Origin of the sequence: Microbacterium sp. 22215, from assembly GCF_052045655.1 — a bacterium.
In the GTDB taxonomy this organism is placed as follows: Bacteria; Actinomycetota; Actinomycetes; order Actinomycetales; family Microbacteriaceae; genus Microbacterium; species Microbacterium phyllosphaerae.
In genome coordinates this window covers 1-56358 of sequence record NZ_JBQEPC010000007.1, presented here as the reverse complement: position 1 = coordinate 56358, position 56358 = coordinate 1, and the positions used below count along the sequence as shown (strand labels likewise).

Here is a 56358-nt window from a genome sequence, read left to right as displayed (position 1 = left end):
ATCAGGCGAAGAACACCCTGACCGACAAGCAGCTCAAGGTCTCGGACGAACTCCTCTACGACTACAGCGAGTCGATGGACAAGGATCTGGTCCTCGGCGTCGCCGACCGCCCGGAGAAGGGCAACTGGCGCCCGGGAGAGACGGTGCAGCTCATCGTCTCGAAGGGTCCGCAGCTCTACGACGTTCCCGATGTGACGGGCAGGACCCTGGTCGAGGCGAAGCAGGTCCTCGAGGATGCCGGTTTCACCGCCAGCTACGCCGCGTGGGGCGATCTCCCCGGCTTCGGCGAGATGGCCAAGGTCACCGCACAGGATCCGGGCTCCGACAAGCAGCTGCCTCGGGGCGGAACGGTGCAGCTCTCCATCCAGCTCAGCGGATGACGACCCGCTGCTGACGTCACCGCCACAGGCCGACGCCGCTGCCGTCAGACCACGTCGACAGACGAAAGAACCGCCCTCCCGAGAACGGGAGGGCGGTTCTTCGTGTCGGTGTCTGCGATCAGCGCTTCTCGAGCTCCTCAGCCACGAGGAAGGCGAGCTCCAGCGACTGCATGTGGTTCAGACGCGGGTCGCAGAGGCTCTCGTAGCGGGTCGCCAGGGCGGCCTCGTCGATGTGCTCGGATCCGCCGAGGCACTCGGTGACGTCGTCACCGGTGAGCTCGACGTGGATGCCGCCGGGGAACGTCCCTGCGGCGCGATGCGCCTCGAAGAAGCCGCGCACCTCATCGACGACATCGTCGAAGCGACGCGTCTTGTAACCCGTGGGGGTCGTGATGCCGTTGCCGTGCATCGGGTCGGTGACCCACAGCGGCTGCGCACCCGAGTCGCGGACGGCCTCGAGCAGCGGCGGCAGAGCGTCGCGGATCTTGCCGGCTCCCATGCGCGTGATGAACGTCAGTCGTCCGGGCTCGCGGTTCGGGTCGAGCTTGTCGATCAGGGCCAGAGCCGTCTCGGGCGTCGTGGTCGGACCGAGCTTGACGCCGATGGGGTTGCGGATCTTCGAGAAGTAGTCGATGTGCGCGCCGTCGAGCTCGCGGGTGCGCTCCCCGATCCACAGGAAGTGCGCCGAGGTGTTGAACGGCGTGTCCGTGCGGGAGTCGATGCGGGTCATCGGGCGCTCGTAGTCCATCAGCAGGCCCTCGTGGCCCGTGAAGAACTCGACGCGGGTGAGCTCGTCGAAGTCGGCGCCGGCCGCCTCCATGAACTTGATGGCGCGGTCGATCTCGGCGGCCATGCGCTCGTAGCGCTGGTTCGCCGGGTTCTGCGCGAAGCCCTTGTTCCACGAGTGCACCTCACGCAGGTCGGCGAAACCACCCTGCGTGAACGCGCGGATGAGGTTCAGCGTCGACGCTGCCGTGTGGTACCCCTGAAGCAGACGACCCGGGTCGGCACGGCGCGAGCCCTCGGTGAAGTCGTACCCGTTCACGATGTCGCCGCGGTAGGCGGGCAGGGTGACGTCGCCGCGAGTCTCGGTGTCGCTCGAACGCGGCTTGGCGAACTGACCGGCCATGCGGCCCATCTTCACGACAGGCATCGAGGCGCCATACGTCAGCACGACCGCCATCTGCAGGACGGTCTTGATCCGGTTGCGGATCTGATCGGCGGTGGCGCCGGCGAACGTCTCTGCGCAGTCGCCACCCTGGAGCAGGAAAGCCCGCCCGGATGCTGCGCGCGCGAGACGGTCGCGGAGGTTGTCGACCTCGCCGGCGAACACCAGGGGCGGAAGCGCTGCGATCTGCGACGAGACCTCGGAGACGCGCTCGGCGTCGGGCCACTGAGGCTGCTGCTTGATCGGGAGCGAGCGCCACGCGTCAAGCGCGTCGATGTGGTGCTGGAGCATGAGACCAGCCTAGTGCGCGCGGCGGGGGCGAGATGCCTCAGGAGCGCTCTGTGACGCGGGCCGGCAGGCGGTCCTTCACGGTCGACGCGTAGACGTCGTCGTACTGCTGTTCTCCCAGTCGCTGCAGCGCGACCATGATCTCGTCCGTGACGGATCGGAGGATGTACCGGTCGTTCTCCATGCCCGCGTATCGCGAGAAGTCCAGAGGCTCTCCGATGACGATCCCGACGCGCACCACACGCGGCAGACGCTGCCCGATCGGCATCGCCGTGTCGGTGTCGACCATGATCACCGGGATGACCGGAACCTTCGCTTCCATCGCCATGCGCGCGATGCCGGTACGGCCACGGTAGAGACGTCCGTCGGGGCTGCGGGTTCCCTCGGGGTAGATCCCGAGCAGATCGCCTCGTCCCAGCACCTGCAACCCGGTGTTCAGCGACGCCTCCGAGGCCTTGCCGCCCGAGCGATCGATGGGGATCTGCCCGGTGGCCTTCATGAAGAACTTGGTGGCCCAGCCCTTGAGCCCTCGTCCGGTGAAGTAGTCGCTCTTCGCGAGGAACGACATCGGACGGTCGATCATCAGCGGGAGGAAGATCGAGTCGGCGAACGAGAGGTGGTTGCTGGCGAGGATCGCCGCACCGTTCGCGGGGATGTTCGCACGACCGACCACCCATGGTCGGAAGACGGCCTTCACCACGGGGCCGATCGCGACGTACTTCATCAGCCAGTAGAACATCGAGGTGAAGTCTAGCGCCGTGACCGGCATCCACCAGCGCCGCTGATGATCGCAGATGATTTGGCGACTGAGTCTCATCAGAAGTGCGACCCGGTGTCATGCTCTAGACTCGTGTGCAACCCAGTGCCCGACCGGTACCGAAGGAGCTGCCGTGGTCCAGTTTGAAGTCCCCGCCGTCGTCCCCGCCGATCCCGATGCGAACGTCGCCGACCTGCTGGCGAAGCGCGTCGAGGCCACGCCGGATCGTCCTCTGTTCGCGGTTCCCGACGGAGACGGATGGCGTGACATCTCCGCCGCCGATTTCCAGACCGCGGTGATCGCGCTCGCGAAGGGCTTCGTCGCCGCGGGCATCCAGCCGGGCGAGAAGGTGGGCTTCCTCGCCCGCACCACCTACGAGTGGACCCTGGTCGACTTCGCGCTCTTCTATGCCGGCGCGGTGATGGTCCCGATCTACGAGACCAGCTCACCGTCGCAGATCCAGTGGATCCTCGAAGACTCCGGCGCGATCGCCGTCATGGTCGAGTCCCCCGAGCACTTCGCTCGGCTCGACGAGGTCCGCGGCGACCTCCCCCTGCTCCGCGAGGTCTGGCAGCTTCACCTCGGGGCCATCGACACGCTGACCGCCCAGGGAGCGTCGGTGACGGACGCCGAGATCGAGCGTCTCCGCAACATCGCCGTCGGATCCGACATCGCGACGCTCATCTACACGTCGGGGTCGACGGGTCGCCCCAAGGGCTGCGTTCTCACGCACAGCAACTTCGTCGAGCTCTCCCGCAACTCCGCCAAGGCGTTGGACGCGGTCGTGCAGACCCCCGGGTCCTCGACCCTGCTGTTCATCACGACCGCGCATGTCTTCGCTCGATTCATCTCGATCCTGAACATCCACGCGGGCGTCCGCACGGGGCATCAGCCCGACACCCGACAGCTGCTGCCGGCACTCGGATCCTTCAAGCCGACCTTCCTCCTCGCCGTGCCGCGCGTGTTCGAGAAGGTCTACAACTCGGCCGAGCAGAAGGCCGAGGCCGGCGGCAAGGGCAAGATCTTCCGGGCGGCGGCGGACGTCGCCATCGAGCACTCCAAGCTGCTCGAAGCGGGGAAGAGCGTCCCGTTCGGGACCCGGCTCAAGTTCGCCCTGTTCAACAAGCTCGTCTACAGCAAGCTGCGCGAGGCGATGGGCGGCAGGATCGTCTACGCCGTCTCAGGATCCGCTCCGCTCGGCGCGCGACTCGGTCACTTCTTCCACAGCCTCGGCGTCGTGATCCTCGAGGGCTACGGCCTCACCGAGACCACGGCTCCGGCCACGGTGAACCTCGCCGACAAGTCGAAGATCGGCACAGTCGGGCCCGCTCTCCCCGGCGTCGGCGTGCGGCTCGCGGATGACGGCGAGATCGAGGTCCGAGGCGTCAACGTCTTCAAGGAGTACTGGAACAACCCCGAGGCCACGGCCGAGGCATTCAGCGAGGGCGGCTGGTTCCACACCGGAGACATCGGCAGCTTCGACTCCGAGGGCTTCCTCACGATCACCGGCCGCAAGAAGGAGATCATCGTCACGGCCGGCGGCAAGAACGTCGCGCCCGCCGCACTCGAGGACCCGATCCGTGCGAATCCGATCATCGGACAGGTCGTCGTCGTGGGCGACCAGCGCCCGTTCATCTCGGCGCTGATCACGCTCGACTCCGAGATGCTTCCCACCTGGCTCGCGAACGCCGGACTCGACAAGGACATGACCCTCGCGGTCGCCGCGAAGAACGACGCTGTGCGTGCGGAGATCCAGAAGGCGGTGGATGCTGCGAACAGCCGCGTCTCGCGCGCAGAGTCCATCCGCAAGTTCACGATCCTCGACAGCGAGTGGACCGAGGCATCCGGTCACCTCACTCCCAAGCTGTCCATCAAGCGGAACGTGATCATGAGCGACTTCGCCGACGAGGTGGCCGCGATCTACGACGAGCCCGTCTCGACGACCAACGTCGCCATCGGGGGCTGAGGCCCCTGCATAAGAGAAGGGCCCCGCTTCGGCGGGGCCCTTCTCTTATGCAGGTGCGAGTCAGAACCAGGAGCTCTCGCGCACCTCGCGCATCGCGCGCTTGCGGGTCTCGGCGTCGAGGCGGGTCAGGTAGAGCTTGCCGTCGAGGTGATCCGTCTCGTGCTGCAGCGCCTGCGCCAGAAGACCGTCGCCCTCGAGTACCACGGGCTCGCCGTCGAGATCGATGCCCTCGACGCGGGCCCACGGGTGGCGAAGCGCATCGTGCCAGAGACCGGGTACGGACAGGCACCCCTCCCCCGTCGGCACGGGCTCGCCGCGGACCTCGGTCAGCACCGGGTTGAGCACGTAGCCGATGTCGCCGTCGATGTTGTAGCTGAACGCCCGAACGGCGACACCGATCTGCGGTGCCGCGACACCGGCACGCCCCGGCACCTCCACGGTGTCGACGAGGTCGGCGACCAGAGCGCGCACTCCGTCATCGATCTGGTCGATCGGTGCACAGACGGTGCGGAGCACGGGGTCTCCGAAGACCCGGATCTCACGGATGGACATCAGGCTCCCTTCGCCCGGAGTCCCTCGACCAGAAGCGCGGCAAGCTCACGAGCTGCGACCCGCGTCTCGGGCTGAAGGTTCGCGAACACGATGGTTCCGCCACCGGCGATCTGGGCGTCGTACGGCATCCGCACCACTTTCTTCGCGCGTGTGCGGAAATGGGTCTCGAGTTCGTTGAGACGCACCAGCGGTGCACCGGGTGTCGACTGGTTCAGCACGACCACCGCATCACGAGCCTGCTCGGCATACCCGTTGCTCTCCAGCCAGGTCAACGTCTCGGACGCGAGACGCGCCTCATCGACGCTGAGCCCCGACACGATCACGATCTGGTCGGCGAGGTCGAGCGTCGCCGACATCACCGAATGGACGATGCCCGTTCCGGTGTCGGTGAGCACGAGCGAGTAGTAGTGGGCAGCGACACCGGCCACGTCACGGTAGTCGTCGTCGCTGAAGGCCTCGGCGATCCGTGGATCCGAATCCGAGGCGAGCACGTCGAGGCGAGTGGCATCGCGTGCGACGATCGCGGAGATGTCGTGATAGCCCTTGACCTCGTCGTGGATGCGCACGAGGTCGCGCACGGACTTGTTGTGATGCGGGCGCACGACGCGATCGGCGAGGGTGCCGCGGTCAGGATTGGCGTCCACGGCGATCACGCGGTCATCGCGCGCGTCAGCAAGAGCCATGCCGAGCAACGCCGTGATGGTCGTCTTGCCCACACCGCCCTTGCGCGAGAGGACGGGGACGAACCGCGCCCCGCCGACGATCGGCGCGGCGATCCGCGCGCTCAGCGCCTTGCGCTCACGCGCACGGCGACCGTCGCCGATGTTGATCCTCCGGCCGGAGATCGTGTACAGGAAATGACTCCACGCGCCCTCCGGCTCCGGCTTCGTGAGTCGATGCGGATCGAGCAGCCGATCCGCGGTGAGCAGGTCGGCGCTCTCGCGCGAGGAGTCGCCGAGATCGTCCAGTCGCTTCGCGGCGAGCTGCACCTCGGCGCGACCCGCTCTGGTCGCCTGAGTGGCGACGGTCTTGGGCTTCGATGCGTCCACTGACGGGCTCTCCTTCTGAGCGAGCGATGCCGCTGCCGACCTCCGCGACGTGGGGCCTGTCTCGATGTCGGCGCGCGCCTTGGCGACGAATGCTGCGGCTGCCGCAGCCTGCGCCGCGACAGTGTCGGTCGACGGGGAGGTGGGCGACGGCCGCACCGCAGGAGCAGGCGAGGCGACGGGCTCGGACGCTTCCGGAGCGGAAGTCTGCTTCTCGGGCGCGGGCTTCTGCGCGATGGCGGGCTCGATCACAAGCTCAGGCGCGGGCGATGCCTCCTGCTCGGGCTCGGCGGTGTCCTCAGGCTCGGGCTCGACATCAGTCGCAGGCTCGACATCAGCCTCAGGCTCGAGATCAGCCGCAGGCTCGAGATCAGCCGCAGGCTCGACATCAGCCTCAGGCTCGGCATCAGTCGCAAGCTCGACATCGACATCGACATCGACATCGACATCGACATCGGCCGCGGGCTCAGGCTCAGGCTCAGGCTCAGGCTCAGGCTCAGTTGCGGCTTCGGCTTCGGCTTCGGCTTCGGACTCTGCGGCCGCTGCGATCGACGCATCGGCATCACGCTCAGCCGCGGTGTCGGGCACCTCGTCGGTGTCGGACTCCGGCTCGGCGACAGCATCCGCCGCCGATGCGGCCTCGATGGGCTCTGCGGGGAGCTCGATGACCATCGGGGCAGAACCCAGCGATGGCTGCGAGGTCTCGATCGCGGCGGCAGTGTCGGCTGCCGCCTTGGCCGCGGCGACCGGCTCGTCGATGATGAGGTCGGCGACGACCTCACCGTCGACGATGCCGTCGTCCTCGAGCTCATCCTCGTCGTCCTTCGGGAACACGACGCTCACCTGAGCGGTGTTGCCGAGGATGCCGATTCCCGAGGTGTCCAGGGATGCGGCGTCGTCGAGCACCCCTCTGGACTCCTCGTCCGGCGTTCCTGCCACTTTCTTCGGGGTCACGTTGTCGCTCCAAGCTTGTGCGGGCCTCGGGTGCGCTGCGTCGAGCGCGGCCTCGCCCGCACAAGATTAGTGCGCCGGGCTGATGACGACCAAAAGATCTCCTGCTTCGACCTGCTGGGTGGCGCCGATGGCGAGCCGTTCGACGACACCATCGACCGAGGCGGTGATGGCCGCCTCCATCTTCATGGCCTCGATCGACGCGACCGGCTCGCCGGCACGCACCGAGGCGCCGATCTCGACCTTGAGCGTCACCACTCCCGAGAACGGCGCCGCGACCTGGCCCGGCACCGAGGTGTCGGCCTTCTCGACCTCGTGGGCGTCGACAGCCACCGCGCGATCGCGCACGAACACCGGTCGCAGCTGACCGTTGAGAGTGGTCATGACCGTGCGCATGCCCTTGTCGTCAGCATCGCCGATGGCCTCGAGCCCGACGAACAGCTGGACTCCTCGGTCGATCTCGACGAGGTGCTCCTGACCCTGCACGAGCCCGTACAGGTAGTCGCTGGTGTCGAGCACCGAGAGATCGCCGAACTGCTCCCGCATCTGCGTGAACTCGCGCATCGGCGCAGGGAACAGCAGTGTGTTCAGTCGCGCACGTCGCGTCGCGCTGTCGCCCGCCAGCGCAGCCTCGTCCTCCGCCGAGATCTCGGTGACCCCTGTGCGGACGGCACGGCCTGCAAGCACCTTGGTCCGGAACGGCTCCGGCCACCCGCCGGGGAGGTCACCGAGCTCACCCGCCATGAAGCCCACGACGGAATCCGGGACGTCGTACTTGCCGGGGTTGGCCTCGAAATCCGCGGGGTCGGCTTTCACGGCCGCGAGGTGCAGAGCGAGATCACCGACGACCTTCGACGACGGGGTCACCTTGGGCACTCGACCGAGGACGCGGTCGGCCGCGGCGTACATGTCCTCGATGAGCTCGAAGTCGTCCGCCAGCCCGAGCGCCTTGGCCTGCTGCCGGAGGTTCGAGAGCTGACCGCCAGGGATCTCATGGTGGTAGACGCGTCCTGTGGGACCCGGCAGGCCGGATTCGAACGGCGCGTAGACACGGCGCACCGCCTCCCAGTACGGCTCGAGGTCGGAGACGTTGCCGAGATCGATGCCGCTGTCGCGGTCGGTGTGCGCGAGCGCGGCGACGAGCGACGACAGCGACGGCTGGCTCGTGGTCCCCGAGAGCGGCGCGGATGCCGCATCCACGGCGTCCACCCCCGCGGCGCTTGCCGCGAGAAGCGTCGCGAGCTGCCCACCGGGGGTGTCGTGCGTGTGCAGATGCACGGGGAGGTCGAACCGCTCCCGCAGGGCCGTGACGAGCTTCGCGGCCGCGGCGGGGCGCAGCAGCCCTGCCATGTCCTTGATGGCGATGATGTGGGCGCCGGCCGCCACGATCTGCTCGGCGAGGCGCAGGTAGTAGTCGAGCGTGTAGAGGTCCTCGGCCGGGTTGAGCAGGTCGCCCGTGTAGCAGAGCGCCACCTCGGCGACCGCCGTGACGGTGTTGCGGACGGCCTCGATCGCGGGGCGCATCTGCTCGACGTCGTTGAGCGCGTCGAAGATCCGGAAGATGTCGACGCCGCTGGCGGCCGCCTCCTGCACGAAGGCCTCGGTCACCGCCGTCGGATACGGGGTGTAGCCCACCGTGTTGCGCCCGCGGAGCAGCATCTGGATCGCGACGTTCGGGAGCGCTGCTCGGAGCTTGTCGAGCCGCTCCCAAGGGTCCTCTCCGAGGAATCGGAGCGCGACGTCGTAGGTCGCACCGCCCCAGGCTTCGACGGAGAGAAGTCCCGGCGTCAGCCGGGCGATGTGCGGCGCGACGGCCACGAGGTCTCGCGTGCGCACCCGTGTCGCGAGCAGCGACTGGTGCGCGTCCCGGAAGGTCGTGTCCGTGATCGCGAGGGCGCTCTGCGCTCGCAGGCTCTCGGCGAAGCCCGCGGGGCCGAGCTCGAGGAGCCGCTGGCGCGAACCCGCCGCGGGCTCGGCGGCGAGGTCGATCTTCGGCAGCTTCGCCCGGGGATCGATCGAGCCCGGATGCGTGCCGTGCGGCTTGTTGACCGTGACGTCGACGAGCCAGTTCAGGATCCTCGTGCCACGGTCCTTCGACTCGCGCCCGCGGAGCAGATCCGGGCGCTCGTCGATGAACGACGTGCTCACGTCCCCGGCGATGAACGCGTCGTCGTCCAGCAGCGCCTGGAGGAAGGGGATGTTCGTCGAGACGCCGCGGATGCGGAACTCGGCCAACGCACGCCTCGCCCGCGCCACAGCCGCCGGGAAGTCGCGGCCGCGGCAGGTCAGCTTCGCCAGCATCGAGTCGAAGTGCGGGCTGATCTGCGCGCCCTGATGCACCGTGCCGCCGTCGAGCCGTATCCCGGCGCCGCCGGGCGAACGGTAGGTGGTGATCTTGCCGGTGTCCGGACGGAACCCCTGCGTGGGGTCCTCCGTCGTGATGCGGCACTGCAGCGCGGCGCCCCGCACGTGCAGGTTCTTCTGCTCGAGCCCCAGCTCGACGAGCGTCTGACCGGCCGCGATGCGCATCTGACTCTGAACGAGGTCGACGTCGGTCACCTCTTCGGTGACGGTGTGCTCGACCTGGATGCGGGGATTCATCTCGATGAAGACGACCTCACCGGTGCGCTCCCCCGCCGTCTCCAGCAGGAACTCCACCGTGCCGGCGTTCTCGTATCCGATCGACCGGGCGAAGGCGACGGCGTATCCGTGCAGCGCGGTGCGGATGCTGTCGTCGAGGTTCGGGGCCGGTGCGATCTCGACCACCTTCTGGTGACGGCGCTGCACCGAGCAGTCGCGCTCGAAGAGATGCACGGTCTCGCCCGACTTGTCGGCGAGGATCTGCACCTCGATGTGGCGCGGACGCAGCACCGCCTGCTCCAGGAACATCCGCGGATCGCCGAACGCGCTGGCCGCCTCGCGCATGGCCTCGGCGAGAGCGGGGGCGAGTTCGGCCGCACTCTCGACGCGGCGCATGCCGCGGCCGCCGCCACCCGCGACGGCCTTGGCGAACAGGGGGAAGCCGATCTCGGCGGACTGGGCGACGAGCGCGTCGACGTCATCGGATGCCTCGGTCGACCGGAGCACGGGGACCCCGGCCTCGATCGCATGACGCTTGGCCTCGACCTTGTTGCCCGCCATCTCGAGGACCTTCGCGGGCGGACCGATGAAGACGATGCCGTTCGCGGCCGCCTTCTCGGCGAGCTCGGGGTTCTCGGAGAGGAACCCGTATCCCGGGTAGATCGCGTCGGCACCCGCATCCTTCGCGACCCGGATGATCTCGTCGACGTCGAGGTAGGCGCGGACCGGATGACCCCGTTCGCCGATCTCGTACGCCTCATCGGCTTTGAGCCGATGGACCGATCCACGGTCTTCGTGCGGGAAGACCGCGACCGTCCTCGCCCCGACTTCGAAAGCCGCACGGAAGGCACGGATCGCGATCTCGCCGCGGTTCGCCACAAGGATCTTCTGGAACATGCACACCTCTGGGGGCTCGATGCACGCCTGATTCGTCGCGCATGGGGCGGGGCTGAGTGTGCACCCAGCCTAGGGGAAGGTAACGTGGTGTTCGTGCACGTACTCAGCGTCAGCTCTCTCAAGGGAGGCGTCGGCAAGACGACCGTGACCCTCGGCTTGGCCTCAGCGGCCTTCGCCCGTGGTGTCCGAACGCTCGTCGTCGACCTCGACCCGCAGTCCGATGTGTCCACTGGCATGGACATCCAGGTGGCCGGCCGGCTCAACATCGCCGATGTCCTGGCGAACCCGAAGGAGAAGGTCGTCCGTCAGGCGATCACCTCGAGCGGCTGGGCGAAGGTGCACCCCGGAACCATCGACGTGCTGATCGGCAGCCCGTCCGCGATCAACTTCGACGGCCCGCACCCGAGCGTCCGCGACGTCTGGAAGCTCGAAGAGGCGCTGGCAGCGGTCGAAGCCGACTACGACCTGGTCCTCGTCGACTGCGCGCCGTCGCTCAATGCCCTCACGCGCACCGCGTGGGCGGCCAGCGACCGCGTCATGGTCGTGACCGAACCGGGACTCTTCTCCGTCGCCGCAGCCGACCGCGCACTTCGCGCGATCGAGGAGATCCGCCGAGGCCTCTCCCCTCGCCTGCAGCCGCTCGGCATCGTCGTCAACCGTGTGCGACCGCAGTCGATCGAGCACCAGTTCCGCATCAAGGAACTGCGCGACATGTTCGGCCCGCTCGTCCTCTCTCCCCAGCTGCCCGAGCGCACATCGCTGCAGCAGGCTCAGGGCGCGGCGAAGCCGCTCCACATCTGGCCCGGAGACTCGGCCCAGGAACTCGCCTCCGACTTCGACCAGCTGCTCGACCGGATCATCCGCACCGGTCGCATCCAGGTCGCGGAATCGGGCGCACAGGCCTGACCGCCCCGCAGACAGCAGAACGGCCATCCTCTCGCGAGGGTGGCCGTTTCTTCGTCTGGGGTCTGGGATGCGGCCTGCGGCCACGGATGCTCAGGCGGATCTCTTGGAGCGGCGCGCGGACAGCTCGTCGACGGGGTCGGGCGCCGTCGCATCGAATGCGACCAGCGTGGACTCCACCTCGCGGAGCACCTTTCCGACGGCGATTCCGAACACGCCCTGGCCACGGCTCACGAGGTCGATGACCTCGTCGTTCGAGGTGCAGAGGTAGACGGACGCTCCGTCGCTCATGAGCGTGGTTCCTGCGAGATCGCGGATGCCCGCTCGGCGGAGCTCGTCGACTGCCGTACGGATCTGCTGCAGTGAGATCCCGGTGTCGAGCAGGCTCTTCACGAGCTTGAGGACGAGGATGTCACGGAAGCCGTACAGCCGCTGCGACCCCGACCCGCTGGCGCCGCGTACGGTGGGCTCCACCAGCTCGGTGCGGGCCCAGTAGTCCAGCTGACGGTAGGTGATGCCTGCTGCACGAGCAGCCACGGCACCGCGGTACCCGACCTCGTCGTCCATGGCCGGAAGACCGTCCGTGAAGAGGAGTTCGGGTGCGAACCGCGGGTCGCCTGCACGCTCATCCGCATTCATCTGAAATCCTCCCTGGAGCTGTTACCTCCACGCTAGAGCAGGCCTCCGGCACCGGCAATGACATCCGCACCGCGCCGAAGGTGTGTCGCAATCAGTTCGTTACGAAAGCAACCGGGCGAGCGCGTCCTTGACGAAGAGCGAACGCACTTCATCGATCTTCGAGGCGAGGTTCGGAGCCATGTCACTCGCCTTCGCCCGCGAAGCGGCATCCGTTCGGCGCAGCAACGACGACATCGCCGATTCGATCAACGCGACCTCACGCTCGGCCCCCTGCCGCAGCGAGCGCAGGTGCCGAGGTTCGATGCCGTGGCGGTCGAGTGCGACCAAGCCCCTCAGCAGAGTGACCGTGGATTCCGGGTAGCTCTCCTGGGCGACGATCACGCCGGTGCTGATCGCGTCGTTGAGAAGCTGTGGCCCCGCACCGGCAGCAGAGAGCAGCTCACCGCGACGGTAGCGGCGCGGCGTCGGCGTGATCGACGGCGGCGGCACGAGTGCGGTCGATTCGCCGTTCGCCTCCGCCTCGTCGAGCTGCTCGCGGATGACGCTGAGAGGGAGATAGTGATCGCGCTGCAGCGTGAGGCCGAGGCGCAGTCGCTCGATGTCGGCCTGCGAGAACTTGCGGTATCCCGACTCGGTGCGCGAGGGAGTGACGATCCCCTGGACCTCCAGGAAGCGGAGCTTGCTGGAGGTGAGCTCGGGGAATTCCGGCGTGAGTCGCGCCAGGACCTGACCGATGCTCAGAAGACCCGCGGACGCCGAACGTTCGCGGGCGGGGGAAGCCGCCATCAGTCGGTCGCCGCGACGCGATCGACCGGGGAGGCGAAGAAGTTCAGTCGGAACTTGCCGACGCGAAGCTCGGTACCGTCGACCAGCGCACTGCGGTCGACGCGCTCACCGTTCACATACGTTCCGTTGAGCGAACGCTGGTCGATGATCTCGAAGGTCGAGCCCGTGCGGGTCACTTCGGCGTGACGACGCGACACCGTCACATCGTCGAAGAAGATGTCCGCCTCCGGGTGGCGCCCTACCGTGGTCACGTCCGTGTCGAGCAGGTAGCGTGCACCCGCGAGCGCTCCGGAGCGCACCAGAAGCAGTGCGGAACCGGAGGGAAGGGCCGCGATGGCGCTCTGCTCCACATCGGTGAGCTCCACGCCGAAAGGCACGAAGGAAAGGTCCGAGTCATGCCCGAACGTCTGCGTCACGTCGTGTCTCTGCTCGACGGGACGATGGATCGCGGCGTCTCCGCCCGATCGGCTCTGGCTGTCTGTCACTATGCCCTCCTAGTCCTCCAGACTAACTGATCCGCGGCCCCTCGCGGGAGCTCCCCCTCACACTCAGCCATCGCATACCGATGCTTCATAGGCTTGGCATGTGAAAACCACAGCTCGCCGCCTCCCCGCAGCCCCGACCGCCCTCGCGGCAGCCCTTCTCACCGCGTTCCTCGTCCTGTTCGCGCCGCTGTCGGCATCCGCTCACGACAGCCTGCTCGCGTCGTCGCCCGAGGCGGACAGCACGGTCGACGTCCTTCCCGCCGAACTCACCCTGACCTTCAGCGCGAAGCTGATCGACGGCGAAGGCGCGACCGAGATCGTCGTCACGGATCCCGAGGGCGACTCCGTGATTGAGGGCGCACCCACCCTGAACGGCGCCGTCGTCACCCAGCCCCTCGTATCCGAGGCGCCGGCCGGTGCGTATCACGTGGTCTGGAAGGTCGTCTCGAGCGACGGCCACCCCACCTCCGGCGAGTTCGACTTCACGGTCGCGAACGCCACAGAGAGCACCGCCACCGCCGAGCCGACGGCGTCACCCACGACTGCGGAGCCGACTCCCGCGGCGACCGCCGGGCCCGGAACCGACGTCACCCCCGCGCCGGAAGAGAGCGACTCGTCTCCCGCGACGACCATGATCTGGGTGCTCGCGATCGCGGGAGTGCTGGTGATCCTCGGCATCGTCGTCTGGCTCGTCACCCGCGGGCGCAGCGGCAATGCTCCCGCCGATTCCGACGCCCCCTCGGAGCGATAGGCTTAAGGCATGCCACACTACGATGTCGTCATCCTCGGTGCAGGTCCCGGCGGATACGTCGCTGCGGTTCGCAGCGCGCAGCTCGGTCTCTCCACCGCCATCATCGAAGAGAAGTACTGGGGCGGTGTGTGCCTCAATGTCGGCTGCATCCCCTCCAAGGCTCTCCTGAAGAACGCCGAGCTCGCGCACACGCTCAACCACAAGGCCGACTTCTTCGGCATCTCGGGTGAGTTCACGATCGACTACGGCAAGGCGTTCGACCGCAGCCGTGTCGTCGCCGACGGGCGCGTCAAGGGCATCCACTTCCTGATGAAGAAGAACAAGGTGACCGAGTACGACGGCCGCGGCACCTTCACCGGCCCGAAGGCGATCTCGGTCGCCAAGGCCGACGGCACCACCGAAGAGGTGACCTTCGACAACGCCATCATCGCGACCGGTTCGAAGGTGCGCCTGCTCCCCGGCGTGCAGCTCAGCGACAACGTCGTGACCTACGAGGAGCAGATCCTCTCCCGAGAGCTTCCGAAGTCGATCGTCATCGTCGGAGCCGGCGCCATCGGCATGGAGTTCGCCTATGTCATGACGAACTACGGTGTCAAGGTCACGATCATCGAGTTCCTCGACCGCGCGCTCCCCAATGAGGACGCGGACGTGTCGAAGGAGATCGCCAAGCAGTACAAGAACTACGGCGTCGACATCCTGACCTCCACCAAGGTCGAATCCGTCGTCGACAACGGCTCGTCCGTCACCGTCTCGTACACCGGCAAGGACGGCCAGCAGAGCTCCATCGAGGCCGACAAGGTCCTGATGTCGGTCGGCTTCGCCCCCAACATCGAGGGATTCGGACTCGAGGCCACCGGCGTGAAGCTCACCGAGCGCGGCGCCATCGACATCGACGACCACATGCGCACCAACGTCGAGGGCATCTACGCCATCGGTGACGTCACCGCCAAGCTGCAGCTCGCCCACGTGGCGGAGGCGCAGGGTGTGGTCGCAGCCGAGACCATCGGGGGCGCGGAGACCCAGACGCTCGGCGACTACCGCATGATGCCTCGTGCCACGTTCTGCTCGCCGCAGGTCGCCTCGTTCGGTCTCACCGAGCAGCAGGCCAAGGACGAGGGGCGCGAGATCAAGGTCGCCACCTTCCCGTTCATGGCCAACGGCAAGGCGCACGGACTCGGCGAGCCCGTCGGATTCGTCAAGCTGATCGCCGACGCCGAGCACCTCGAGCTCATCGGCGCTCACATGATCGGCCCGGACGTCTCGGAGCTGCTGCCGGAGCTCACGCTCGCGCAGAAGTGGGACCTCACGGCACTCGAGCTGGCCCGCAACGTGCACACGCACCCGACGCTGTCGGAGGCACTGCAAGAGGGCTTCCACGGCCTCGCGGGTCACATGATCAACTTCTGATCCCACCGGATCAGCGCGAAGGCCCGGCACGCTCACGCGTGACCGGGCCTTCGTGCGTCACGGCAGGTCGGAGCCGTCTCTTCTCAGCTCCAGTCGCGAAGGAAGACCGAATCGCACCGTCCACCCTGACGGCGCGATCGATGCGAGCTCCTTCGGCGTGTACGAACGGCGGATGCTGATGAGTCCGTCCTCGCGGATGAAGGATCCTCGGAAGAGCGTGCCGGAGAAGAGCCAGGTCACCGCGCCGTACAGCGCATACGCGGCTCTGCTTCGGGCGATGTCGCGATGCACCACGAGTCCGCCATCGGCCACGAGCCGCCGAGAGTCGAGCAGCAGACTCTGCAGCTCCGATTCGGTGAGGTGATGCAGCACATGGTTCGAGAAGACGACGTCGTACTTCTCCCCCTCCGCGACGAGGTCCTCCGACAGGGCGCGACGGTACCTGACTCCGGATCCGCTGTCGTGGTCGGCGGCCCACCGGATCGCGCGGTCGTCCGCATCGAGCGCAGTGATCTCGGCGGTCAGTCCGTCTCGTCGCAGCCTCGATGCGATCATCCGGCAGACGTCGCCGCCTCCGGCCCCGATGTCGAGGATGCGGAGCGTGCCGCGCCGGGCGCGCGGGCGGATGTCGCGACGGTAGAGCACGCCAGGACCGGACACCAGGGCATTCACGAGTCGGAAACGCTCGTAGGTGCGCTCGAGCATGGTGATATCCGCATCGGGGTCGTCCATGAGCTCACGCGCATCGGATGCGCGAGTCGAGAGGTCGTGGCTCATGCGGCGCCGGTGGCGACGGTCATCAGGGCACTCTCCGCCGTCAGTCCGGGGCCGAAGGCCATCGCGGCGACCCGTGAGCCGTCCGATGCCCCGTCGTCGAGGATCCGCTTGATGACGAAGAGGATCGTCGCACTCGACATGTTGCCGTTCACGCGCAGGGTCTCGCGGGCGGGATGCAGCTGGGCATCCGTGAGGTGCAGGCGCTCCTGCACCCGATCGAGGATGCTCCTGCCGCCCGGATGAATGGCCCAGTGTTGTACCCGATCCCCCACCCGCCCCTCGTCGAAGGCCGCGGCGAGCTCTCCCTCGCGGGCGTAGAGCGGGCGGATCGCGCCGATGATGGTCTCGCCGATGATCTGGGGAACCCTGGTCGACAGGATCATCTCGAACCCGTGGTCACCGATCGTCCAGGCCATGTCGGGCTCGCCCTCGGCGGCGATCGCCGTGTGGAAGCCGTCGAGGCGGACTCCCGGCGTCGGGGTCGGAAGATCACGAGCCGTGACGATCCCCGCGGCCGCCCCGTCGGCGAAGAGGGAATTCGCGACGATCAGATCGGGATCCTCCGTCGATCTCAGGTGCACCGTGCACAGCTCGACGCTGACGACCAGGACCACGGCGTCGGGATCGGCCGCGCAGAACTGGCTCGCAGCGCGGAGCGCCGGCATCGAGGCGTAACAGCCCATGAAGCCCAGGTGATAGCGCTGCACACCGTCTGAGAGCCCCAGCCCCCGCACGATCTCGTACTCCGGGCCGGGAGCATGGAATCCCGTGCACGATGCCGTGATGACGTGAGTGATGTCGGCGGCGACGATGTCGGGATCGGCATCCAGTGCTCGGCGCGCCACCTCGACGAAGAGACGCGACGCCTCTCGCACGTAGAGATCGTTGCGCACCTTGGTGCCGGGAGACCGGAGAAGACCCGACTCCCGATCGAAGAAGACCGGCTCGTCGGTGTGCGCGGCGGACGAGAGCTCTCCGATGACGGTATGACGGGAGTCGATTCCGGAGCCGTTGAAGGAGGCTCCGATGATCCGTTGCGCGAGCCTTCCGACATCCGGCTGCGAGGCGAAGATGTCGCGCACCTCGTTCTGCTCGATGACGGTGTCGGGGACGATCGTCTGCAGCGAGCGGAGGACGGCGGAACGGCTCATGTCAGTCACTCAAGCACGATCGCGCGGCGAGGCGGAAGGGGCTTGCGCCGTGTGTCAGAAACCGAGAGCACGGGCGAGCTTCGAGCCTGATGACGCCTCGCGCCCGCCGACGGCGAAGATCGCCGCCTCGACGGCGGCGAACAGAGCCTCACGCCCTGCCGCATCCGCCGGAGCGGCCGGACCGAGCTCGAACTCCCACTCTCGCCATTCACGCCGGACGTCCTGCCGGAGGTCCGTCGCGCGAACGCGATCGTCGACGAACTCGGCGATCACCCCGTCGGCACCGGAGAGCAGGTATGCCGTGCGGTCGTTCTCGATGCGCGCGAGTGGCGTCAGCCGTCCCGTGGTCCATCGGGAGAGGGTCTCGATCACCGCATCCGGGATGCTGTCGTCGTCACCCAGCGGCCAGCCGATCTCGAGACGTCCGTCGCCCTCGCGGGGTCCCTTGATGTGCCATCCGGCATCCGGGCCGCCGGTGCGACGACGAAGCGCCACTCCGGCGCGCGACAGCTCGGCGTCATCGGTGTCGAGGTAGCGGGCGTCGAGCTCGCGCACCTCGCCCTCGGACACCACATCGACGCCGGGCAGCCCGCCCCACTCGGGGAGGGGCGTGGCCCCGTCGACGTCGTACTTGCGCTCGACCTCGACGACCCTGGTCGGTTCGGAGCCGGGCTGTGAAGGAGTGCCGCTCTCAGTCATCCGTGAGGGTGAGGTCCTCGAGGGACTCGTCGAACCAGTAGTCGATCTCGGTGGGACCGTCGGCGTCGCCGGTGTTCTGCTCCTCGCCGCGCCGGTTGTACACCACCTGGGTCTCGCTGTAGGGGACGATCAGCTTGTCGTCCGCGTCGCCGAGAGGAATGATCTGCCCGTCGAGCGGGCCGCCGTGAAGTCGTGCGAGTGCCATGTGCTCACCCTATCCCCGTCGCCGCGGCATCGGGTTCATCCCACGATGATCCCGATCATCGCGCCGGTGATCATCCACGGGCCGAACGCGATGCGCGTCGATCCGTCCGCCCTGCGTGATGCCATCAGCGCCAGTGCGTGCAGCGCACCGAGGACGAAGGCGGAGGCCGCGCCCACGGCGAGCGCCTGCCAGCCGTGCCAGCCGAGCACCAGCCCGATGACGGCGGCGAGCTTCACGTCTCCCCCGCCCATCCCCTCCCGGCTGAGCAGACGGAGTGCCGCGTAGAAGCCGCCGAGTATCGCCATCCCGAAGGCCGCCCCGGTCAGCCTGGCGCTCTCGCCCGAGACGAGAGCGTCGACTGCCGTGAGGACGAGAAGGGCCGCGAGCGTGGGGAGCACGATCCTGTCCGGCAGCCGGTGGCTGTGGATGTCGATGACCATGAGCCGGCAGCCGACCACGAACAGGGCCAGATGCACGATCAGGACGAGCATGGCGCGGGGTTCCATCCAGGAAGGCTAAGAGAGCGTGGAGCCGCCTGTCGGACAGGTGTGGATAACCGTCCACCGCCATGTCGGAGGTTCGAACTATCGTGATCATCTCCAGTTGCTTTATTAGTACATATCTTCGAGGATGGATGCATGGGGATCGGGCTCGATGCGGTGACCGCGCTCTCTCCGGCTGGCGACTCACGTGCCGGAGAGGTGCTTCGGCTGCGCCGTGAGATCAGCCGGATGCAGCGCAGGCGCAGCGAGCATCCGCTGCTCCCCCTCGACGCCGCGTTCTCCTCCCTGCTCCCCGAGGGGGGCTTGCAGACCGGCACCGCCTACACGGTGTCCCCTTCGCCCAGCCTCGTCCTCGCCCTTCTCTCCGCGGCCTCCCGCAAGGGTCACTGGTGCGCCGTGGTCGGCATGCCCACGCTGGGCGTCGAAGCGGCGGCCGCCTTCGGCATCGAACTCGCCCGGCTGATCCTCGTCCCCGAACCAGGAGACCGCTGGCTCGCTGCGACCTCCGCCCTCGCCGAGGTCGTCCCGCTGATCGCCGTGCAGCCGGGCGGCCGGGCGCGCGACGCCGACGTGTCCCGGCTGAGCGCCCGTCTCCGTGATCGCGGGAGCACACTCCTCGTCGCCGAGTCCTCGGTGTCGGGCGCCTGGCCGCAGAGCGAGGGCTCGATCCGGCTCCACGACCAGCAGTGGCTCGGGATCGGCGAGGGATGGGGGCTGATAGAAGGCTCCACCGCGACCGTGACCGCGAGGACGAAGCACACCCCTCTGCCGGCGAGCGTCCGTGTGCGGCTTCCCGGTGCTCACGGCGCGGTCGAGGAGCTGCCCACCGAGAAGACCCACGAGGCTCCCACGGAGCTCTCCGCGCTGCCCGGCCTGCGTGACGCGGCTGCCGCCAGACTCGACTACCCACCTCTGGCGGCCGCCGGATGATCGAGCCCCTTCGTGTCCTGGTCCTGTGGCTGCCCGATTGGCCGCTGCGCGCAGCATTGGGAGGACCCCCACCGCATCCGCCGACGGCGCTCGTGCAGGCGAACACCGTCATCGCCTGCACCGCTTCGGCGAGAGAGCACGGCGTGCGCGCGGGGCAGCGCCGTCGCGTCGCGCAGGGGCACATCTCGTCACTGCGAGTCCTCCCCCACGACGCTGCCCGCGACGAGCGCGCCTTCCTCCCGGTACTCCAGCTCATCGAGAAGCACGCCCCCGGCGCCGCTCTGCTGCGTCCCGGCCTCGCCGCGGTGCGCGCACGGGGCATCTCGCGGTATCACGACGGCGAGGCCGAAGCCGGTCGAGCCCTGATCGAGGTCCTCACCGAGGCCGGTTTCCCCGAGGTGCGCGTGGGCATCGCCGACGGCCCTTTCACGGCAGAGCTCGCCGCCCGAGGGCGCACGCCCTGCACCGTCGTACCCGCGGGACTCTCGAAGGAGTTCCTCGCCCCGCTGCCGGTGAGCGTGCTGCGCGACGAACAGCTCACCGGTCTCCTGATCCGGCTGGGGGTGCGCACGCTCGGCGAGTTCGCCGACCTCGACGAGATCGAGGTGCGTGATCGCTTCGGCGAGCGCGGGGCACGCCTGCACGCTCTCTCCGCCGGGGCCGATTCCCGTGCCGTGGTGCCGCGTCCGCCCGACCCCGAGCTCGTGCGCTCCGTCGAGTTCGAGCCTGCTCTGGCCGGAGCAGATCAGGTGGCGTTCGCGGTTCGGCAGACGGCCGACGCGGTGATGCTCGCTCTCGGCGACGCCTCGGTCGTGTGCACCGAGGTGCGCATCGATCTGATCGACGACAACGGCACGGTGTTCTCCCGCCCCTGGCTGCACCCGACCTGCTTCGACGCCGCAGACCTCGTCGACAGGGTGCGCTGGCAGCTTGAGGCGCTGGGGGCGCAGTCCGCCAAGGAGCCGATCGATGAAGCACGGGCCTTCGGCGGCATCGAGATGGTGCGGATCGTCCCTGTCGCAGTCGATGATGCCGCACACCACCAGCCCGGCCTCTTCGGTTCGGGCACAGACGAACGTCTGCATCACGCCATCTCGCGGGTGCAGACGATGCTCGGCCACGAGGGAGTCGTCACCGCGGCACTCTCCGGAGGCCGGTGGCTCGCCGACCGGCAGGTGCTCACTCCCTGGGGGGAACGCGCGGTCGCTCCTCGCGACCCCGAGCGCCCCTGGCCGGGGAGCCTCCCGGATCCGCTCCCCGCCGAGGTGTTCCGTCCCCCTCGACCGATCGGCGTGCTCGCTCCCGGCGGCGAGCCGATCGTCGTCGACGACCGAGGTTCCCTTTCCGCCGCCCCGGCACGCATCGACGGCGACGACGTACAGGCCTGGGCCGGCCCCTGGCCGATCCACGAGCGTCGGTGGGATTCCACAGGCGGCAAGCGAGGGCACCGCCTGCAGATCGTCGACGACCACGATCGGGCCTGGTTGGTCTTCTGCACCGGCGACCGCTGGTGGGCGGAAGGGCGGTATCGCTGATGGGCTGGCACAACCCTCCCCTGTCCTGGAACGAACTGGAGCGCACCCTCAGCGGCGAGGAGTCGCCCTATCCGACCGGCGGGACACCACCCGACACGCGACCGGGCACCCGACCCGACCCCGGCCCCGTCAGCACCCGCCGGAAGAGGACCCCTCCGACAGCGATCGACAGACCGGAGGGCTCCGTCCCCTACGCCGAGCTGCATGCGCATTCGTCGTACTCCTTCCTCGACGGAGCGTCCTCTCCCGAAGATCTGCTCGCCGAGGCCGAGCGACTGGGACTGACCGCTCTGGCGCTCACAGACCACGACGGCTTCTATGGGGCTGCCCGCTTCGCCGAGGTCGCGGAGCTGATGGACGTGAAGGTGCAGACCGTGTACGGCGCTGAGCTCTCGCTCGGACTCGACGCACCGCAGCGGGGCGCGCCCGATCCGATCGGAGACCATCTGCTCGTGCTCGCCGACGGCCTGGAGGGCTATCACCGTCTCTCCGGTGCCATGACGGCCGCTCATCTGCGTGGCGGCGAGAAGGGCCGCCCCGTCTACGATCTCGACGAGCTGGCCTCCGCCGCAGACGGGCACTGGACGATCCTCACCGGGTGCCGCAAGGGCGGGGTCCGCCGAGGCCTCGAGGCGGGTGACGCGCACACGCCGTTGCGCCGCCTGGTCGATCTGTTCGGTCAGGATCATGTCGCCGTCGAGCTCTTCGACCACGGCGACCCCCAGGACTCCCGGCGCAATGACGCTCTCGCTGACCTCGCCAGACGGATGCGGCTTCCCGTGGTGGCGACGAACAACGTGCACTACGCCGCCCCCGAACGTGCATCGCTCGCCGAGGCGGTCGCAGCGGTGCGCGCCGTGCGCAGTATGGACGACCTCGACGGCTGGCTCCCCGCACACGGAGGCGCGCATCTTCGCAGCGGCGCGGAGATGGCCGCGCGCTTCCGGCGCCACCCCGGTGCGATCTCGTACGGCCTGGAGCTCGCCGCAGCCTCCGCCTTCTCCCTCCGCAGCGCGCGCCCTGCGCTGCCGAAGCAGGAGGTCCCCGACGGGCACACTCCGATGAGCTGGCTGCGCCATCTGGTGTGGGAAGCCGTGCCGACGAAGTATCCGCGTCTCGATGACGACGGCCGCCGCCGGATCGGACGCGAGCTCGACGTCATCGAGGAGAAGGACTTCCCCGGCTATTTCCTCATCGTGCACGGCATCGTCGCAGAAGCACGGCGTCGGGGCATCCTCTGCCAGGGCCGCGGTTCAGCCGCGGCGAGCGCGGTCTGCTATCTGCTCGGGATCACCGCCGTCGATCCGATCCTCTACCGCCTGCCCTTCGAGCGCTTCCTCGCGACCACCCGCCAGGAGGAGCCCGACATCGATGTGGATTTCGACTCCGATCGCCGAGAGGAGATCATCCAATGGGTGTATCGCCAGTACGGGAGGGAGCGTGCGGCTCAGGTGGCGAACGTCATCCAGTACCGCCCGAAGAACGCCGTGCGCGACATGGCGAGAGCGCTCGGCCATTCTCCCGGGCAACAGGACGCCTGGTCACGTCAGGTCGACGGCTGGAGCGCCGGCCTCGAGGCCACGGACGACCACGACATCCCCGCGAAGGTGCTCGACTATGCCGGTGAGCTGCTGAAGGCACCCCGGCATCTCGGAATCCACTCCGGGGGCATGGTGCTCACGGCGAGACCCGTGGGCGAGGTCGTTCCGGTCGAGCATGCGCGCATGGAGAACCGCACCGTCATCCAGTGGGACAAAGACGATGCGGCCTGGATGGGACTCGTCAAGTTCGATCTGCTCGGTCTCGGCATGCTCGCGGCTCTCCAGCACTGCTTCGACCTCATCCACGACGCCACGGGCGAGCGGTGGACGCTCGAGACCCTCCCGAAAGAAGAGCCGGCCGTCTACGACATGCTCTGCCGCGCCGACTCGATCGGAGTCTTCCAGGTCGAGTCGCGTGCGCAGATCGGTCTGCTCCCCCGCCTGCAGCCGCGGGCCTTCTACGATCTCGCCATCCAGATCGCACTCATCCGCCCCGGCCCCATCCAGGGCGGGGCTGTGCATCCGTTCGTCCGTCGCAAGATGGCGAAGGACGCGCTCGACGAGGAGAACCGCGGCAGAGCCGCGAGGGGCGAGGAGCCTGTCGTGCTCGAGATCCCCTATCCGCATGACGATCTCAAGCCGATCCTCGAGCGGACGCTGGGCATCCCGATCTTCCAGGAGCAGCTGATCCAGATGGCGACGGCCATCGGAGACTGCACCGCCGATGAGGCCGACCTGCTGCGTCGCGCGATGGGTTCGAAACGAGGACTCGAGAAGATCGAGAAGGTCCGTGACAAGCTCTATGCGGGAATGACCAGGCGTGGCCTCTCCGCCGAGCAGTCAGACCGTATCTACGCACAGATCCAGGCGTTCTCGAACTTCGGGTTCGCGGAATCGCACTCGCTGTCGTTCGCGCTCCTCGTCTATGCCAGCTCGTGGCTCAAGCTGCACTACCCGGCGGCTTTCCTCGCGGGTCTGCTGCGGTCGCAGCCGATGGGCTTCTACTCCGCATCGACGCTGACCGCCGACGCGCGGCGGCACGGGGTGGATGTGCGTCGCCCCGATCTGCACGCCTCAGGGGCGACCGAGATCCTGGAGCCGCTCGAGGGAGCGCCTCTTCGGATGCCGACAGGCCTGGACTCCTGCACCGATCCCCAGCAACCCCGTGTGCCGCGTTTCGACCGATCACTGCCCGACGAATCGGCAGCGCACCGCAGGGACGGCGGGTATGCGGTGCGGTTGGGCCTCAGCGGAGTGCGCGGCATCGGCCTGCCTCTGGCAGAGCGGATCGTCGCCGAACGCGAGACGGGCGGTCTCTTCCGTGACCTGAACGATCTGGTGCGGCGGACGGATGCCACGGCGGCGCAGCTGGAGGCGCTCGCGACCGCCGGGGCCTTCGAGTGCCTCGGGCTCCAGCGTCGGGAGGCGATCTGGCTGTCCGGTGCAGCCGCCGAAGATCGTTCGCGGTTTCTGCCGGGAACGACCGTCGCCGTGCAGCCGCCGCTGTTCACAGACCAGTCCAGCTACGAACGGCTCTCCGCCGATCTCTGGGCGACCGGCGTCTCGACCGACGATCATCCGATGGCGCACTTCCGCGCGCTTCTGCGCGAACGGGGCGTGCTCACCTCCGCAGACCTGCAGAGCCACGAGACCGGGCGACGCATCGAGGTCGCCGGCCTCGTGACGCACCGACAGCGTCCCGCGACCGCAGCGGGCGTCACCTTCCTCAACCTCGAGGACGAAAGCGGGCTGGTCAACGTCATCTGCTCGACAGGAGTGTGGAGCCGCTACCACCGGGTGGCGCGCGATTCGCCCGCGCTCATCATCCGCGGCATCCTCGAGCGCTCCGCGGAGGGAGTCGTGAACGTCCTCGCCGACGCCTTCGAAGATCTCCGCACCGGAGTCACCCACCGTTCGCGGGACTTCCGATGAGTGCAACTCACCGCGAACGTGTGCACCTCACCAGAAGCGCTCGGGCTCCGGTTCAGGCTCACGGTCGCCGCCACCCCAGCGGTCTGCTTCTGCTTTGGCCGCATCGACGGCGGCATCGGCCCCGCGCAGAGCCGTTCGAGCACTGGCCGCCCCGCGTCCGTCACCGTCCACGTCGACCGTGAGCACCGTGCGTGCACTCGGACCGCCGATCGCCACCGTGCAGTCGATGACACGGCCGAGCCAGCGGATGCTCTCACCTCGCGACACATCGACACGTCTGTACCGAATGCCCGTGTCGAGGTCGATCACGGATCCGATCAGGGACTCCCCGGTCGTCTGGTCGACGTGCTCCGTCACCTCGACGCGGTGTCCGTGAGCGATGGCGAGGTGCGCGTTGACCACGAGCTTTCTGTCCATGGACCCACTCTATGAGTGGACGTTCTCGCGGCAAGCCCCGGATTCGGAAGAAACATTCGTAGATTTCTTTGTCCCCCAAATGGCGGACAAGACGATTAAGCGATATTCTGCAAGGAGTAGCGGGGGCTACCGGCTGAATATCTGGGGAGATCAGTCGAGAGAGCAGCGAGAGACTTCGCCGCCTCCCCTGCCGTCCGGGAAGGACGGTGAGCCCTCTCGAGCGATCCAAATTGGGGTTTGGATGACTCGGGAGGGCAACCAGTCCCCCACCGCCGAATGCGCGACAGTGTCAGCGGGGTTTCCGCGTTCCGTCGCCCCGATGCAGACTCAGCGCGCGAGGCGGGCACGCAACGAGTCGAGAAGCAGACCGACCCCGAGCTCGAACGTGCGGTCGGCCCTCGCTGTCCCCCGCTCCGCGCCGTCGAGCACCCGACCGAGCGTGCGCGTGCCCTCCCCCGGCTCCCACACCTCGTCGGGCGAGGCCAGGTCGAGTCCGAAGCCGATCGCGAATGCGTCGATGATCGCGATCACCGTGAGCACCTCGTCTTCGGGGAAGCCGCCCTCGACCAGCACCGTCGCGAGGTCGTCGTAAGCCGAGATCACCGCGGGGTGGGTGATGGTCTTGCCGATCAGCAGGGGGACGAGAGCCGGATGATCGGCGTACATGTGCCGTTGCTTTCGGAGCAGCTCTTCCAGGAACCGATCCCAGGCTTCACCGTGGGGTTCGACCCGGTAGTCCTCGACGAGCTTGCCACGCATGAGTTCGATGATGCCGTCCATGCCGTCGACGTGGTTGTAGAGCGATGACGGACGCACGCCGAGATGACGAGCGATGGCATTCACCCCGAACGCCTCGCCGGCCCTCGACAGCTCGAGGCCGGCCGCGCCGATGATCTCCGGCGACAGGAGGGGACTCGACGGCCTGGGCATCGCTTGCTCGCTCTCTGCTTGCGAGGGTCCGCGAGAAAGGTCTTCCCCACGGCATCCCTCCTGTGCATAATAGTGAACACCATTCGTTGACGAACACCATTCGTTTATGAAGACGTGCCCCACCCGACTCACCTCCGGCACCACCTCCGCGCACATCGCCGTGCCCCTCTCCGTGGGAGAACCATGACCGCCCTAGACCTCAGCACCCGAGTCCCTCTTCGACTGCCCTCCGCCACAGCGACCTTCGCGATCGGCATCGCCGGCTATCTCGGCGTCAACCTCTCGCCGTACATGATCACCGCCGCGCAGACCGGTCTGGGCATCGACGTGCTCGCCGCGAGCTGGCTCGTCACCGCGACCCTGCTGCTCACCGCGGTGGCTGGCCTCGCGATCGCGCCGCTGTGCGCCGGCGCTCGCCGGCTCGCTGTGGCTCGGACGGGCCTCGCGGTCGCGACGATCGGATTCGCCACCGCCGCACTGGTGCCTTCGCTCATGCTTCCGGGGTTACTCCTCGGCGGTGCGGGCGCGGGCGGCGCCGTCGCGGCATCCGGAGCGGCCCTCGCCGCTTTCCGCAATCCCGACCGCGTCGCCGGGTTCAACGGCCTCGCGAACCGCGGCGTGATCACGATCGTCCTGGCGGTGATCCCCCTCGTCGGCCTGGCCCCGATCGACGTCTTCGGCGCGCTGGCGCTGTTCAGCATCGTCGGGCTCATCGTCTCGGCGTGGCTGCCTGCCGCACCCGTGGTCGACCCTCAGGCCGCCGCAGCCGTGGCCGAGGCGATGCCGATCGAGGTTCCGCCGACCGGAACGGTCCGGCTCTCCCCTGCGCGGTCGCGCACGGTCACGGTCGCGGGCTTCGGCCTGCTGGTCGTGTTCGCGCTGTGGGCCGCGAGTGAGGATTCGCTCTGGGCCATGGCCGGAGTGATGGGCGCGGAGCAGACCGGCCTGACTCCCGAAGGGCTGGGCATCGCGCTGAGCGGCGCCACCGCCGGCGGCCTGATCGGCTCACTCCTGCTGATGATCGTCGGCTCACGCCTGGGACGCGCGGTGCCGCTCGCGGTGCTTCTGGCCACCGGCGGCGTCCTCAAGATCGTCGAAGGCTTCACGACCGACCCCACCGGATTCATCGTCGTCTTCATCGCCTGGAACACCGTCTACGCGATCGCGTTCATGTACTTCGTGTCGACCTCGGCGGCGCTCGACGCAGACGGGCGCTGGTCGGGACCCCTGCTCGCCGTCTACCTGGTGGGCTCGGCACTCACTCCCGTGATCGGCGCCGCACTCGTGAGCGTGCTCGGATTCCAGGGCTTCGCCGTCGCCCTCGGCATCGCGAGCTTCGTCCTCGCCGTACCCTCGAGCGCGATCGCGCTTCTCTCCACACGCCTCGAGCGTGCCATCACCACCCCGGAGTCCGACTGATGCCCCGCACCCTGTTCCGCAATGCCCGCTTCTTCACCGCCGATGACGCGTCATGGGCCGATGCCGTGGTCGTCGACGGGGAGTCGTTCGCCTTCGTCGGCCTCGAAGCCGATGCCCCTCCTGCCGACGACACCGTCGACCTCGGCGGCCGCACCGTGCTCCCCGGCTTCACCGACGCGCACACCCATCTGCTCATGATGGGCGAGGCGCTCGGACAGGTGGGGCTCACCGACGCGGGCTCGCTCGAGGAGATCCAGGAGCGTCTCGCCTACGCACGCGAGACCGCCGAGGGCGAGCTGCGCGGACGTGGATGGCTGTTCGATGCGGTGCCGGGAGGCACCCCGACGGCGGCGATGATCGACGCCGTCGTGTCCGACATCCCCGTGTATCTCGACGCGAACGACTATCACTCCTGCTGGGTCAACGCGGCGGCGCTCACAGCACTCGGGATCACCCGCGACACTCCGGATCCGATCGGCGGACGCATCGAGAGGGATGCCGACGGCGAAGCGACCGGAATGCTCTATGAGACGGCCGCGCAGCAGTTCGCCTGGGCGCACCGCGACGCCGTGACCACGGACGAGCAACGCGATGCCGCCGTCGGGCGTGTGGTCGAGGCATACCTCGCCTCGGGGGTCACCGGCGCCGTGGACATGGCTTTCGATGGACTCGCTCTGGACGCGCTCGGACGAGCCGCGGCACGAGGACGGATGCCGTTGCGGATCGCCGCGCACTGGTTCGTCGCGAACACCGGCGATGACGAGGCCAACCTGGCTCAGGTGGCCGAGGCTGTGGATCGCGCCGGCACCGACACCAGCGGTGTCAGTGTGATCGGCATCAAGCTCGTCCTCGACGGCACGATCGACGCGTGCACCGCCGCGATGCGGGCACCGTACGCCGACGGGACGAACGCGGCTCCGATCTGGCCGATCGAGCGTCTGCTGCCCGTGGTCGCCGCCGCGGATGCCGCCGGCCTCCAGGTCGCGATGCACGCGATCGGCGACGAGGCGAGCACTCTCGCGCTGGATGCGATCGAGCACGCGATCCTGGTCAACGGCGATCGTCCGCGCCGTCACCGGATCGAACATCTCGAGTACGCGGCTCCCGGAACGGCCGAGCGCATGGCACGCCTCGGCGTGACGGCATCCATGCAGCCGGTGCATGCGGACCCCGCGATCTTCGCGAACTGGGCGGCCAAGCTCGGCGACGAGCGCGCAGATCGTGCGTTCGCCTGGCCGGAGTACGAGGATGCCGGAGCACTGCTGGCCTTCTCGACCGATGCGCCGACCGCCCCGCACCAGGCACTCGCGAACATGTATGTCGCCGCGACGCGGGCATCCGCTCTGGATCCTGAGATGCCCGCGGTGCACCCGCAGTTCGCGCTGCCTCTGGAGCGCGCGATCGCGCATGCCACGAGGGATGCGGCGGCATCGATCGGCGACGGCTCCTGGCGCGGCCGCATCGCGGTCGGTCAGGCCGCCGACTTCGCGGTGCTCGACACCGATCCGTTCGCGGAGGGCAACGGGTCGCTGCTCACGGCGCGGGTCGTGCGGACGGTGATCGCCGGCCGCACGGCATACGAGGACTGAGAGCGAGATGGAGGAGCCGCCGTCCCGTGGATCGTCTCCTCCATCCGTCGTACGTCAGTTGTCCGGCGTGAGCGCCAGCCGCGTTCCCCACGGATCGCTCAGGCGCAACGTGCGCCCGTCATCCTCCGACGCGATGCCGTGGAACGAGAGACGGTCAGCGAGTTCGTCGATGTCTGAGCGGGTGGGCACGGTCACTCGTACGTCGCCGAGGCCGAGCGAGGCCGCACGTGGTCCTGCCCCGGCGCTCTGCCAGGTGTTCATGCCGATGTGGTGGTGGCATCCGCCCGCCGACACGAACAGCGCCGAGTTGCCGAGCGCCGCGGTCACGTCGAATCCGAGGATGTCGGAGTAGAACCGGCGGGCCGTCGGGATGTCGCCGACCTGCAGATGCACGTGGCCGATCGTCGCCGTCTGGCCGTCGTCCGCGGCGTCTGGCGCGAGCCACTGCCTGAGGAACTGATTCGGATCGAGTGCGAGCGAGTCCATGTGCACCGAGCCGTCCGGCGCGACCTGCCACTGCTCGCGCGGACGGTCGTGGTAGAGCTCGAGCCCGTTGCCTTCGGGGTCGGTGAAGTAGAACGCCTCGCTGACGAGGTGGTCCGCGGAACCCGTGAAGGTCTGCGGGGCGCGCTGGGCCACCGACAGCAGCGCGGCCGCCAACCGCGACTCATCCTGGAACAGGATCGCCGTGTGGTACAGCCCGGCGGCACGCGGATCGGCCGTCGGGAGGTCCTTCTCCTGGCGCAGCCGCATGATCGGCTCCCCGGCACGCCCGAGGGTCGCAGTCGCGCCGGACTGGTCGAGGATGTCGAGGGTCACGGCCTGCTGGTAGTAAGCCGTCATCGTGTCGAGGTCGCGGACCAGCAGCTCGACCGCATTCATGCGGGCACCGTCGGGCGCGGCCCCTGCGGTGGAGATGGCGGGGGCGCGCCAGGCGTCGATCGTCGCTGTCATGATCGGCTCCGTTCTGCCCGGCATCGGGCTGTCGACACAATTGATTGTTGCTACAACTAACGTACGATGAGCCCATGGTATTCCAGGTTCCCCGCATGGATGAGCGTGAGTCCGAGGCATGGCTCGGTCTGATCACCGTGTCGCAGCTGCTTCCTGCGGCGCTCGACTCGCAGCTGCAGCGGGATGCGCACCTGACGCACTTCGAGTTCATGGTGCTCACAGCCCTGCGCTTCGCACCCGAGAACACCCTGCGGATGACCGAGCTCGCCGCGTCGACGAACGCCACGCTCCCCCGGCTCTCGCACGTCTGCAGCCGGCTCACGACGCGCGGCATCGTCGATCGCTTTCCCAGCCCCGAAGACAGGCGCGCGACGAACGTTCGCCTCACCGCCGAGGGGCGACGAGAGCTGATCCACGCGATGCCCGGTCACATCGACACGGCCCGACGGCTCGTGATCGATGCACTGACGCCGGCGCAGCTCGACTCGCTCACCGAGATCACGAAGGCGATCAGCGGACGCCTCACGGATGGCGAGCACCGCTCTCCTGTGCCGCGGTGATCGCCGAGAGTATGGCAGGACGGACGTAGCGGCAGAAGAAGACCCCACCCGAGCCTGTGGCCGGATGGGGTCCTCGTCTCTGACGCTCGGGATCGAATCAGCCGCCGGACGGGTTCTCGAGGGGCTTGCCGTCGTCGTCGGTCGTCTCGTCCTCGAGGAGCTCCTCGGTGCTCTTCGAGTCACCCTCATCGGGGGCTCCGCCCGAGGCCGTGTCGGCCTCCTCATGGGCGCTGGTGGATCCGTGCGTGTTCTGCAGATCGCTCATCGTCATCTCCTCTGTCGGAACGGCGACGTTACGCGCGCGATGTGGATCCGCTCAGGGGGTTGACTCGCACAGGGATCCGTCGCGGGCAGCGTCTTCATCGGACCGCCTTCATTCGGTGACGGCCGCGACTGTCGACGATGCTGCGTCGGTTCATGGACGGCGAGGCGCGCTCGGAGTACCCGAAGACATAGAGGATCAGACCGAGAGTGAGAAGTACGCACACCGACACCCACGGAGCATCCTGTTCGTCCGCGAGCACGAATCCGGCGGTGTCGCCGACCGCGGTACCCCTCATGTCGAATGCGGCAGGCAGGAAGACGAGCGGCAACGCGCACAGCGCGCCCAGCCGCATATCCGTGAACGTGATCACCCCGAGCGCCACACCGAAAAGGCCCAGGAATGCGCGCAGTGGCGCGAACGCCCCGACGGTCACCGGCTCGACGCTCATCGCATTCGCGAGCATCGACACTGCGCTCGACGCCGCCGCACCGACGAAGATCAGAAGGCACGCATTCACCGATCGGAGCCCGGAGAGCGATCGCACCCCCGCGAACTCGAACTGTTCGGTCCTGCCGCTGAGCCCGAGAGCCAGCGCGCCGACGACGAGGATCTGCAGTGGGGTCGCCAGAGTGAACGTGACGACACCCGAGTGGTGATGGATCACGAGCGGGCGGCCCAGGAGAAGAAGCGCTGCTTCGATACCGGTTCCCGCGACGACCGCAGCGAGAGTATGGCGCGTCCGGAAGTAGAACCTCATCCTCGAGCCGGAAAGTCCGCGAGGACGAGCCCGCAGTCGGCGAACTTCTCGAAGCGCGTCGACATCCAGGCCTGAGCTTCATCATCATCCAGCTCCCGCAGAGCGCCGAGTGCTGCCGCGTGTTCCGGCATCAGCTGTGCGCCTGTCTCGGCCCCGTCGCCCGCAAGCCAGAGCTCCACGAGCGCGGTTTCGAACGTCCGCGAGGCTTCGCAACTCGCCGTGTGCACATCGACCAGAGACTCGAGGACCGAGTTCTCGGCGATAGCGCCGCTGGACGGATTCAGGTAGATGAGCGTCAGCGACCCGGCGTCTTTCGATGGCTGCGGGTGCGAGTCGGAGAGCTGACGAAGTTCGGTGAAAGCCGCAGGGGTGTCGGCGAGGATGCGCTGCACCCGTTCCCACCTCTCCAGGAGCTCGGCCCGGACTGGCAGATAGGTGGGGAGGACCCACAGGGTGAGACCGTGGTCCTCTGACTGGAGCTGGATGAGGCGATCCTGGGGCTCATCGACGGGAACTCCCCATCGGTGATGCTGGCTGCCGACCGTCCATATCCCGGAAGCACCCGCCGCGACCGCGCAGACCATGACAGCAACTCCCCACGACCGGTCTCGACGAGAGCTGGCCGCGACCCCGCCGAGAGCGAGCAGGAGAACACCGCCGACCACGAGAAGCTGTCCCCAGAAGAACGGGACGTTCGGATCGAGGAAGTCTCCCCCTGCTCGATCTCCGAAGGGGATGAGACTCTGCGCGAAACCCCCTCCTTGCCCGAACAGCGCATGGCCGAAGAGCAATGCCGGAATCAGTGAGGCTGCGACGACAGCGAACCAGTGCTTCATCAGCCCTGCTATGAGATATCCGAGGGCGGTCGCGACGCAGAGGCTGAGGAGCGATATCGCGAGATTCACCCACAGTGGCGCCCCCACGGGACCGAGCAGGTACGCGCGCACGTGGAGGAAGGCGATGATCACGATGTATATCGCGACGGTGTGGGTCAGGCCGGCGGCCGTCTGAACGAGCACGACGCGTGAGGTCGGCTGAACCGCCACCTCCAGGATCGGCCCTCCGCCGTGTCGCGTCTCACGAAGCCCGTCCCACGCGGCGAAGCCGGCGAGGATCGGCGCCAGGACGCCCCCCGTCGACACGACCACATTGGCGATGTTCGCGGACGATGATACGGAGGGATACACGGCGCTCCACGCGACCATCGTGCCGGCAACAGCGAGGGCTGGCGCGACGAAGATGAGCACCGAGCGGCGAAGGTGCAAGAGATACGGGCTCATCGCTCGGCCTCGACGCGTGAAGCAGGAGACCTCATGTGCAGCCGGGTGTACGCCCGTTCAACCGGAGTGTCACCCGGTGCGTCCGGCACCGCCAGCGCGACCAAGTCAGCGGGAGTTCCCTGAAACGCAACACGCCCCTCAGCGAGCAACAGGATCCGGTCGGAGTGATGCGCCGCTTCATCGATGAGATGGGTGCTGGTCAGCACTGTGCGGTCGTGACCGAGAGCCGTGATGAGGTTCCGGAGCGTGATGCGCTGCTCGGGGTCCAGTCCGGACGCAGGTTCATCGAGTATCAGCACCGATGGGTCGTTGACGATGGCCTGGGCTATCCCCGCACGTCGAAGCATCCCTCCCGAGAGCGCCCCCAGTTTCGTGTCTCGCTCGCCGCGCAGTTCGACGCTGAACACAGCTGCGTCGACCTTCGCTGCACGTTGCGCTCGGGGGATGCCCTTGAGCCATGCGCAGTAGGCGACGAACTCCGTCACTGTCAGGGACGGAGTGAAAGTGAAGCTCTGCGGCAGGTAGCCAGATCGGGCACGTATCTGAGATCGTCCGTCGCGAGACTGCGGGTCGTACCCGAGGATCCTGACGTCTCCGTCGTAGCGCTCGTGCAACGACGAGAGGATGCGGATCATCGTGGACTTGCCTGATCCGTTCCGCCCGACGAGAGAGGTGACACCCTTATCGACCCGGAACGAGACGTCGGCGAGAGCAGGCTCGGGCTTCGACCGATACTGCACGGTCACCCCGGACACCGCGATTCCCTCGCTCTGGGTCTCAGTCACAGATCGACAACTCGCCCGAACCATCATTTCCACTCCATACGGCCGTGCAGAGTCTGCATCTGCATGCTCCACCGTGACATGAGTGGCCTCTGGTGTCTGTAAGGGATTTCACGTACAGACCAGGCGCTGAGCGGCTGGTATTCGACTGCTTCGCGACAGCCACCTGCCCGGTCGGCGAGTATCGTGCGCGACCCGCATTCCCCTCATCTCGCTACAAGGCCGAGTTGAGGACGACGCCCGTGCGGCACGTCGGTGCGCGGAATCCGCGACATAAGCTGGCCTGATGCTCATCGCTCTGATCCGCCCAGTTGAGACCAACACCGTAGAGGTCGTCGGCGCGACGCTCGCCGAGGTTCTGGTGGAGCTCGAGCAGCACCGACAGCCCGGATTCGTCCTGGCATCCGCGCCGGTGCGGATGCTCAAGGGCGAGGCGAAGATGAAGGCGACCGGAACGTTCACACGCGTCGACGGTGTGCAGCAGATCGAGGCCGAAGACATGGCCTCGCTGGAGGCGAAGGTGCCGGACGGCTGGCGGATGCTGAACGTGAAGCACGTCTAGGCGAGAGGGCAGACCCTAGATCGCAAGAAAGAAGCCCCGGAGTTCCGCGTGCTTCTGCGGTTCTCCGGGGCTTTGTGGTCGGGCTGACAGGATTTGAACCTGCGACCCCTTGACCCCCAGTCAAGTGCGCTACCAAGCTGCGCCACAGCCCGTTGTTCTGCACTCTCGCGCAGGCAACTCCCCTATCTTAGCCCCACCCACGGGCGCTCCGCGAACCGAGCGACCGCCGGGCGTTGCGGGGTGTCGGAGGCCCGGCGTACCGTCGCCTGCATGGTGACGATCACGACAGAGGTGGCGACGACCGCCCGATGGGACGACGTGCAGCATGCGCTCACCGGCGGCGGCGACGGCGCCAGCTGTCAGTGCATCTGGCCGATGCTCAGCAACAAGGATTGGAACGAGACGACCACTCCGCAGCGAACGGAGATGCTGCGCGACGAGATCGCCGGCGGTCCGCCGCCGGGCCTGATCGCCTACGTCGACGGCGAGGCCGCAGGGTGGATCCGCATCGGACCGCGCTCGGCCCAGGCGCGGATCCCGCGCACCCGCATGATCGCCGCCGCCACCGCCGAGCCGTTCGACGACGAGTCGGTCTGGGCAGTGACGTGCTTCGTCGTGCGTCGCGAGCATCGAGGGGCGGGGCTCAACCACGAACTGCTGCGCGCCGCGGTCGATTTCGCGCGAGCATCCGGCGCGCGACTCATCGAGGGGTACCCGGTCGACACCCGCGGCGAGAAGAAGCGCACCAACGATCTGTTCCACGGGACGCTGGGCACATTCCTGGATGCCGGGTTCGAGGAGCAGACCGCGATGAAGCCCGGCCGAACCCTCGTCGCGCTGGACCTGTCCGCGTGAGCGGGCGCTAGCGTAGGAAACATGAGCGACGAGAATCCGACCATCGACGACCCCGAGCTCGGCACGCTCACCCGCGCGACGACCGAGCTATCCGACGGCACTGTGCTCACTCACGACTGGTACGCCGGCGGAACGGTCGCCCAGGGCGCACCCCTCGACCTCATGATCGAGGGCACGAACACGGACGAGGCGAGCGCCCTGCTCCCCCACGTCCACGAGACCATCGCCGCTCTCTCGGTTCTCCGACGCCTCGCATCCGACACCATCGTCACGGCGTTCAGCACCGGCACACCGGAGCAGCACGAGCTCGACGACGCCGCATCCGATCTCACCCTCGAGACGCTCGAGGCATCCGCCGACGGAACGATCGTGCTGCACTTCATCGACTCCTGCGGCGAGCATTTCCCCGAGGGTTACTGGCCCGCAGTGCACCTCGGGGCCGACGGACAGATCGCGCAGGTGACCGTCGAGTCCTGACGAGCAGGCGTCCGCGCCACCCGCCATACGATGGGGGGATGCAGCGCCGCCCGACCGCCCCGCCTCTGTGGGCCTTCGTCCCGTACATCACGGTGTCTGCGATCCATGTGGCGCTGCTCGCCCTCGGGAGTCCCGCGGCAGGTCCGAGCAAGTTCCTGCTGATGCCGCTGCTCGCGGTCCCCGTTCTCGTATCGATGCGCGCGATCCGCTCCCGTGCCGCGCTGGCGCTGCTCTTCGCGGCGACCGCCTTCTCCTGGCTCGGCGACAGCGCAGGAGCGTTCTTCCCCGATGCTCCCGAAGTGCCGCTCATGCTCCTCTTCTTCGGCATCGCACATCTGGCATACATCGCCCTTTTCATCCGTCATCTTCGCGTGCGACGGATGCCATGGTGGGCGCTCATCTACGCCGCATGGTGGGTCGCGATGCTCGCCTTCCTGGGCCCGCACACGGGCGGCCTGCTCATCGCCGTCGCGGTCTACGGGCTCATCCTCGGTGCGACCGCCGCGTTCTCGACCCGGTGCCACCCGTTCGTCGCCGTCGGCGGCGCGTTCTTCCTCGCCAGTGACACGCTGCTGGCTCTCCGCCTGTTCCTCCCCGACTCGCTCCCCGACTGGAGCAACCCCGCGATCATGGCGACCTATACGATCGGGCAGGGACTGATCATCGCCGGCGCGCTGATCGCACTCAGAAAGCGAGGCGTCTGATGGCTGATGCCGCACGGGTCGACAGCTGGCTCTGGGCGATCCGCGTCTACAAGACGCGTTCGGCCGCCACCACTGCATGCCGCGCGGGGCATGTACGCGTCAACGGCGACAAGGTGAAGGCCGCGCAGCACATCCGTATCGGTGACGAACTGCGCGTGCGCATCTCCGGTTTCGACCGGATTCTCTTCGTCCGCCAATTGCTCGTCAAGCGCGTCGGCGCTCCGCTCGCTGCCCTGGCGTACGAGGACCGCACCCCGGAGCGCGAGCCACAGGCAGCCCTCGGACTGCGCGATCGAGGGGCGGGCAGGCCCACGAAACGCGAGCGGCGGGACATCGACCGGCTGCGCGGGCGCAGTGCGGAGGATGACGGCATATTCCACGGATGACCCTGGAGTCATTAGAACATATGTTCTAAACTGGGCGCATGGCTCCTCGCACCGACCTCGACCTCGACCTCGAGGAGCGCTGTCGCCTGCTCGATGAATGGGTCGACAAGCGACGTCAGATCGCTGCGCTCGAGGCCGAGTCCTACGCGCTCCTCGTCGAGCGCATCGGCGTGCACGACAGCGATGTCTCCGAGAGCCCTCGGCACCGAGAGGCGATCTATCGCTCGATGATCGCGGAGTACTCCGCCGCTGGGCACATTCCGAAAGGGTCGATCGAATACGCCTTCACCGACGCCCGCACCCTGTCACGGGCGCTGCCTGCCGTGTTCGCGTCGTTCGCCGCCGGTGCCATCAGTGCACACCATGTACGCGAGATCGTGCGAGCCAGCGAGATCGTCGACGACGCGATCCGAGACGGACGTGTGGATGCCGCGACGATGGGCCTCTACGAGGCCGCAGTACTCGTGGTCGCTGAACACGACACAGCTTCGCGCACGAAGCCCCACGCTCGCAAGGTCGCGGCGGGCCTCGTGGGCGAGACGGTCGTCGAGACTCAGCGGCGCGCGGCCTCCGAACGCTGCGTCACCGTCAGGTCGGTGGGCGACGGCCTGGCGGCCCTCACCGCGATTCTGCCCGAGTGGGTCGCCGTGGCGATCTCTGATCGACTCACGCAGATGGCACGGCACATCGTTCGCACTCGCGACGAGCGGGAGCCGATCCTCGAACCGCTCGACGACACCGCGGACTCGCTCCGCCTCTCTGACCTCTCCCCCGAGGATCCGCGCTACGGCGCCTACTTCGACGCCGGGGTCATCGCTGCCGACGGCACCTTCGTCATCGACCCGCTCTCCGGTCTGATCGATCCGATGACCGATCCGACCAGCCCCGATATCGAGCATCTCTCCGGCGACATCCGCACGTTGGATCAGATCCGCGCCGATCTGCTCGCCGACCTGCTGCTCACCGCCGACCCGAGTGAAGCGAACGGTACCGGGCTCGAGAACATCTCCGCCCGTATCCAGGTCACCGTCGCCGCGAGTACTCTCGCCGGAGACGACGACCGACCGGCTGAACTCGACGGCCATGGACCCGTCGACCCCGATGTCGCACGCGGGCTCGCGGGGCGGTGCAAGGGATGGGCGCGCCTGTTCGTCGACGCGACCGGCCTGGTGACCGAGACGGACTCGTACTCCCCCACCGCACAGATGAAACGCTTCCTTCGAGCGCGAGATGAACACTGCAGGTTCCCGGGATGCAGGATGCCGGTGCACCGATGCGAGATCGACCACAACCACGACCATGCGCGCGGTGGGCGGACACGCATCGACAATCTCAGCCACTTCTGCACCACACATCACTCGCTCAAGCACCCCGACATCGACGAACGGTACCGGTGGACGGCCCGGCAGACTCCCGACGGCACGGTCACGTGGACGAGTCCACTCGGCCGAAGCTACGTCGATCCACCGCGTCGACGAGTCATGTTCGTCTGACCCCGGACGCCAACAGCGCGCGTCTCTCCGGCCACAGTCGTGCGCACGAGGGCGCGGGACTCAGGGCGCGCCACCGCCCCTCGTCATCCCCCACGACCCCTCTCGTCGCCCTGCGCTTCGTCGCCTCAGTTCGCCGAGGGCGCGGTCGCCTTCAGCACGATGTAGACCGCTGCGATGAGCGCGGAAGCGATGAGGAAGATCACGACGAGGGCCACGACGGCTCCGATCACGAACACGATCATGAAGAGTGCGTTGAGGGCGGCGATGAACGCTGCGGCTCTCAGCGCGCGTCGAGTCACCGATCCCGGGGCGGCCGCGTCGATCGGTCCATCGCGCGAGCTCAGGACAGTCCACGCACGGGCTCGGGTGGCGCGGACGACGGCGATCACGAGAAGCACCACCGACACCCAGAAGGCGCCGAACGCGATGGCGTTGTCGAGGGGGAAGACGAGGAATCGCAGAGCGAAGTACCGGTCGCCGCTGAACAGGGCCAGGTGCACCGCGATTGTGCCGATGAGTGCAGCGGCGACTCCGATGGCATCCCCCACACGATCCGCAGACGACGGAGGAAGCCGACGTCGGCTCATCGCGCGGCGTCGAACGTTCCGAGCAGCCATCCTGCGGACTCCACCTGAGACGCGCCGACCGCGGAGACCCGATCCTGCAACTCGCGATCGCTCGTCACCGCAACGACGCGTTGCCCTGCGCGAACGCGACGCTCGACCTCGGCGACGATCGTGTCGTCACCGGCGGCGTCCGCATCGACCACCGACACCACACCGGACGGCAGCAGTTCGACGGACTCGTCCGGTGCCGGGGCCGAGATCCCTCGCGCACGACCCTCCACCACGAGTGCGATCTCCGGGAACCACGTCGTCCCCCCGACACCGAGGTCAGCGGCAGACACCGAGAGTCCGTCCAGGCGCGAGGCGAGACGCGTCGCGGCACCGGCACGGTCCTTCCACCATCCGTCAGGCACCGAGCCGACGACGTTCGCGCCATCCACGACCAGCGACGGTCGTACGTCGAGCAGTTCCCGCAGAACAGGCCAGGCGCTGCCGAATCCGGGGTGCAGCGGCCTCGAGTCGACCTCATCCACCGGCACCCACTCGAGAGCCACGCTCTCCGGGTCGCTGATCACCGGTTCGAATGGCCGCACCACATCGGCGATCACGGTCGTGTACGACCACACATCCAGATCGAGCACGCTCGTGAAGCGAGGTCGGACAGAGCCGTCCGGGACGCCTGCTTCCTCCTGCGCTTCGCGTACTGCGCCCACGATCGCGCTCTCGCCCGCGTGCAGAGCACCGCCCGGCAGACCCCAGGTTCCGCCGAAGTGGCTCCACGAGACACGGTGCTGCAACAGGATGCCTCGCTCGGGATCGAAGGCGAGCAGACCTGCGGCACCGAAACGCCCCCAGTACTTCTCCCCCGACGGGGCGATCACCCAGGCGTCACCAGGGTTCCGCGGCCCATCAGGGCGACGAGGTTCACCGGCAGAGGGAGGTACGACAGTCACCCCTTCAGCCTGTCACAGCATTCCGGTATTGGCATCCGCGGGTGACACAGACGGGAACAGCGGGCGCTCACTCGCTCGCTGGACGGCATACGCAACCTCCGCACCGAACGCAGAAACCCTCGAACCCACGAAGCCACAAACCTACAAACCCACAAACCCACAAGCCCACGAACCCACGCACCCACGCACCCACGCACCCACGCACCCACGAGACAAAACTGCCCCCGTGCGATTCACGCACGGGGGCAGTTCTTGCGACTCAGCGCTGGCGCTTCTCGCGGACTCGCATGTTGATGACGATCGGGGTTCCGTCGAACTCGTACAGCTCGCGAAGGCGACGCTGGATGAATCGGCGGTATCCCGGGTCGAGGAAACCGGTCGTGAACAGCACGAACGTCGGCGGACGGGTCGACGCCTGGGTGCCGAACAGGATGCGCGGCTGCTTTCCTCCACGCAGCGGGTGCGGGTGCTCGGCGACGAGCTCGGCGAGGAAGGCGTTGAACTTGCCCGTCGGGATGCGACGGTCCCAGTTCTCGAGAGCCGTCTCGAGCGCAGGCACCAGCTTGTCGAGGTGACGACCGGTCTTGGCCGAGATGTTCACACGAGGGGCCCAGGCAACATGCGCGAGGTCCTGCTCGATCTCACGCTCGAGGTAGCGTCGGCGGTCGGCGTTCTCGAGGTCGTCGTCGTTCAGACGGTCCCACTTGTTGAACGCGAGCACGAGCGAGCGACCGGACTCGAGCACGAGATCGATGATGCGCACGTCCTGCTCGCTGATCGTCTCGGAGACGTCGAGGACGACGACGGCGACCTCAGCCTTCTCGAGAGCGGCCGAGGTGCGCAGCGATGCGTAGAAGTCGGCGCCCTGCGCCATGTGCACACGACGACGGATGCCGGCGGTGTCGACCAGACGCCACAGCTTGCCGCCGAGCTCGACGATCTCGTCGACCGGGTCACGAGTCGTACCCGCGAGGTCGTTCACGACGACGCGCTCCTCGCCCGCGGCCTTGTTGAGCAGCGAGGACTTGCCGACGTTCGGGCGGCCGAGGATCGCGACGCGACGCGGGCCGCCGATCTCCGCCTTCGCGACCGCGGAGACATCCGGGAGCGTCTTCAGCAGAGCGTCGAGCAGGTCGGCGACTCCACGACCGTGGATGGCCGAGACCGGGTGCGGTTCGCCGAGTCCCAGGTTCCAGAGAGCCGCAGCCTCGGGCTCCTGGCGGGCGTCGTCGATCTTGTTCGCGACGAGGAAGACGGGCTTGCCGCTCTTGCGCAGCAGCTTCACGACGTGCTCGTCGGTCGACGTGGCGCCGACCATCGCGTCGACGACGAACAGCACGACATCGGCGAGATCGATCGCGACCTCGGCCTGAGCGGCGACGGAGCGATCGATGCCGCGGGCATCGGGCTCCCAGCCGCCGGTGTCGACGAGCGAGAAACGACGGTCCGCCCACTCGGCCTTGTACGTCACGCGGTCGCGGGTCACACCGGGGGTGTCCTCGACGACGGCCTCACGGCGGCCGAGGATGCGGTTGACCAGCGCGGACTTGCCGACGTTCGGTCGACCGACGATCGCCACGACGGGCAGCGCGGGGAAGAACTGGATCCCGTCCTCGCCCATCGTGATCCCGGCGAGGAGGGCTGCATCCTCATCGTCCAGGTCGTAGTCGGCGAGACCGGCGCGCAGCGTCTCGGCGCGCGCTTCGGCGAGCTGCTCGTCGAGCTGCTCCATCTTCTCGGCGAGCTGGTCGGGGCCGCCTTCGTATTCGTCGTCAGCCATGGTGTACTCCTCGGATTCGTTCGATCACCGTGAGGACGGCGTCGATGGTCTGTGTGAAATCGAGCTCCGTCGAATCGACGACCTCGACGCCCTCTGCGGCGTTCAGGAAGTCGACGACGGCGCTGTCGGATGCGTCGCGCTTGTGCAATGCGGCGGCGACAGCCTCGGCGTTCTCGCCGGCGAGCTCGCCGGCGCGTCGTGCGGCGCGCACTTCGGGTGCGGCCGTGAGAAGGATGCGCACGGGCGCATCCGGGGCGACGACGGTCGTGATGTCACGCCCTTCGACGACCACGGCCGGGTACGGCGCGTCGGCGACGAGGGAGCGGAACAGTCGATTGACCTGCTCGCGCACCTCGGGTACACGCGCCACACCGCTCACGGCACCCGACACGGAGGGCTCACGGATCGCATCCGTGACGTCCACGTCGCCGACCTGCACGGTCCGGTCGTCGGGGTCGAGGCCGAGCCGCACGGGGAACTCCGCGACAGCGGAGAGGACGGCGTCGGCATCCGCCGTGTCCGCTCCCCGGTCGAGAACATGCCAGGCGAGCGCGCGATACGCCGAACCGGTGTCGAGGTAGCCGAAGCCGAGCCGACGGGCGACGGCCTTGGACACACTGGACTTGCCGGAACCGGCGGGTCCGTCGATGGCGATGAAGTCAGTCATTGGTCGTACCTGCAATCCGCCAGCCGCGTTCCTGGAGTCCGGTGATCGCCCCGTGCAGTGCCGCGGGGTCGACGCTGATCTCGGCCAGACCGAACTGCGCTCCCGGCGAGTGCTCGAGGCGGAGGTCCTCGACGTTAACGCCGAGCTCTCCCAGTTCGCCGAAGAGGCGACCGAGCTGCCCGGCGGTGTCATCGATCATGACGACGAGGGTCTCGAATCTCTGGTTCTGCCCGTGCTTGCCCGGCAGGCGTTCGACGCCGTCGTTGCCCTGTCGGATGGTCTCGGCGACCACGCGTCGGGCTCCGGGCGCCTCCGGCGCGCGCAGCGCATCCGACACATCACGGAGGTCGGCCGCCAGGGCGTCGAGGATCTCGACGACGGGCTGGGCATTCGCGCCGAGGATCTGCACCCACAGCTCGGGGGCGGATGCCGCGATGCGCGTCGTGTCGCGGACTCCCTGACCCGAGAGGCGCAGCGCGCCCTCGTCGGCCACGGCGAGCCGGCCGGCGAGGAGGCTCGCGACGACCTGGGGAACGTGCGAGGTCAGTGCGACCGATCGGTCGTGCTCCTCGGGGGTCATCTCGAGCGGCATCGCGCCGACGTCGAGAGCGAGCGCCTCTACGAGCGCGAGGTCGGCCGCACGGGTCTCCTCATCGCGGCAGACGACCCACGGGCGACCGATGAACAGGTCGGCGCGTGCAGAGATCGCCCCGCCGCGCTCACGCCCGGCGAGCGGGTGCGAGCCGATGTACCGGGTGATGTCGACGCCGCGGTCGCGCAGACTGCGGAACGGCTCGAGCTTGACGCTTGCGACGTCCGTGACGACGGCATCGGGGAATCGGGCAAGCTCCGCCTCGATCACGTCAGCGGTGACATCCGGCGGCACGGCGACCACGACGAGCGCGGGCGCATCATCGTCGGCGACGGCGCGACCCGCGCCGTAGTCGATCGCGAGGCGCAGCTGAGCGGGTGAGGTGTCGGCGAGCACGACGTCGACGCCCTTGGCGCGGAGCGCGTGTCCGATGCTCGCACCGAGCAGACCGGCACCGACGACGCGCACGGTACCGGAGAGCCTGGCCGCGGTTCGCGGCGCGACGGAACTCCGGGCCCCCGTGGGCGCACTCGTCGTATCGGTCACTCGTTCTCCTGCTGCTCGCCTGGCGCCGCGGCGACACCGGAATCACGGCGCGACAGAGTCAAGAGCGCGCCCAATTCGATTTTAGTCAGTTCGCGCGTCTTCCCAACCGGGAGGGTTCCCAGGTGCAGCGGACCGAACTGCCGACGCACGAGCTCGGTGACCGGATGGCCGACTGCGGCCAGCATCCTGCGCACGATGCGGTTGCGGCCGGAGTGCAGCGTCAGCTCGACGAGGCTCGACCCGCGAGAGGTGTCGAGCAGGCGCGCCTTGTCGGCGGAGATCGGTCCGTCGTCGAGGTCGATGCCCTTGGTGAGCTTCGAGATCGTCTGCGCCGTCACCTCCCCCTCGACCTTGGCGATGTAGACCTTGGTGACACCGAACGACGGGTGCGCGAGCACGTGCGCGAGGTCGCCGTCGTTCGTCAGTATGAGCAGGCCGCTGGTCTCGGCATCCAGTCGCCCGACGTTGTAGAGGCGCTCCTCGTAGTCGTCGGTGAAGCGGCGAAGGTCGGGGCGACCGTTCTCGTCGTTCAGGCTGCTGACGACACCCGTGGGCTTGTTGAGCATCACGTAGCGCTTCGAGACATCGAGCTGCACGGCGGTGCCGTCGACATCGATGAGGTCGGTCTCGGGGTCGACGCGGCGGCCGAGCTCGGTGACGGTCACGCCGTTGACGCGAATGCGCCCCTCGACGATGTACTGCTCGATCACGCGGCGCGACGCGACGCCCGCTGCGGACAGCACCTTCTGCAGGCGGATGCCCTCTGGTGTCTCGAAGCCGCTCATCGGATGGTCCTTTCGTCGAAGTTGAAACTGTGTGCGCCCTCGGGCCGAACCGACGTCATCGGATCGTGCCCTCGTCGAAGCCGTCTGCGCCGTCGTCGAGCAGAGGCGAGATCGGGGGCAGATCGTCGAGTGAGTTGATGCCCAGGTGCTGCAGGAGCGCGTCGGTGGTGCCGTAGTTGATCGCACCGGTCTCGGAGTCCGCGAAGAGCTCTGTGATGAGCCCCCGAGCGAGCAGTGTGCGCACGACCGAGTCGACGTTCACGGCGCGGATCGAGGCGACCTGACTGCGCGTCACCGGCTGCTTGTAGGCGATCACCGCGAGCGTCTCGAGCGCCGCCTGCGAGAGCCGCGCCGGCGCCTGTCCGCCGACGAACTCGGCGACGACGTCATCGTGGTCCTCGCGCACGTAGAGACGCCAGCCGCCACCCACCTCGCGGAGCTCGAAGCCGCGTCGAGGGCCCGCTCCCCTGCCGTCGTAGTCGTCGACGAGCGTCTCGATGGTCTGCCGCACGGCCGCGACGGGCGAGCCGACAGCCGCAGCGAGGGCCACGAGACCGATCGGCTCGTCGATGATCAGCAGGATCGCCTCGATCCGTTCGGAAAGAGGCGATTCGAGGGCGACCTCGTCGGTCGTGGTCTCTGTCACGTCATCGGTCATAGTCGGCTCCCAGGGATGCCAGCGTCTCGTCCGACCAGTGGTCGGCGGCCCAGCGCAGCGTCAGCTCGCCGAGCGGTTCCAGTTGTTCGAAGGAGAGCGCCGCGTGGCGGTACAGCTCCAGCACAGAGATGAATCTCGCGACGACGATCCCCGGCTCCGTCACTCCCGCGACCAGCTCGCGGAAGCTCACCGACTCGGCGGCACGGAGCAGCGTCACGACGATCGCCGCCTGCTCGCGGATACTGACGAGCGGCGCATGCAGGTGATCGAGACCCACGTGCGGGATCTCCTTCGGAGCGAACGCGAGGAGCGCCAGTGCCGCGAAGTCGTCGGCGCTGAGCGACCAGACGAGTTCGGGTGTCTTCTTGCGATGCTTCTCATCGAGACGGACCGCGCGCACGTGACGCCGGTCCTCGCGCTGCAGGCACCGGGCGAACCACGCCGAGACCTCTTTGAACGCGCGGTACTGAAGGAGGCGCGCGAACAGCAGATCGCGCGCTTCCAGCAGCGCCACGGCCTCGGCATCCACCAGCTCTCCCTGCGGCAGGAGGCCGGCCACCTTCATGTCGAGCAGCGTGGCTGCGACGACGAGGAACTCCGACGCCTGGTCGAGCTCCTTGTCGTCGTCGAGCTCCTTGAGGTACGCGATGAATTCGTTCGTGACCGCACTCAGTGACACCTCGGTGATGTCCATCTCGTGCTTCGAGATCAGATTCAGCAGCAGGTCGAACGGTCCGTCGAAGTTCGACAGGGAGACCCGGAATCCCGGGTCGGCGATCGCCGAATCGGCATCGGTCTCTTCGGGCTCAGCCGGCGTCGCGGCCTCCGCCGGTGATTCGGACGGCTCGATCTCAGGCGACAGCGCCACGGGCGACCAGCTCCCGCGCCAGCCGCAGGTATGCCTGGGCGGCGGCGTGCTCCGGAGCGAACTCTGTGATGGGAACACCGGAGACGGATGCGTCGGGGAACTTCACGGTGCGACCGATGACGGTCTCGAGCACATCGTCGCCGAAGGCCTCGACCACACGCTCGAGCACCTCACGGGAGTGCAGCGTGCGCGGATCGTACATCGTGGCGAGGAGTCCGTCCATCGTGATCGACGGGTTCAGACGGTCGCGCACCTTGTCGATGGTCTCGATCAGCAGAGCCACACCGCGCAGGGCGAAGAACTCGCACTCCAGCGGGATGATCACGCCGTGCGCCGCGGTCAGGGCGTTCACGGTCAGCAGCCCCAGCGACGGCTGGCAATCGATGAGGATGACGTCGTACTCCCCCGCGACCTGGCGGAGAACACGGGCGAGGATCGTCTCGCGGGCGACCTCGTTGACGAGGTGCACCTCGGCAGCAGACAGGTCGATGTTCGCGGGCATCACGTCGAGGCCCTCGACATTGGAGTGCACGATCGCGTCGTGTGCGTCGCGCTTGGTGTCGAGCAGCAGGTCGTAGATCGTCGGGACGTCATGCGTCTGGATTCCGAGACCTGCGGACAGGGCACCCTGGGGGTCGAAGTCGACGGCCAGCACCTTGCGGCCGTATTCGGCCAGCGCCGCCGCGAGGTTGATCGACGTCGTCGTCTTGCCGACGCCGCCCTTCTGGTTGCACAGGGCGATGATGCGAGCGGGGCCGTGCGAGGCGAGTGGTTCCGGGGTCGCGAAGCCGTGATAGGGACGCCCGGTGGGTCCCATGGGTGTGTCGTCGGTCTTCGACGTCTTCGCCCTGGACTTCGCCGCGTTCTCAGCCACCGATTCTCCTGCTCCTTCGTGCTTGGTCGATTCTAGCGATCGCCCGGGGCGATCGACGTCTCGCCCCCGGCGATCCCGGGTTTTCGCCGTGCTGCCCGCGCGTGGCGGGCGTCACCGAGGGCGCTTCACCGGGCGCGCGGGTGGGAGGTCGCGTAGATGTCGCGCAGGGTGTCGACCGACACGTGCGTGTAGATCTGGGTCGTCGCCACCGACGCGTGTCCGAGCAGCTCCTGCACGACGCGCACGTCGGCTCCGCCCTGAAGCAGGTGCGTCGCGAACGAGTGGCGCAGCGTGTGCGGCGACACCTCGGCGGTGATCTGCGCATGCTCGGCAGCCGCGCGGATCACGAGCCAGGCGCTCTGCCTCGACAGCGGGGCACCCCGCGCACCGAGGAACAGCCGAGCGGAGGCCCGACCCTTCGCCGCGAGCCCCGGTCGCACCCGGGTGAGATACGCATCCACCGCCGTGCGGGCGAACGAGCCGATCGGGACGATGCGCTCCTTCGAGCCCTTGCCCCGAAGCCTCAGCACATCGCCATGGGCGAGATCGTCGACGTCGAGCCCCACGGCTTCCGACACTCGCGCGCCCGTCGCGTACAGCAGCTCGAGCAGTGCACGGTCGCGGATGCCGATGGGTTCGTCGGCCGAGGGTGCGGCCAGCAGCCCCTCCACCTGGTCGATGGTCAGCGCCTTCGGCAGCCGCCGGGGCGCTTTGGGCGGTCGCAGACGGCCGCTGGGATCGTCGTCCTCGATGCCTTCGCGCGCGAGGAATCGGTGCCAGCCCCGCACGGACGACTGCAAGCGGGCCAGGCTCGTGGCAGCCGGCTTAGGGTCGGCAGAGGAACGATCCGCGATGAAGCGCCCGACCACCGCGGGGGTGATCTCCGCGGAGTCGACGATGCCCTCGTCCGCCAACCACTCCAGGTAGCCGCCGAGGTCGCGGCGGTAGGCGGCGATCGTGTGCTCGCTGAGACCGCGCTCGATCGTGACGTGGCGCAGATACGTGTCCAACGCACGATCAAGCTGCATGCTCAGCCTCGGTCGCGCAGCCTCTGCGCGGCCGCGAGCACGCCGATGCTCAGGATGCCGTTGCGCATCCGTCCGTCGAGGACAGCGCGGACCGCCGCGTCGAGCGGAACCCACTCGACGCGGATGTCGGCCTCTTCGTCTTCGCGCGCGTGCGCAGCGGGCGCAGTCGAGATGCCGGTCGCGAGAAACACATGGATCGCCTCGTCGTTGCCGCCGGGCGTCGTCCACGACGAGACCAGCGGCTCCCAGTGCGCGGCGACCAGGTCGGCCTCCTCGGCGAGCTCGCGACGGGCAGCCTCGACGGGCTCCTCCCCCGCGATGTCGAGCAGACCGGCCGGAAGCTCCCAGTCGCGGTGACGGATCGGGTGCCGGTACTGCTGGATCAGCAGCACCCGCCCGTCATCGTCGAGCGCGAGGATCGCGACGGCGCCGGTGTGCGCGACGTACTGACGACGGATCTCTCCGTCGCCGTAGCGCACGCGGTCGTCCCGGACGTCCCACACAGCCCCTGCGAACACGATCTCGCTGCTGAGCACCTCGGGTTCGAAGGGCTCGTCGCGAAGGTCGTCGAACTCAGGCATCGGCTTCGACGTCGAACAGCTCGCTCGACCGGTGACGCTCGATCGCGGCGCCCACCAGACCGCGGAACAGCGGGTGCGGATCGGTCGGACGCGAGCGGAGCTCGGGGTGGGCCTGCGTGGCGATGTAGTACGGGTGCACGTCGCGCGGCAGCTCGACGTACTCGACCAGGTCGAGCTCGGGGTTCAGCCCCGAGAAGACGAGCCCGGCCTCGGACAGACGCGTGCGGTACGCGTTGTTGACCTCGTAACGGTGGCGGTGGCGCTCCGAGGCCTCCGGGGCGCCGTACAGCTCACGCGCCAGCGATCCTTCGGCGAGTGCGGCCTGGTAGAGGCCGAGGCGCATGGTTCCGCCCAGGTCGCCGCCGTCGAGGATCTCGACCTGCTCGGCCATCGTCGCGATGACGGGCTCGGTGGTCTCGGGATCGAACTCGCTCGAGGATGCTCCGGCGATGCCGGCGACGTCACGGGCGTACTCGATGACCATGCACTGCAGGCCGAGGCAGAGTCCGAGGGTCGGGATGCCCTGCTCGCGCGCGAACTTCAGCGCACCCAGCTTGCCCTCGATGCCGCGGATGCCGAATCCACCCGGGACGCAGATGCCGTCGAGCGCGGCGAGCTGCTCCTGCGCACCCTCGGGGGTCTCGCAGCGGTCCGAGGGGATCCAGCGGATGTTGACCTTGGTCTCCTGGGCGAAGCCGCCGGCCTTGAGCGCCTCGGTCACCGACAGGTAGGCGTCGGGGAGGTCGATATACTTCCCGACCAGGCCGATCGTCACCTCGTGCTTGGGGTTGTGCACGGCGTGCAGCACCTTGCTCCAGCGCGACCAGTCCACCTCGTCTGCGGCCTTCTGGTCGAGACCGAGGCGGCGGACGATGTACGAGTCGAGTCCCTGGTCATTGAGCGTCGACGGGATGTCGTAGATGCTCGGCAGGTCGACCGTGTTGATGACGCCCTCGGCATCGACGTCGCACATGAGCGCGATCTTGTTGCGGTTGCTCTCGCTGACCGGACGGTCGCTGCGCAGCACGAGCGCATCGGGCTGGATGCCGACCTGGCGCAGCGCTGCCACCGAGTGCTGGGTCGGCTTGGTCTTCTGCTCACCGGATGCACCCATGAACGGCACGAGCGACACGTGCACGAAGAACACGCTGTCGCGGCCGAGTTCGTGTCGGAGCTGACGGGCAGCCTCCAGGAACGGCTGCGACTCGATGTCACCGACCGTGCCGCCGACCTCGGTGATGATGACATCGGGGCGGGGGTCCTCGGTCGCCTGCAGGCGCATGCGCCGCTTGATCTCGTCGGTGATGTGCGGGATGACCTGCACGGTGTCGCCGAGGTACTCGCCGCGACGCTCACGGGCGATGACCTGCGAGTAGATCTGGCCGGTCGTGACGTTGGCGGCCTGCGACAGGTTGATGTCGAGGAAGCGCTCGTAGTGTCCGATGTCGAGGTCGGTCTCGGCGCCGTCGTCCGTGACGAAGACCTCACCGTGCTGGAACGGGTTCATCGTGCCCGGATCGACGTTCAGATACGGGTCGAGCTTCTGCATCACGACGCGGAGTCCGCGTGCCGTGAGGAGGTTGCCGAGGCTTGCGGCAGTGAGCCCCTTACCCAAAGACGAAACGACACCACCCGTCACAAAGATGTGCTTGGTCGTGTCGTTCTTGGGCCCCGCAGAAGAAGAGTTCATCACGGGCTTCGATCCTATCAGTCAGTGGGGGTGCCGAGGGTGAGAAGTTCCCTCGCGTGGGTGATCGCGGCGTCCGAATCGGTGAGTCCGGAGAGCAGTCGGGCCATCTCGGCCTCACGCTCCTCCCCCTCGAGACGGCGCACACTCGACGCCGTGACCGCTCCGTCATTGGATTTGACGACAGACAGGTGGTTCGTGGCGAACGCCGCGACCTGCGCGAGATGCGTGACGGCGATGACCTGCGACTTCTCGGCGAGTCGGGCGAGTCGTCGCCCGACCTCGATCGCTGCGGCCCCGCCGATGCCGGCATCGACCTCGTCGAAGACGAACGTCGGAACGGGGTCGGTTCCGGCGATGACGACCTCGATCGCGAGCATCACGCGCGAGAGCTCTCCCCCGGACGCGCCCTTGCCGACCGAGCGGGGCTCGGCGCCCGGATGCGGCGCGAGCAGGATCGCGACATCGTCGCGGCCGTGCGCGCTCTCCGCACCGGGGGTGACGGCGACCTCGAGCCGGGCATCGGGCATCGCGAGCGCATGGAGCTCGTCGCTCACAGCGACGCCGAGCTTCGCCGCGGCTGCCGTACGCTCTGCCGTCAGAACCTGCGCATGCACGTCGAGCTCGGCGCGTGCGGCATCGCGCTCGGCTTCGAGGCGATCGAGTCGCTCGCCGTCGTCGTCGAGTTCGGCGAGACGAGTCGACCCCGTCTGCCAGAGTTCCAGCGCCTCGTCCAGCGAACCGTGCGCGCGGATCAGCGTGCCGAGAGCCGCACGGCGCTCCTCGACGGCGGCGAGCTCGTGCGGACCGGTCTCGTCGAGATCGGCCAGGTAGGCCGACAGCTGGCCCGCGATGTCGGCGATGCGATAGCCGATGTCGGCGAGGCCTGCGGAGATCTCGGTGAGAGATGCGTCGGAGACGCGCTCGAGCGCTCGACGCGCTTCCGCGATCAGAGCGGATGCATCGGGCTCACCCTCTTCGTTCGAGAGCGCGCCGTGGGCCAGCGAGGCGGCGAGACGGAGCTCCTCGGCGTTGGCCAGTCGCTCGGCCCGGGCGGACAGCTCGACGTCCTCGCCCGGCTCGGGGGCTGCCGCTTCGATGAGCGCGAGCGCTTCGCGCAGACGCGTCGCCTCCTCGGCCCGACGATCTCGGTTCTCGGTGATGTCGATGATCTCGGCATCGAGTGCACGCCAGCGCGCGAAAGACGAGGCGTAGGCATCGAGTGCGTGGGCGATCGGCGCACCGCCGAAGCGATCGAGCGCGTCTCGCTGTGCGGCCGACGAGCGCAGTCGCAGCTGTTCGGACTGTCCGTGGACGACCACGAGCTCTTCCGCCAGTGCCGAGAGCACTCCGGCAGGGGCGGCCCGGCCCCCGACGCTCGCTCTGCTGCGCCCTTCGGCACTCAGTGTGCGAGACACGTACAGCTCGGCTGCGCCGCCCCCGGCGGGCTCCAGCTCTCCCCCTGCGTCCGCGACGATGTCGGCGACCCCGCCCGATTCGGGAACGATCCAGACACCCGCGACCGACGCCTGAGCGGATCCTGCTCGTACCGCGCCGGAATCCGCGCGCTGACCGAGCAGCAGACCGAGACCGGTCACCACCATCGTCTTCCCCGCGCCCGTCTCACCGGTGATCGCGGTGAACCCGGCGCCGAGGGGCAGCACGGCGTCGGCGATCACGCCGAGCCCCTGCATCCGCATCTCCTCGATCACGAGGCCGTTCCCTGTCCGCGCCAACCTGCGACCGGAAGCCGGAACTTGCGCACGAGCCGGTCGGTGAACTCCGTCGGGTGCAGGCGCGCGAGGCGCACCGGACGCGACGATCGACGCACGACCACACGCGCACCCGGCGGCAGATCGTGGGAGCGCCGCCCGTCGCACCAGAGGATGCCGGAGCCGGAGGTGCCTTCGAGCATCTCGATCGCGACAGCCGCATCCGGGCTCACCACGAGCGGCTTCGCGAAGAGCGCGTGGGCCGAGAGCGGCACGACCGCGATGGCCTCGACACTCGGCCAGATGACCGGTCCGCCTGCCGAGAAGTTGTACGCCGTGGAGCCTGTGGGGGTCGACACGACCATGCCGTCGCATCCGAAGCTCGACAGAGGGCGTCCGTCGATCTCGAGCACGACTTCGATCATGCGCTCACGACTGGCCTTCTCGACCGTCGCCTCGTTCAGCGCGAAGGTCTCGTAGACGACGGCGCCGTCGATGTCCTTGACACGCACCGACAGAGCCAGCCGCTCCTCGACCTCGTACTCGCGGTCGATCACTCGGCGGACCGCGGCGTCCATGTCGTCCCGATCGATCTCGGCGAGGAAACCGACGTGACCCATGTTGATCCCGAGCACCGGTGCCGCGCACCCGCGCACGAGTTCGGCTGCGCGGAGAATGGTGCCGTCGCCCCCGAGAACGATGGCGAGCTCGAGCTCATGCTGCGAGACGGTGTCGCCGAGCACGTCGACATCGGCGAAGCCGGGGTCGACCGCGCACAGGTCGGTGCTGTCGTCGGCGGCGAGCACGGGACGCGCGCCTGCACCGCGCAGCGCTTCGACGACCCGCCGGGCGGCGTCGACCGTGTCGTCACGGCCCGCGTGGGCGACGACCAGGATGTTGCGCTCGTTCATCGTCTCCCTGCCAATAGGTTGATGCGGTCTGACCATTCTGACGGATCGCTGCCCCGCCCCGGTGCGAGGTGCAGGAGATACTCCGTGTTGCCGTGGGTGCCGAGGATCGGGGAGGGAAGGATCCCGAGCATCCCGAGCCCTGCATCCCAGGCGCTCCAGGCGGTGCGCGCCACGGCATCCGCACGGGTCGCTGGGTCGGTGACCAGCCCGCCCTTGACGGCGGTGCGTCCCACCTCGAACTGCGGCTTCACCAGCAGGACGATGTCGGCTGCAGGAGCGGCGACGCCGGCGACAGCCGGGAGCACCAGTTCGAGCGAGATGAACGAGAGGTCGCCGACGATGAGGTCGGGAGATTCTGCTTCGCCGGTCACGTCCTGAAGGTTCTCGGGCGTCATGTGACGGACGTTGTAGCCCTCGACCAGCACGACGGCCGGATCGGCGGCGACGGAGGGTGCCATCTGATCGTGGCCCACATCGACCGCGAGCACTCGTCGAGCCCCGCGCTCGCGGAGAACCTGCGTGAAGCCGCCGGTCGAGGCGCCCATGTCGAGCGCGAGACGACCGTCGACAGCGATGCCGAAGTCGTCCAGGGCGGCGATGAGCTTGTGCGCCGCGCGGCCGACATAGTGATCGGTGGCGGCGACGGTGATCTCCGCGGAGTCAGCGACAGTCGTCGATGCCTTCACAACGGGGCGGCCGTCGATGCTCACGACGCCTTCGGCGATCAGAGTGGCTGCGTGGGTGCGCGAACGGGCGAGGCCTCGCGCGGCGAGGGCGGCGTCGAGTCGGGTCATCGGGTGCCCGGCGCGTCGCGCTGGTCGAGCTTCGTGCCGCTGTCAAGGCGGCGGGAGAGCTCATCGTGCAGTCCGGAGTATGCGCCGGCACGGGCAGCGAGAGGCTGCCCCTCGATCAGGCGCAGGCGACTCCACAGACCGTCGGTCGGTGCGTTCGTCGTCTCTTCGCTCACGCCTCTACTGTACGCGGCGGGGCCGACACGTCGTCGGAGCCACGGCGGCGGGGAGCGATCCGATCAGGGTCGGTGGAACGGGTCGTCGTAGAGGCGCTCGGGCACACGCAGCACGAAGACCGGGGTACCGGATGCCCAGATCGCGGCCGCACCGGCGCGCAGCAGATCGATCTGCGAATCGCCCTCGGAGACGATCTCGACGTCGGCACCGACGACGCGGACAGCGGCACCGTTGACCGAATGGATGCCGTCCTTCGACGTCACCTCGGGATACGGCTCGTGCAGCTCGCGAAGGTCGCTGAGGATGTACGTCGGGCGGGATCCTTCCGGAGCCGCGAGCACGTGCTTGGGGCGATCGATTCCGGTGAGCACCAGCGCCGAGCCGATGCCCGCACGGACCGCACCGAGGATGTCGGTGTCGAGACGGTCGCCGATGAACAGCGGCTTCTTCGCGCCGAAACGCTCGGTCGCCTCCTCGAAGATCGGCGTCTCCGGCTTGCCCGCGACCGTCGCGAGACGTCCGATAGCCGTGTGCACGGCCGACACGAGCGTGCCGTTGCCCGGGGCGACACCGCGCTCACGCGGGATCGTCCAGTCGGTGTTGGTGGCGATCCAGGGGATGCCACCTTCCTCCTCGGGAACCTTCAGGGCGAAGGCCGCCTCGGCGAGATCCGTCCAGGCGACCTCGGGGGCGAAGCCCTGCACGACGGCAGCCGGAGCATCCTCCGCGCTCCGGGTCACCGTGTAGCCCGCTTTCTCGGCCTCGTCCACGAGCCCCGCTCCCCCGACGATCAGCAGCGTCGCCGGCGGCGGGACGATCCCCGCGAGCAGGCGCATGGCGGCCTGCGGGCTGGTGATGACGTCAGCCGGAGCGACGTCGAGTCCGAGGCTGCTCAGATGCTCAGCGACCGAGGCGTCGGTGCGTGACGCATTGTTCGTGATGTACCCGAGACGAGCGGTCGCAGCGGCAGCGTTCAGGCTCTCCACCGCGTACGGCAGCGCACCCGGTCCGGCGTACACGACACCGTCCAGATCGGCCAGCACGGCATCCACCCCGTCGAGGGGCGTACGCAGCGCCGGCTTCTTGGAGAACAGCCCCACTACGCCTCCTCGGAGGAGTCGGATGCTGCGCGCTTGTCGTCCTGCTCGACGCCGTTCTGCTCGTCTGCGCCGTCGTCCTCGGTCTCGCCGAGAAGCTCGCGCACCTCGTCGTCGATCGACGGCTCGGGCTCGGGCTCGGGCTCGGCGTCAGCATCAGCATCAGCATCAGCATCAGCATCAGCATCAGCATCAGCATCAGCATCAGCATCAGCATCAGCATCAGCATCAGCATCAGCATCAGCATCAGCATCAGCATCAGCGGGGGCTTCTTCGGACTGCGGCATGTGGTCCTCGTCGTCGAAGTCGCCCTCGATGAGGCCGTCCTCGATGATGATCTCCTCGTCACCGGCTTCGTCGACACCGAGCGCTTCGGCGGCGACCTCGGCGCGATGCGCCCAGAACTCGGCCTCGTCGGTGCGTCCCAGGTCCTCGAGCACGGCGGCGCGTGCGGCGAAGAGAGCGGGGCTCCATTCGAACGCACGATCGGGATCGAGCTCCGGAATCTCGAGCTCCCCGAGCGCGAGTTCGAGGTCGCCCTGGTCGAGGCGGGCTCCCGACATGGCGATCGCCAGCGAGACCCGCACAGGGGTCGTCAGTGCCGTGCGGTCGACCGCACGGCCCGTCTCGAGGGCGCGATCGGGGCGACCGATACCGCGCTCGCTGTCGACCATCAGAGCGATCTGATCATCCTTGCCGGAGATCCGGCGATACGTGCGGAGCTCACGCAGAGCGAGAGCGAAGTCCTCGGTCGCATAGGCGGTGATGCCGAGCGTCTCGCGGACGATGGCGATACGGCCGGCACGACGAGATGCAGCGAGAGCGTGCTCGTGAGCAAGCGCAGGATCCTCATCGATGAGGCGGGATGCCATCGCGAGGTGACGTGCGACGAGGTCGGCGTTCTCCTTGCTCAGCGTCTTCAGCTCGTTGCGAGCCGACGTGTGCAGGTCGCGAGCAGTGACATCGTCAGGGATGTGCGGGTCGTTGAACCTCGGGCGGTCGCCCGTCGCCTGCACCGGACGTTCGCGGTCGACACCCCCGCGCTGCGGGTAGGAGCGCGACGAGTCCCGGTCCTGACGGGGCGCGCGGTCGTCGCGGTTGTACCCGCCTGAACGAGGGGCGCCGCCGTCACGGTTGTCGCGGTTGTAGCCGCCCGAACGGGGAGCACCGCCGTCGCGGTTGTCGCGGTTGTAGCCACCCGAGCGGGGAGCACCACCGTCGCGGTTGTCGCGGTTGTACCCACCCGAACTGGGAGCACCACCGTCACGGTTGTAGCCACCCGAGCGGGGAGCACCACCGTCGCGGTTGTCGCGGTTGAAGCCACCCGAACGGGGAGCGCCACCGTCGCGGTTGTCGCGGTTGAAGCCACCCGAACGGGGAGCACCACCATCACGGTTGTCGCGGTTGTAGCCACCCGAACGGGGAGCACCACCATCACGGTTGTCGCGGTTGTAGCCACCTGAACGGGGGGCGCCACCGTCACGGTTGTAGCCACCCGAGCGAGGAGCACCACCATCACGGTTGTCGCGGTTGTAGCCACCTGAACGGGGGGCGCCACCGTCACGGTTGTAGCCACCCGAGCGGGGAGCGCCACCGTCCCGGCTGTCGCGGTTGTAGCCACCTGAACGGGGGGCGCCACCGTCACGGTTGTAGCCACCCGAGCGAGGAGCGCCACCGTCGCGGTTGTCGCGGTTGTACCCACCCGTGCGGGGAGCACCACCATCACGGTTGTCGCGGTTGTAGCCACCCGTGCGGGGAGCACCACCATCACGGTTGTCGCGGTTGTAGCCACCTGAACGGGGGGCGCCACCGTCACGGTTGTAGCC

At 68.2% G+C, this 56358-nt stretch carries 55 protein-coding genes and 1 tRNA gene (1 of these 56 only partly in view); 17 read left to right on the top strand and 39 right to left on the bottom strand.

The genetic code is table 11. The features are described from left to right. Positions 1-380 carry the 3' end of a Stk1 family PASTA domain-containing Ser/Thr kinase gene (pknB, locus tag ACTJKH_RS12545; RefSeq protein ID WP_440737208.1) on the top strand. The gene continues 1567 nt to the left of window position 1, outside the view, so 380 of the gene's 1947 nt are visible here — the last part of the coding sequence; its start codon lies beyond the left edge, outside the window; it ends in the stop codon at positions 378-380. 118 nt (positions 381-498) lie between these two features. On the opposite strand, the gene ACTJKH_RS12540 is transcribed toward pknB, so the two are convergent. Together ACTJKH_RS12540 and ACTJKH_RS12535 are read right to left on the bottom strand one after the other, a co-directional pair. Next, on the bottom strand, positions 499-1839 hold the full coding sequence (locus tag ACTJKH_RS12540; protein WP_210098335.1) for a class II 3-deoxy-7-phosphoheptulonate synthase: 1341 nt from the start codon (positions 1837-1839) through the stop codon (positions 499-501). Positions 1840-1876: 37 nt separating this feature from the next. After that, positions 1877-2575: a lysophospholipid acyltransferase family protein gene (locus ACTJKH_RS12535; RefSeq protein WP_210098336.1), complete on the bottom strand. Its 699-nt coding sequence runs from the start codon at positions 2573-2575 to the stop codon at positions 1877-1879. A gap of 151 nt (positions 2576-2726) precedes the next feature. Here ACTJKH_RS12535 and ACTJKH_RS12530 point away from each other — a divergent pair, with 151 nt between their 5' ends. Beyond that, the gene (locus ACTJKH_RS12530) at positions 2727-4559 is read left to right on the top strand and encodes an AMP-dependent synthetase/ligase (protein WP_440737207.1); all 1833 of its coding nucleotides are present in this window, start codon (positions 2727-2729) and stop codon (positions 4557-4559) included. A 60-nt stretch (positions 4560-4619) separates the two neighbouring features. Here the strand turns inward: ACTJKH_RS12530 and def are convergent, their stop codons facing one another. The 3 genes from def to ACTJKH_RS12515 form a co-directional block, all read right to left on the bottom strand. Further along, positions 4620-5111: a peptide deformylase gene (gene def, locus ACTJKH_RS12525; RefSeq protein WP_259162893.1), complete on the bottom strand. Its 492-nt coding sequence runs from the start codon at positions 5109-5111 to the stop codon at positions 4620-4622. Beyond that, a complete protein-coding gene (locus ACTJKH_RS12520; protein WP_440737206.1) occupies positions 5111-7111 on the bottom strand; it encodes a nucleotide-binding protein in 2001 nt (666 codons plus the stop codon). The genes def and ACTJKH_RS12520 overlap by 1 nt, the downstream gene beginning before the upstream one ends. 66 nt (positions 7112-7177) lie before the next feature. Further along, a complete protein-coding gene (locus ACTJKH_RS12515) occupies positions 7178-10585 on the bottom strand; it encodes a pyruvate carboxylase (protein WP_440737205.1) in 3408 nt (1135 codons plus the stop codon). A 93-nt stretch (positions 10586-10678) separates the two neighbouring features. Here ACTJKH_RS12515 and ACTJKH_RS12510 point away from each other — a divergent pair, with 93 nt between their 5' ends. Then, positions 10679-11491 carry a ParA family protein gene (locus ACTJKH_RS12510; protein ID WP_056311560.1) on the top strand — a complete coding sequence of 271 codons (813 nt, stop codon included), beginning with the start codon at positions 10679-10681 and terminating at the stop codon, positions 11489-11491. Positions 11492-11581: 90 nt separating this feature from the next. Here ACTJKH_RS12510 and ACTJKH_RS12505 read toward each other — a convergent pair whose 3' ends face one another. The 3 genes from ACTJKH_RS12505 to ACTJKH_RS12495 form a co-directional block, all read right to left on the bottom strand. Next, complete coding sequence (locus ACTJKH_RS12505; RefSeq protein WP_440737204.1) at positions 11582-12127, bottom strand: MerR family transcriptional regulator; 546 nt, start codon at positions 12125-12127, stop codon at positions 11582-11584. Between the two features lie 99 nt (positions 12128-12226). Further along, positions 12227-12913, bottom strand: coding sequence for a transcriptional regulator FtsR (gene ftsR, locus ACTJKH_RS12500; protein ID WP_259162897.1), 687 nt, complete (start codon positions 12911-12913; stop codon positions 12227-12229). After that, positions 12913-13398: an FHA domain-containing protein gene (locus ACTJKH_RS12495; RefSeq protein ID WP_210098343.1), complete on the bottom strand. Its 486-nt coding sequence runs from the start codon at positions 13396-13398 to the stop codon at positions 12913-12915. Before ACTJKH_RS12495 ends, ftsR begins: the two co-directional genes overlap by 1 nt. A gap of 100 nt (positions 13399-13498) precedes the next feature. Between ACTJKH_RS12495 and ACTJKH_RS12490 the strand changes: the two genes are divergently transcribed. Both ACTJKH_RS12490 and lpdA read left to right on the top strand, forming a co-directional pair. Further along, positions 13499-14149 carry a copper resistance CopC family protein gene (locus ACTJKH_RS12490; RefSeq protein ID WP_440737203.1) on the top strand — a complete coding sequence of 217 codons (651 nt, stop codon included), beginning with the start codon at positions 13499-13501 and terminating at the stop codon, positions 14147-14149. 9 nt (positions 14150-14158) lie between these two features. Then, complete coding sequence (gene lpdA, locus ACTJKH_RS12485; RefSeq protein WP_056306947.1) at positions 14159-15556, top strand: dihydrolipoyl dehydrogenase; 1398 nt, start codon at positions 14159-14161, stop codon at positions 15554-15556. Positions 15557-15613: 57 nt separating this feature from the next. On the opposite strand, the gene ACTJKH_RS12480 is transcribed toward lpdA, so the two are convergent. The 5 genes from ACTJKH_RS12480 to ACTJKH_RS12460 are packed head-to-tail and all read right to left on the bottom strand — an operon-like array spanning position 15614 to position 18894. Next, positions 15614-16333 carry a methyltransferase domain-containing protein gene (locus ACTJKH_RS12480; protein ID WP_440737202.1) on the bottom strand — a complete coding sequence of 240 codons (720 nt, stop codon included), beginning with the start codon at positions 16331-16333 and terminating at the stop codon, positions 15614-15616. Next, the gene (locus tag ACTJKH_RS12475; RefSeq protein WP_440737201.1) at positions 16330-17484 is read right to left on the bottom strand and encodes a type III polyketide synthase; all 1155 of its coding nucleotides are present in this window, start codon (positions 17482-17484) and stop codon (positions 16330-16332) included. Before ACTJKH_RS12475 ends, ACTJKH_RS12480 begins: the two co-directional genes overlap by 4 nt. Positions 17485-17538: 54 nt before the next feature. Then, the gene (locus tag ACTJKH_RS12470) at positions 17539-18183 is read right to left on the bottom strand and encodes a CYTH domain-containing protein (protein WP_440737200.1); all 645 of its coding nucleotides are present in this window, start codon (positions 18181-18183) and stop codon (positions 17539-17541) included. Further along, a complete protein-coding gene (locus tag ACTJKH_RS12465) occupies positions 18176-18388 on the bottom strand; it encodes a hypothetical protein (protein WP_056516419.1) in 213 nt (70 codons plus the stop codon). The genes ACTJKH_RS12470 and ACTJKH_RS12465 overlap by 8 nt, the downstream gene beginning before the upstream one ends. Positions 18389-18423: 35 nt before the next feature. Continuing rightward, positions 18424-18894, bottom strand: a complete 471-nt coding sequence (locus ACTJKH_RS12460) for a prepilin peptidase (RefSeq protein ID WP_440737199.1) — start codon at positions 18892-18894, stop codon at positions 18424-18426. A 132-nt stretch (positions 18895-19026) separates the two neighbouring features. Between ACTJKH_RS12460 and ACTJKH_RS12455 the strand changes: the two genes are divergently transcribed. The 3 genes from ACTJKH_RS12455 to ACTJKH_RS12445 are packed head-to-tail and all read left to right on the top strand — an operon-like array spanning position 19027 to position 24829. Continuing rightward, positions 19027-19821 carry a hypothetical protein gene (locus ACTJKH_RS12455; RefSeq protein ID WP_440737198.1) on the top strand — a complete coding sequence of 265 codons (795 nt, stop codon included), beginning with the start codon at positions 19027-19029 and terminating at the stop codon, positions 19819-19821. After that, positions 19818-21356, top strand: a complete 1539-nt coding sequence (locus ACTJKH_RS12450; RefSeq protein ID WP_440737197.1) for a DNA polymerase Y family protein — start codon at positions 19818-19820, stop codon at positions 21354-21356. Before ACTJKH_RS12455 ends, ACTJKH_RS12450 begins: the two co-directional genes overlap by 4 nt. Further along, positions 21356-24829, top strand: coding sequence for an error-prone DNA polymerase (locus ACTJKH_RS12445; RefSeq protein ID WP_440737196.1), 3474 nt, complete (start codon positions 21356-21358; stop codon positions 24827-24829). Before ACTJKH_RS12450 ends, ACTJKH_RS12445 begins: the two co-directional genes overlap by 1 nt. A 27-nt stretch (positions 24830-24856) precedes the next feature. On the opposite strand, the gene ACTJKH_RS12440 is transcribed toward ACTJKH_RS12445, so the two are convergent. Both ACTJKH_RS12440 and ACTJKH_RS12435 read right to left on the bottom strand, forming a co-directional pair. Beyond that, the gene (locus ACTJKH_RS12440; RefSeq protein WP_440737195.1) at positions 24857-25246 is read right to left on the bottom strand and encodes a hypothetical protein; all 390 of its coding nucleotides are present in this window, start codon (positions 25244-25246) and stop codon (positions 24857-24859) included. A gap of 327 nt (positions 25247-25573) precedes the next feature. Further along, positions 25574-26176, bottom strand: coding sequence for a TetR/AcrR family transcriptional regulator C-terminal domain-containing protein (locus ACTJKH_RS12435; RefSeq protein ID WP_440737194.1), 603 nt, complete (start codon positions 26174-26176; stop codon positions 25574-25576). A 183-nt stretch (positions 26177-26359) separates the two neighbouring features. Here ACTJKH_RS12435 and ACTJKH_RS12430 point away from each other — a divergent pair, with 183 nt between their 5' ends. Both ACTJKH_RS12430 and ACTJKH_RS12425 read left to right on the top strand, forming a co-directional pair. Then, positions 26360-27595: an MFS transporter gene (locus ACTJKH_RS12430; RefSeq protein ID WP_440737193.1), complete on the top strand. Its 1236-nt coding sequence runs from the start codon at positions 26360-26362 to the stop codon at positions 27593-27595. Next, complete coding sequence (locus tag ACTJKH_RS12425; RefSeq protein WP_440737192.1) at positions 27595-29184, top strand: amidohydrolase; 1590 nt, start codon at positions 27595-27597, stop codon at positions 29182-29184. Before ACTJKH_RS12430 ends, ACTJKH_RS12425 begins: the two co-directional genes overlap by 1 nt. 54 nt (positions 29185-29238) lie before the next feature. Here ACTJKH_RS12425 and ACTJKH_RS12420 read toward each other — a convergent pair whose 3' ends face one another. Continuing rightward, positions 29239-30138: a VOC family protein gene (locus ACTJKH_RS12420; RefSeq protein WP_440737191.1), complete on the bottom strand. Its 900-nt coding sequence runs from the start codon at positions 30136-30138 to the stop codon at positions 29239-29241. Between the two features lie 74 nt (positions 30139-30212). Here ACTJKH_RS12420 and ACTJKH_RS12415 point away from each other — a divergent pair, with 74 nt between their 5' ends. Next, positions 30213-30698 carry a MarR family winged helix-turn-helix transcriptional regulator gene (locus tag ACTJKH_RS12415; RefSeq protein ID WP_440737190.1) on the top strand — a complete coding sequence of 162 codons (486 nt, stop codon included), beginning with the start codon at positions 30213-30215 and terminating at the stop codon, positions 30696-30698. Between the two features lie 97 nt (positions 30699-30795). Here the strand turns inward: ACTJKH_RS12415 and ACTJKH_RS12410 are convergent, their stop codons facing one another. The 4 genes from ACTJKH_RS12410 to ACTJKH_RS12395 form a co-directional block, all read right to left on the bottom strand. Continuing rightward, a complete protein-coding gene (locus ACTJKH_RS12410) occupies positions 30796-30963 on the bottom strand; it encodes a hypothetical protein (protein WP_440737189.1) in 168 nt (55 codons plus the stop codon). A gap of 94 nt (positions 30964-31057) precedes the next feature. Then, positions 31058-31720, bottom strand: a complete 663-nt coding sequence (locus tag ACTJKH_RS12405; protein WP_440737188.1) for a hypothetical protein — start codon at positions 31718-31720, stop codon at positions 31058-31060. Then, complete coding sequence (locus ACTJKH_RS12400) at positions 31717-33000, bottom strand: hypothetical protein (RefSeq protein WP_440737187.1); 1284 nt, start codon at positions 32998-33000, stop codon at positions 31717-31719. The genes ACTJKH_RS12405 and ACTJKH_RS12400 overlap by 4 nt, the downstream gene beginning before the upstream one ends. Next, positions 32997-33785 carry an ABC transporter ATP-binding protein gene (locus ACTJKH_RS12395; RefSeq protein WP_440737186.1) on the bottom strand — a complete coding sequence of 263 codons (789 nt, stop codon included), beginning with the start codon at positions 33783-33785 and terminating at the stop codon, positions 32997-32999. Before ACTJKH_RS12395 ends, ACTJKH_RS12400 begins: the two co-directional genes overlap by 4 nt. 283 nt (positions 33786-34068) lie before the next feature. Between ACTJKH_RS12395 and ACTJKH_RS12390 the strand changes: the two genes are divergently transcribed. Further along, a complete protein-coding gene (locus ACTJKH_RS12390; RefSeq protein ID WP_440737185.1) occupies positions 34069-34344 on the top strand; it encodes a hypothetical protein in 276 nt (91 codons plus the stop codon). A 75-nt stretch (positions 34345-34419) separates the two neighbouring features. Here ACTJKH_RS12390 and ACTJKH_RS12385 read toward each other — a convergent pair. Further along, positions 34420-34496: transfer RNA gene (locus ACTJKH_RS12385), tRNA-Pro, on the bottom strand. A 118-nt stretch (positions 34497-34614) separates the two neighbouring features. Here ACTJKH_RS12385 and ACTJKH_RS12380 point away from each other — a divergent pair. Genes ACTJKH_RS12380 through ACTJKH_RS12360 form a run of 5 tightly spaced genes read left to right on the top strand, consistent with a single transcriptional unit; the run spans position 34615 to position 38259 of the window. Continuing rightward, complete coding sequence (locus tag ACTJKH_RS12380) at positions 34615-35199, top strand: GNAT family N-acetyltransferase (RefSeq protein WP_440737184.1); 585 nt, start codon at positions 34615-34617, stop codon at positions 35197-35199. Between the two features lie 21 nt (positions 35200-35220). Then, positions 35221-35676, top strand: a complete 456-nt coding sequence (locus ACTJKH_RS12375; RefSeq protein ID WP_440737183.1) for a hypothetical protein — start codon at positions 35221-35223, stop codon at positions 35674-35676. Between the two features lie 38 nt (positions 35677-35714). Further along, positions 35715-36380, top strand: coding sequence for a lysoplasmalogenase family protein (locus tag ACTJKH_RS12370; RefSeq protein ID WP_440737182.1), 666 nt, complete (start codon positions 35715-35717; stop codon positions 36378-36380). Beyond that, a complete protein-coding gene (locus ACTJKH_RS12365) occupies positions 36380-36766 on the top strand; it encodes an RNA-binding S4 domain-containing protein (protein WP_440737181.1) in 387 nt (128 codons plus the stop codon). The genes ACTJKH_RS12370 and ACTJKH_RS12365 overlap by 1 nt, the downstream gene beginning before the upstream one ends. 38 nt (positions 36767-36804) lie before the next feature. Beyond that, complete coding sequence (locus tag ACTJKH_RS12360) at positions 36805-38259, top strand: DUF222 domain-containing protein (protein WP_440737180.1); 1455 nt, start codon at positions 36805-36807, stop codon at positions 38257-38259. A gap of 125 nt (positions 38260-38384) precedes the next feature. Here the strand turns inward: ACTJKH_RS12360 and ACTJKH_RS12355 are convergent, their stop codons facing one another. The 18 genes from ACTJKH_RS12355 to ACTJKH_RS12270 form a co-directional block, all read right to left on the bottom strand. Further along, positions 38385-38846, bottom strand: a complete 462-nt coding sequence (locus tag ACTJKH_RS12355; RefSeq protein ID WP_440737179.1) for a hypothetical protein — start codon at positions 38844-38846, stop codon at positions 38385-38387. Further along, positions 38843-39778 (bottom strand): NUDIX domain-containing protein, encoded by a 936-nt coding sequence (locus tag ACTJKH_RS12350; RefSeq protein ID WP_440737178.1) that lies wholly within the window; start codon positions 39776-39778, stop codon positions 38843-38845. The genes ACTJKH_RS12355 and ACTJKH_RS12350 overlap by 4 nt, the downstream gene beginning before the upstream one ends. Positions 39779-40037: 259 nt before the next feature. Next, complete coding sequence (der, locus tag ACTJKH_RS12345) at positions 40038-41558, bottom strand: ribosome biogenesis GTPase Der (protein WP_056306901.1); 1521 nt, start codon at positions 41556-41558, stop codon at positions 40038-40040. Continuing rightward, positions 41551-42225, bottom strand: a complete 675-nt coding sequence (gene cmk, locus ACTJKH_RS12340) for a (d)CMP kinase (RefSeq protein WP_210098371.1) — start codon at positions 42223-42225, stop codon at positions 41551-41553. Before cmk ends, der begins: the two co-directional genes overlap by 8 nt. Continuing rightward, complete coding sequence (locus ACTJKH_RS12335) at positions 42218-43363, bottom strand: prephenate dehydrogenase (RefSeq protein WP_440737177.1); 1146 nt, start codon at positions 43361-43363, stop codon at positions 42218-42220. Before ACTJKH_RS12335 ends, cmk begins: the two co-directional genes overlap by 8 nt. Beyond that, the gene (locus ACTJKH_RS12330) at positions 43360-44148 is read right to left on the bottom strand and encodes a pseudouridine synthase (protein WP_440737176.1); all 789 of its coding nucleotides are present in this window, start codon (positions 44146-44148) and stop codon (positions 43360-43362) included. Before ACTJKH_RS12330 ends, ACTJKH_RS12335 begins: the two co-directional genes overlap by 4 nt. A 55-nt stretch (positions 44149-44203) precedes the next feature. Continuing rightward, entirely contained in the window at positions 44204-44806 is a 603-nt protein-coding gene (gene scpB, locus ACTJKH_RS12325; RefSeq protein ID WP_440737175.1) for an SMC-Scp complex subunit ScpB, read from the bottom strand. Further along, entirely contained in the window at positions 44796-45674 is an 879-nt protein-coding gene (locus tag ACTJKH_RS12320; RefSeq protein ID WP_440737174.1) for a segregation and condensation protein A, read from the bottom strand. Before ACTJKH_RS12320 ends, scpB begins: the two co-directional genes overlap by 11 nt. After that, the gene (locus ACTJKH_RS12315; RefSeq protein WP_167948901.1) at positions 45658-46491 is read right to left on the bottom strand and encodes a ParA family protein; all 834 of its coding nucleotides are present in this window, start codon (positions 46489-46491) and stop codon (positions 45658-45660) included. The genes ACTJKH_RS12320 and ACTJKH_RS12315 overlap by 17 nt, the downstream gene beginning before the upstream one ends. A 182-nt stretch (positions 46492-46673) precedes the next feature. Beyond that, positions 46674-47576 carry a site-specific tyrosine recombinase XerD gene (gene xerD / locus ACTJKH_RS12310; protein ID WP_440737173.1) on the bottom strand — a complete coding sequence of 301 codons (903 nt, stop codon included), beginning with the start codon at positions 47574-47576 and terminating at the stop codon, positions 46674-46676. Positions 47577-47578: 2 nt separating this feature from the next. Further along, positions 47579-48157 (bottom strand): NUDIX domain-containing protein, encoded by a 579-nt coding sequence (locus ACTJKH_RS12305; protein WP_440737172.1) that lies wholly within the window; start codon positions 48155-48157, stop codon positions 47579-47581. Continuing rightward, positions 48150-49847 (bottom strand): CTP synthase, encoded by a 1698-nt coding sequence (locus ACTJKH_RS12300; protein ID WP_210098378.1) that lies wholly within the window; start codon positions 49845-49847, stop codon positions 48150-48152. The genes ACTJKH_RS12305 and ACTJKH_RS12300 overlap by 8 nt, the downstream gene beginning before the upstream one ends. Positions 49848-49864: 17 nt before the next feature. Continuing rightward, positions 49865-51556, bottom strand: coding sequence for a DNA repair protein RecN (recN, locus tag ACTJKH_RS12295; RefSeq protein WP_440737171.1), 1692 nt, complete (start codon positions 51554-51556; stop codon positions 49865-49867). After that, entirely contained in the window at positions 51553-52467 is a 915-nt protein-coding gene (locus tag ACTJKH_RS12290; protein WP_440737170.1) for an NAD kinase, read from the bottom strand. The genes recN and ACTJKH_RS12290 overlap by 4 nt, the downstream gene beginning before the upstream one ends. Beyond that, positions 52464-53261 carry a TlyA family RNA methyltransferase gene (locus ACTJKH_RS12285; protein WP_440737169.1) on the bottom strand — a complete coding sequence of 266 codons (798 nt, stop codon included), beginning with the start codon at positions 53259-53261 and terminating at the stop codon, positions 52464-52466. The genes ACTJKH_RS12290 and ACTJKH_RS12285 overlap by 4 nt, the downstream gene beginning before the upstream one ends. Then, the gene (locus ACTJKH_RS12280; protein WP_440737168.1) at positions 53258-53434 is read right to left on the bottom strand and encodes a hypothetical protein; all 177 of its coding nucleotides are present in this window, start codon (positions 53432-53434) and stop codon (positions 53258-53260) included. The genes ACTJKH_RS12285 and ACTJKH_RS12280 overlap by 4 nt, the downstream gene beginning before the upstream one ends. Positions 53435-53497: 63 nt before the next feature. Further along, on the bottom strand, positions 53498-54535 hold the full coding sequence (locus ACTJKH_RS12275) for an HAD-IIA family hydrolase (RefSeq protein ID WP_440737167.1): 1038 nt from the start codon (positions 54533-54535) through the stop codon (positions 53498-53500). Continuing rightward, positions 54535-56358 (bottom strand): hypothetical protein (locus tag ACTJKH_RS12270; protein ID WP_440737166.1); only part of this gene is annotated, 1824 nt, incomplete at its 5' end. The genes ACTJKH_RS12270 and ACTJKH_RS12275, both read right to left, overlap by 1 nt.

Coding starts and splice junctions, on each gene's coding strand:
- ACTJKH_RS12540 (WP_210098335.1), bottom strand. CDS start 1,839: ATGCTCCAGCACCACATCGACGCGCTTGACGCGTGGCGCTCGCTCCCG.
- ACTJKH_RS12535 (WP_210098336.1), bottom strand. CDS start 2,575: ATGTTCTACTGGCTGATGAAGTACGTCGCGATCGGCCCCGTGGTGAAG.
- def (WP_259162893.1), bottom strand. CDS start 5,111: ATGTCCATCCGTGAGATCCGGGTCTTCGGAGACCCCGTGCTCCGCACC.
- ACTJKH_RS12515 (WP_440737205.1), bottom strand. CDS start 10,585: ATGTTCCAGAAGATCCTTGTGGCGAACCGCGGCGAGATCGCGATCCGT.
- ACTJKH_RS12505 (WP_440737204.1), bottom strand. CDS start 12,127: ATGAATGCGGATGAGCGTGCAGGCGACCCGCGGTTCGCACCCGAACTC.
- ftsR (WP_259162897.1), bottom strand. CDS start 12,913: ATGGCGGCTTCCCCCGCCCGCGAACGTTCGGCGTCCGCGGGTCTTCTG.
- lpdA (WP_056306947.1), top strand. CDS start 14,159: ATGCCACACTACGATGTCGTCATCCTCGGTGCAGGTCCCGGCGGATAC.
- ACTJKH_RS12480 (WP_440737202.1), bottom strand. CDS start 16,333: ATGAGCCACGACCTCTCGACTCGCGCATCCGATGCGCGTGAGCTCATG.
- ACTJKH_RS12475 (WP_440737201.1), bottom strand. CDS start 17,484: ATGAGCCGTTCCGCCGTCCTCCGCTCGCTGCAGACGATCGTCCCCGAC.
- ACTJKH_RS12470 (WP_440737200.1), bottom strand. CDS start 18,183: ATGACTGAGAGCGGCACTCCTTCACAGCCCGGCTCCGAACCGACCAGG.
- ACTJKH_RS12465 (WP_056516419.1), bottom strand. CDS start 18,388: ATGGCACTCGCACGACTTCACGGCGGCCCGCTCGACGGGCAGATCATT.
- ACTJKH_RS12460 (WP_440737199.1), bottom strand. CDS start 18,894: ATGGAACCCCGCGCCATGCTCGTCCTGATCGTGCATCTGGCCCTGTTC.
- ACTJKH_RS12455 (WP_440737198.1), top strand. CDS start 19,027: ATGGGGATCGGGCTCGATGCGGTGACCGCGCTCTCTCCGGCTGGCGAC.
- ACTJKH_RS12450 (WP_440737197.1), top strand. CDS start 19,818: ATGATCGAGCCCCTTCGTGTCCTGGTCCTGTGGCTGCCCGATTGGCCG.
- ACTJKH_RS12445 (WP_440737196.1), top strand. CDS start 21,356: ATGGGCTGGCACAACCCTCCCCTGTCCTGGAACGAACTGGAGCGCACC.
- ACTJKH_RS12440 (WP_440737195.1), bottom strand. CDS start 25,246: ATGGACAGAAAGCTCGTGGTCAACGCGCACCTCGCCATCGCTCACGGA.
- ACTJKH_RS12435 (WP_440737194.1), bottom strand. CDS start 26,176: ATGCCCAGGCCGTCGAGTCCCCTCCTGTCGCCGGAGATCATCGGCGCG.
- ACTJKH_RS12430 (WP_440737193.1), top strand. CDS start 26,360: ATGACCGCCCTAGACCTCAGCACCCGAGTCCCTCTTCGACTGCCCTCC.
- ACTJKH_RS12425 (WP_440737192.1), top strand. CDS start 27,595: ATGCCCCGCACCCTGTTCCGCAATGCCCGCTTCTTCACCGCCGATGAC.
- ACTJKH_RS12420 (WP_440737191.1), bottom strand. CDS start 30,138: ATGACAGCGACGATCGACGCCTGGCGCGCCCCCGCCATCTCCACCGCA.
- ACTJKH_RS12415 (WP_440737190.1), top strand. CDS start 30,213: ATGGTATTCCAGGTTCCCCGCATGGATGAGCGTGAGTCCGAGGCATGG.
- ACTJKH_RS12410 (WP_440737189.1), bottom strand. CDS start 30,963: ATGAGCGATCTGCAGAACACGCACGGATCCACCAGCGCCCATGAGGAG.
- ACTJKH_RS12405 (WP_440737188.1), bottom strand. CDS start 31,720: ATGAGGTTCTACTTCCGGACGCGCCATACTCTCGCTGCGGTCGTCGCG.
- ACTJKH_RS12400 (WP_440737187.1), bottom strand. CDS start 33,000: ATGAGCCCGTATCTCTTGCACCTTCGCCGCTCGGTGCTCATCTTCGTC.
- ACTJKH_RS12390 (WP_440737185.1), top strand. CDS start 34,069: ATGCTCATCGCTCTGATCCGCCCAGTTGAGACCAACACCGTAGAGGTC.
- ACTJKH_RS12380 (WP_440737184.1), top strand. CDS start 34,615: ATGGTGACGATCACGACAGAGGTGGCGACGACCGCCCGATGGGACGAC.
- ACTJKH_RS12375 (WP_440737183.1), top strand. CDS start 35,221: ATGAGCGACGAGAATCCGACCATCGACGACCCCGAGCTCGGCACGCTC.
- ACTJKH_RS12370 (WP_440737182.1), top strand. CDS start 35,715: ATGCAGCGCCGCCCGACCGCCCCGCCTCTGTGGGCCTTCGTCCCGTAC.
- ACTJKH_RS12365 (WP_440737181.1), top strand. CDS start 36,380: ATGGCTGATGCCGCACGGGTCGACAGCTGGCTCTGGGCGATCCGCGTC.
- ACTJKH_RS12360 (WP_440737180.1), top strand. CDS start 36,805: ATGGCTCCTCGCACCGACCTCGACCTCGACCTCGAGGAGCGCTGTCGC.
- ACTJKH_RS12355 (WP_440737179.1), bottom strand. CDS start 38,846: ATGAGCCGACGTCGGCTTCCTCCGTCGTCTGCGGATCGTGTGGGGGAT.
- der (WP_056306901.1), bottom strand. CDS start 41,558: ATGGCTGACGACGAATACGAAGGCGGCCCCGACCAGCTCGCCGAGAAG.
- cmk (WP_210098371.1), bottom strand. CDS start 42,225: ATGACTGACTTCATCGCCATCGACGGACCCGCCGGTTCCGGCAAGTCC.
- ACTJKH_RS12330 (WP_440737176.1), bottom strand. CDS start 44,148: ATGAGCGGCTTCGAGACACCAGAGGGCATCCGCCTGCAGAAGGTGCTG.
- scpB (WP_440737175.1), bottom strand. CDS start 44,806: ATGACCGATGACGTGACAGAGACCACGACCGACGAGGTCGCCCTCGAA.
- ACTJKH_RS12315 (WP_167948901.1), bottom strand. CDS start 46,491: ATGGGACCCACCGGGCGTCCCTATCACGGCTTCGCGACCCCGGAACCA.
- xerD (WP_440737173.1), bottom strand. CDS start 47,576: ATGCAGCTTGATCGTGCGTTGGACACGTATCTGCGCCACGTCACGATC.
- ACTJKH_RS12305 (WP_440737172.1), bottom strand. CDS start 48,157: ATGCCTGAGTTCGACGACCTTCGCGACGAGCCCTTCGAACCCGAGGTG.
- ACTJKH_RS12300 (WP_210098378.1), bottom strand. CDS start 49,847: ATGAACTCTTCTTCTGCGGGGCCCAAGAACGACACGACCAAGCACATC.
- ACTJKH_RS12290 (WP_440737170.1), bottom strand. CDS start 52,467: ATGAACGAGCGCAACATCCTGGTCGTCGCCCACGCGGGCCGTGACGAC.
- ACTJKH_RS12285 (WP_440737169.1), bottom strand. CDS start 53,261: ATGACCCGACTCGACGCCGCCCTCGCCGCGCGAGGCCTCGCCCGTTCG.